Here is a 55908-nt window from a genome sequence, read left to right as displayed (position 1 = left end):
TCCTAGCTCTTTCAATATCCATTGTTCCATATTTGTGATAATAGATGCCAGAGGCGATTCTAGCAAGAACACACACTTGACTCTTTTTGTCAAGTTTTATGTTAAGAAAGATGTTTATAAAGCATAGCTTTTTAAGGGGGATTTAGGGGGATCGCTTTGTCCCTCATGGTAGAGATAATTGCTATAATTAAGAAAACTTATTTTCTGTAAAATCCAAAGCATCATGACAAAAACTACCTTTTCATAAATATTAGAAGCAGCCGATGAACTGCCCTTAGACGATCAAGAAAATCTAATTAGTATTTTAATAAATCGTCTTCGCGATCGCCGAAGAGCCGAGAGAATTAGAGATGTTAAAGAAGCTCAACAAGAGTTTGCCGAAGGAAAATGTCAACCCGTTACTCCTGAACAGCTGATGCAGGAAATTCGTAAGCATATGCGCTACGCGCACGCTACTTGAGGTGCGGTCAGCTGTCAGCCGTCAGCTTAAAATAAACCTATGCAGGCCTATGGTCACGCTACGCGAACGGGAGAATTTAATAGTTCGAGATTAATGAGAATTGAAAGTCTGGGTAAAAGCCCATTGCGCATAAACTGATAGCTGATAGCTAAATGCTGATAGCTGACGGCTGATAGCTGATAGCTGACGGCTTAATGCTTACCCCTCAACTCATCTTGGCCAAAGATGCCCCTAACCACCCAGAAAAATTCTGCTGCTGCCCATTGGTAGGATTTTTCACTGGCATCACTTGGTAACGACTGGGTTGAGATTTGCGTAATGTAATCGGTAGAGTGACCAATTGATCCTGATGGAATACACTGAACTCGATCACATCACCAGCTTTGTAATCTTTTAAGCGATCGCATAATTGATCCCCATTGACTCGCAACCCATCAATAGCCAGTAACTGATCACCAGCATCCACTCCTGCCACTGCCGCAGGAGAATCCATCTCCACAAACTGGATCCAGTCCTGACCATTGTCAGTTCTCACCTTCACCCCCAAGTAAGGCACAGATTCTTCATCCACAGCCACCACTTGTAAGCCAAAGGGTTTGAGATACTGATTGAAGGGCAATTCCCCAGTACCCTCAATAGTCTTCGAGAAGAAATTACTTAAATCTAGCTCTGCTACCGATTCTATTACCTCTCGCAGTTGTTGGGGAGTAAAGCCAATTTCCCCTTTACCAAACTGCTCCCACATAATTCTTATCACATCATCAAGGGAACGCTTATTTCCATGGCGCTCCCGGATTAACAAATCCAGCAATAATGACACCATTTCACCTTTCAAATAATAAGAAATTTGGTTATTATCACTGTTTGCATCCCGTCGATAAAGCTTAATCCAGGCATCAAAACTCGACTGATCCAGGGGCTGCACCTTACGTCCTGGTGTAGTTAAAAACCGGGTAATTTCTTTACTCAAATTCTCTAACAACGTCTTAGCATCATAGATACCCGCTCGTTGGGGAATCAATAAGTCATAGTAACTGGTTGTTCCTTCACAAAACCACAACGATGTCGTATAGTTTTCCTTTTCATAGTCAAAGGTTTCTAGGGCTAATGGTCGGATCCGCTTAACATTCCACAAGTGAAAGAACTCATGAGCCACCAGTTGCAAGAAGCGATTGTACTTATCCTTTGCGCGAAAACCAAACCGCGAATAAATTAACGAACAACTATCCTTATGTTCCAGTCCCCCAAAGCCACTACCAGTTAGATACAGCAAGAACAAATAGTGGTCATAAGGTAAACCCCCAAACAGCTCAGCTTCTACCTGGATAATCTTCTTAGTATCCTCAATAATCCGTTGTGGGTCAGCATTCCCCTCTCCCCAGATGGCCAATTGATGGGGTTTGCCCAAAACCTCAAAGTCATAGAGCTTATGATCACCAATTTCAAAGGGACTATCCACTAAGGTATCGAAATCCCTTGCGTTGAAGGTATTAAATTTGCCTGACACTGCTGGTAAGGGTGTCGTCACCCGCCAATTGGGATTAGGTGGCGCGATAGTAACCTGGCAAGGGTGTTGTTCAAATCCTGGGATGAAGAAGAACAGAGCAGCACCATTAAAATAACCGTGGCTAGCATCTAAGTGATTAGTGCGTACCGTTAATTCATTAGCAAAGATACGATAACGCACAGTGATAGCCGAGGCATCACCAGTTTCCACTAGCCAATGATTCTTGGCCAGTTTCCGCCACGGTAAAGACTGGGTAGGATTACCCCTATCCGCAGAGAAATCTTGTAAATGTCGAGCATACTCCCGCACTAAGTAAGAGCCTGGAGTCCAAACTGGCATCTTTAAATCTAACAAAGGGGCTTCCCAGCCTTCCACTTGTAGCGTTACCTCAAACAGATGGGATTGAGGCTGAGGCATAGCGACATGGTAGTGAATAGCTAGGGTACTAGTGGCTGCGCTGCTCCGAAAAATAGTTGTTGCTTCAGTCATTACTCAACTTTAGGGATTACCATTTAGCTCTAAGGGTAGCAATCCTCTGGCTAGATAGCATTTTCATTTGAGATGTAAACATAGAGGGAATAGGGAACAGGGAATAGGGAATAGGGAATAGGGAGTAGGGAATAGTCGGAAAGAGAGCAGAGTTTTTGGTGTTATGATAAATCAGCCTTGGGTTTAGGTAATTATAGACACGTAAACTTTGTAAATAATTTTATTTTTACTAAGTAAATAACTATCAATTTATTTTTAATATATTTTAAAAATAAATCACCTTTTAGACAGTAATTAAAAATTTTTTTTGGTAATATCCGATTTGATAGCAATCCTAAATCAATTGAGAGAATGTTTGTTCCCTACTCCCTACTCCCTACTCCCTACTCCCTACTCCCTACTCCCTACTCCCTACTCCCTGTTCCCTTTACTAAATCTTGAATCCTCGACCTGTCCAAAAAAATTGATAATTAACTTGGGTAATGTCCATGTCTCCCCACCCTGACAACAGTGGTAGAGAGAGACTTATGACATCCCCCAAGCGTCCACCACTAGTTAAACCCAAAGCCCCAGGGCTGATTTTATGGATCTACAGATTATCGAACGAGATGGTAGACGATACCTTCCTACCGAGCAGTTGTCGATGACCGAATGGCCTCGGCTCACCACAAACCAACCTCTACCAACCCTTCCTCTCAAAGTAGATGACCTGTTTTTAATCACAGATACCCTAGGGAATATTTCGGGGAACTTAGAAAACGAAAATAATAGCACAACCGGGTTATTTTGTCAAGATACCCGCTTTCTCTCTCGCTTAGAGTTACAAATTGAAGGGCAACTGCCCATTCCCCTGAGTAGCAGTGCTGAGGAAGGATTTGTCCTATCGGTGATGTGTTGCAATCCCCGTTCACCTAATCTTCCCCCAAAAACCCTAGGCATTCAGCGGCAGCTAGCCCTCCATGGTGGCTTATGGGAAGAAATTGTAATCACCAATTACGACACTCAACCCCTTAGCTTCAGCGTCAGCCTCAGTTTTGATGCCGATTTTAAAGACTGGTTTGAAGTCAGGGGTCATCAGCGACAGCAGCGGGGAACTCTGCTGCATTTACTACCGCCTGATATCGATTTAGAGACGCTGTTAACCCTAAGTGAGTTCAACACCGATACCATCAACCTAGCTTACCAGGGACTGGATAACTCCCTGATTGAATCTCAGATCGACTTTACTCACCGTCTCCCAGACACCTACAAAGGGAACACAGGGGTTTGGGACTTGTGCCTCAAGCCTGGCGCTACTGAAACCTTAGGCTATCGACTGGAACTGCTCACCCACAAAGCGCGAATCACTACAGCTAAAATTCCAGCCACCCTTGAACAAGCTAAGACCGCTAACTTACTCCAAAACCAGGAATGGTATAAACGGGTAACTCACATTAGCTGCGATAATGAAACCCTTAACCAAGTGATTTCTCGGGCAATACGAGACATCTTTTTACTAAGGCAGACTATTAATGGCTGCACAGTTCTTTCCGCAGGAGTACCTCGGTTTTCCACCTTGTTTGGCCGAGATTCCATAATTGCTGCCTCACAAACCTTAATTCTTGACCCTACCATCCCCAAAGGGACTCTGGAAATTTTAGCCCAGTACCAAGGCCAAGAGGATAACCCATTGCGGGATGAGCAACCGGGTAAGATTTTGCATGAACTCCGGGTTGGGGAATTGGCTCGCTGTCGGGAAATTCCTCACACTCCCTACTACGGTACAGTTGATGCTACCCCACTCTGGCTGATGCTCTATGCCGATTACTATGCTTGGACCAATGACACAACTACCCGAGACCAGCTCTGGCCCCATGCTTTGGCGGCCATGGATTGGATTGATCGTCAATCTCAGCAAAACGGCTATCTCTGTTATCAGCGCCAGTCCAAAAAAGGTTTGCGTAATCAAGGGTGGAAGGATTCCGGTGATTCCATGGTCACTCGTGATGGTTCCCTAGCAACGGGAGCGATCGCATTATGCGAAGTCCAAGCTTATGTCTATGGTGCTAAAACTAGACTCAGCCATCTGGCCAGGATCAAGCAGCGAATTGATTTAGCCGAGCGTTGGGAAAACCAAGCCAAGGAACTCAAGCAACGCTTCAACCAGGATTTTTGGCTAGAGGACCTAGACTTCTGTGCCTTAGCACTAGATGGACAAGGAAAACTCGTAGATAGCATAACCTCCAATCCTGGTCATTGCTTGTCTTTGGGCATTTTTACCCCAGAAAAAGCAGCTAGTGTAGCAAAGCGACTGTTAGCACCAGATATGTTCAATGGTTGGGGGATTCGTACCCTTAGTAATCAATCCGCCGCTTACAACCCGATCAGCTATCACGTGGGATCAGTCTGGCCCCACGAAAATTCCTTGATTGCGGTAGGATTGCGTACGCTAAATCAAGTCGATCAAGCCTTAAAAATTGCCCAAGGCATGATTGACATGACAGTTGAGCAACCCTACTATCGTCCTCCAGAACTATTCTCTGGTTACCAGCGCACTTCCAACAGCTCTCCGGTAAAGTATCCAGGAGCCTGTCCTCTCCAAGCCTGGGCAACTGGCAGCATTTTCCAACTGCTGCAAATGATGGTGAATTTGCGACCGGATGCTCCAGGAAAAAATTTACGTATTTTCCGACCAACTTTACCAAATTTTATCAATCAACTCTTAGTTCGTAACTTGCGGATTGGCTCAACGGTGCTAGACTTGCAATTGGAACGATCTGATACAACCACCACCTGTAAAGTGGTCAAAAATTCCGGTAACCTCACGGTTGTGATCCAAAGCTCCAGTTAATGGCAAAGGGAAAGGACAAAGCATAGGGCTATAAATTTGTCCGGCGTGACAGTGGTAAGGCTTTCATAGAATTGACCCTGACCACTAAGCGCTGATCTCCCACGCACTGCCTTTATACTTGCCCAGTTATGATGATCGGCAAGCTGTCTTGACCATTAGTGCGTGGGAGTTGAAACCTATTGTTCAGGGTGTTTGAGTGTAGGTTATTTATCCTGCTGAAATTTTAATCAAAATTAAAAGCTTAATTGTTTCCATGTATTTTCCAACTGCCTTGTCGATCTAGGGGAATCATGTAAATATGGCGGTTGCTTACTTAAAGCTTGGCACACCCCGCCCTAATTCCAATCAAGATAGTGGGGTAAGCTATTGCCCCACTGCCAGAAGATCCCAAGGAGTGAGCCAATCTCCCACGACAATCCTACTCCCTGCTAGCCAAGGGCTAGAGCGGGAGTAGGTTACAGACCCACCATGGACAAGACACGCTAAGTTACTATGTCTAGTTTGTTACGAGCTGTTCTCCAAAGTAACGAGAAAGCCGATTTGCGTCAGTTTATCAGTCAACTGCGATCTGAACAAGAGCGGTACTTTCTAAGGAATCAGATTCTGCAAGCGTTTGATAATTACTGCACTACTCATGACAAGCCTGCTTACTTTAAAAGAACTTCCTCTATCGCCGAACTACTGAACTATACCCACGAAATTATTCTGGAAGAGAAAAACCTTTGGCTTCTCTTGCGGACAAGGGTTGCTTCTCAAGAAATCTATCGGCTAGCAGCGGATTTGACCAGTTTTGAACCAATGCCAGTGGAGGAGTTACTGAGCTTACGCGATCGCTGGGTTAAGCGCTACTTCCCAGAAAAAGGGGGTCTGCTAGAAATTGATGTTGGTCCGTTTTACAAAAATACTCCTACAATTCGTGACCCGAGAAAGATTGGCAATGGGCTGGAGTTTCTTAACCGTTACCTATCTAGCCAATTATTTGCTGACTCTGAGCAGTGGCTAGAGGAGCTGTTGAAAAACTTACAAGCGCACCACTACGACCACACACCATTACTGCTCAATAACCGGATTGACTCAACTACTCAACTCTTTGAAAAGCTTAAGGAAGCACTAACATTAGTGGGAGAGCTACCAGCTCACACCCCCTATGAAAAGTTTCGCTTCGAGCTTCAAGTTCTCGGTTTTGAAGCAGGTTGGGGTAACACTGCTGGTCGAGTGCGCGAAACCCTAGAACTGCTTGAGCGGTTAATGGACGCTCCTGATCATGCAGTCCTCGAAGCCTTTATTTCTCGTATTCCCCTAATCTTTCGGGTTGTTCTGGTTTCCGTTCATGGCTGGGTTGGTCAAGAAGGAGTCTTGGGTCTTCCCGACACCGCTGGTCAAGTGGCATACGTCATCGACCAAGCCCGTAGCCTGGAACAAACAATCCAAAACAATATTAAACTCTCAGGTCTTGACGTTCTGGGGGTCGAACCAAAGGTGATCGTTCTGACTCGCCTAATTCCCAACTGTGAAGGTACCCAGTGCAATCTACGCCTAGAAAAAATCCAAGGCACCAGCAACGGTTGGATTTTACGGGTTCCTTTCCAGGAATTTAACCCAAAAGTCACTCAAAACTGGATTTCCAAATTTGAGATCTGGCCCTATCTCGAATCCTTTGCCTTAGATTCAGAAAAAGCGCTGCTAGAAGAATTCCAGGGTAGTCCAGACTTAATTATCGGAAACTATTCCGATGGAAGTTTAGTTGCGTTTCTGCTGGCGAGACGCCTAAACGCTATCCATGGCAGTATTGCCCACACCATGGAAAAGCCTAAATATCTGTTTAGTGACCTCTACTGGAAAGACTTTGAGTCCCAATACAACTTCTCCATACAATTCACCGCTGATTTAATTGCGATGAATTCAGCGGATTTCATTCTGACCAGTACCTATGAGGAGCTTGTGGGAACACCAGAGAGTGTAGGCTACTACGAGTCTTACAAGTGTTTCAGTATGCCCGAACTGTATCATGTGGTGAATGGGATTGAGTTATTCAGCCCCAAATTTAATGTGGTACCACCAGGGGTCAACGAAAACATTTTCTTTCCCTACACCCAGACATCAGACCGGATTGCCCACGACAGTGAACGGGTTAAAGACTTGCTGTTGAGCAAGGAAGACCCCGAAATTGTCGGCTATCTCAACAGTCCTAACCAGCGCCCGATTCTGAGTATTGCGCCCCTAACCTCAATCAAAAATCTGAGTGGCTTAGTGGAATGCTTTGCCAGTTCAAAAGAACTTCAGCAAAAGTGCAACCTAATTTTAATTACTAGCCATGTCAGGGTTGAGGACGCCACTGATCCAGAAGAGAAAGGGGAAATCGAGAAGCTTAACCAGCTAATTAAGCAATACAATCTTCATGGCAAAATTCGATGGATCGGACTACGTCTGACCACCCCTGATATCGGTGAATCCTACCGAGTGATTGCTGATTTGGGGGGATTTTTAGTCCATCCTGCTCGCTTTGAAGCCTTTGGTCTAACGGTTTTAGAAGCCATGATCTCCGGTTTACCAACATTTGCTACTCAATTTGGTGGACCATCAGAGATTATTCAAAACGGCGATAATGGGTTTCTCATTAATCCCACAGACTTGCAAGATACTGCCGAAAAAATTCAGCAATTTATTTCAAAGTGCGAACACACCCCTGACTACTGGCAGAAAATTTCTCAAGCAGGTATCAAGCGAGTTCGGGATAAATACAATTGGCAGTTGCATACCAAACAGCTGCTCTCACTCGCAAAAATTTACGGATTCTGGAGCGAAACCTCTAAAGAAAGCCGAGAAGCTCTGCTGCGCTACCTAGAAGCTTTGTTCTATCTGATTTACAAACCCAGAGCGACAAACTTACTAGCCAAGCATAGGTCGCGTTAATCAGAGATTATGGGCTATAAAAAAGTGAGGAGGGGGAGCAGAAAGCATCACAACTGAATGGTTGAGCTGACTGTTTCTAAAGTAATGCTTAAAAGCCTTCAAATTCTACTGATTTTAAGCTAATAAGAACTCACTCTTAGTTAATTCCCTGGTAATTTCCGGTTAATCGGGAATTTACTAGCTAAGATGCACCACGATGGACATTAGTCCGCTCGTTGTAATGGTTACGACAGCTACGAATGACCGCCAGTTCGTAGCCCTGCCGCTAGTAGTTAAGGTGAGGGAAAAATCTGCTGCTAGCCCAACCAGCCTTTACAACCAACATTGCCCTTCGCGGAAGCGGGACTAAGTCCGACAAACTTTACTCCCGATCTCAGTTGCACAAAACCCGTGCAATCATGGAGGCTGATTCTAGAAATTACTAGTTATAGAAATTACTAGTTATTAAGCCTCCTATCGTTAACTGACCTAAACTCATCGTCCGATGTCGGCTACCAACAGCTAACCAAAGATTTGTTGATGTGTCAGTTAATGCGGAAATCGCATAATTATTAGTGAATTCACTAATTATGGGCAATTTGCCTGAGCCAATAACTATTTCAATTAATTGCTAGTAGCCTTCCCTTGACAGCAGGGGTTTAGATTGTCGGGTATGGGGTATGGGGAAAATCTGGTGTTAGTGATCCGAGTTTCAAGGGTGGCGTTGTGCCATCTTCTGTTCACACCCCCATCAGCTCTCTCTCCCACTCCCTAAACCCTACACCCTATACCCCACAAGGGAAGGGAAGCGTTTGACCTCACTCAAGGAACCACCCACCACAGCAACACTAACGACTAACTATGGATGCCAAAGTATCGTCCCCATCTAGCTCTAACCACATCTACAGCGACTGGACAGTAACTGAGACCAAATTTGATCCGACTCAATTGCACTACAAGGAAACCGTTTTTACCCTTGGGAATGGTTACCTCAGTACCCGAGGTAGCTTTGAGGAAGGGTATCACGGTGCATGGCCAATGACATTGATTAATGGTGTCTACGACGATGTGCCAGTTGTCTATACTGAACTGGCTAATTGTCCTGATTGGCTACCTATAGTGATAGTTGTAGAAGGTGAACGCTTTCGTCTTGATCAAGGCGAGATCTTGCACTACGAACGTCAACTTGACCTGCATCGAGGCAAGCTAACTCGTGATGTGCGTTGGCGTAGTCCTGGTGGTAAGACTATCGATATCCATGTCGAGCGTTTTGCCAGTATGGCTGATGACCATCTGTTAGCCCTTCGCTGTCAAATCACTCCGGTGGATTTCGATGGCGCCATCGAAATTCAAGCCAGCATCAATGGCTACCCAGATAACCAAGGGGTGCTCCACTGGGAATGGTTGAAACAGGGTCAGATTTCAACGGGAACTAACCAGACATCAGAAGGAGGTATCTGGTTACACGTTCGCACCCGTCATACGGCTATCGAACTGGGTATGGCTTCCCGAGTCAGTGTAAGTGGTGTTGATGATGCCCAAATACAGCTAAAGGGTTGTGAAGGTCACCCCACCTTAGCCACTAGCTTACACGTGCGCTCAGGACAGCTAGTGACCCTGGATAAAGTAATTAGTGTGTTCACATCCCGGGACACCGAAAACCCAGAAAAGGTAGCCCAGGAACACCTGGTCAACCAACCAGATTATCTAACCCTATTCTCTCGACATGAGGCAGCTTGGGATAAGATTTGGCAAGATAGTGATGTTGTCATTGAAGGGGACATCAACGCTCAGATTGCTATACGCTACAATATGTTCCAACTGTTCATTAGTGCTCCTCGTCATGATGACCGGGTGAATATTCCCGCTAAAACCCTTTCTGGTTTTGGCTATCGGGGTCACGTTTTCTGGGACACAGAAATTTTTATGCTGCCGCTGATGATATTAACTCAGCCCCAGATTGCCAAGAATTTGCTGACCTACCGTTACCATACTTTACCTGGGGCAAGGCGTAAAGCTAAGCTTCAGGGCTATCCGGGAGCCGTTTACGCCTGGGAAAGTGCTGACACCGGCGACGAAGTAACCCCTCGCTGGGTTCTCTCTGCTGAGAAGGATGGAGACCCGATCCGAATTTGGTGTGGCGATCGCGAACTCCACATCACTACTGATGTAGTCTATGGTATCTGGAAATATTGGCAGGCTACTGGTGATGATGACTGGGTGGTGCGTTACGGTGCTGAGATTATCCTAGATACAGCGGTATTCTGGGGAACTCGGGTTGAGTGGAATGGTAAACGGGAACGCTATGAACTGCGGGATGTGATTGGTCCGGATGAATACCACGAAGGGGTAGACAACAATGCCTTCACCAACCGCATGGTTCAATGGCACCTAGAGACTGCTCAGTTCGTCCTAGACTGGTTGCGTCGGGAACATCCACAGAAAGCTAAAGAACTGGAAGAAACACTGGAGCTAACCCCAAGCCGAGTTAGTCTGTGGTCTGAAATTATCCGTCGGATGTGGATACCCTATGACCATGAAAGGGACTTAATCGAACAGTGTGAGGGGTTCTTCCAAATTGAAGACATCAACCTCCAAGATTACGAGCCACGTACCCGTTCCATGCAGGCTATCCTTGGCATTGAGGGAGCAAGTAAAAAGCAAGTGCTCAAGCAGCCAGATGTCTTGATGTTGCTATACCTGATGCGGGAGCAGTACGGCGTAACCTCTGAGCCAGAGAAATACCGGGAAATTTTGCAACGAAGTTGGGACTACTATTCTCCTCGCACCGATCACACCTATGGTTCGTCCCTCGGTCCTGCGGTTCACGCCATCCTCGGCTGTGAATTAGGAAAGACAGAGGAAGCTTATGTACACTTTATGCGGGCAGCGATGGTAGACCTCGAAAATGTGCGGCGTAACGCTCATGAAGGAATTCATGGTGCTTCCGGTGGTGGTGTATGGCAAGCTATAATCTTTGGATGCGCTGGGATCAAGTTCACAGACAATGGACCTGTTGCTATTCCCCACTTCCTACCGGGCTGGACACGTCTCAAGTTTAAGCTGCAATGGCGTGGAAAGAAGTACGAGTTTGATCTCAATCCAGAAACCAGTACTCAAACAGCACAATCTGAGGCTACCATCTCCCCAAGTTCTCGACCCCCCGGCTCTCCAGCTCAAATCCAGGGTGTGATTTTTGACTTAGATGGCGTAATCACCGATACCGCAGAATATCATTACCAAGCTTGGCAAAAACTAGCCGATGAAGAGGGTATTCCCTTTAATCGCGAGGCCAACGAAGCACTGCGGGGTCTTTCACGTCGAGAGTCCCTGATGGAACTTTTGAACGGTCGCTCAGCCACAGAAGACCAACTCCAAGAGATGATGGATCGCAAAAATAAGTACTATCTGGAATTGATCAAGAACATCTCTAAGGCTGACTTACTACCTGGAGCTCTAGAGTTACTGATTGAACTCAAGGAAGCTGGTATCAAAGTAGCGATTGGCTCCGGTAGCAAAAATGCCAAGGAAGTTATGGAACGATTGGGTATTAGCGATCGCATTGATTCAATTTCTGACGGCTACAGTGTGACCCGCTCTAAGCCAGCACCAGATCTGTTCTTGCACGCAGCACAGCAGTTGGGATTGGAACCCGCTTATTGTGTAGTAGTAGAAGATGCCGGATCTGGTGTCGAAGCCGCTCTAGCTGCTGGTATGTGGGCTGTAGGACTTGGTCCAGTTGAACGAGTTGGAGCAGCCCACCTGGTGTTACCCAGTCTCGAAGGCATACACTGGAGCAACCTCCACAAACAATTAGCAGGAAATCGTTTAATTCCTTGTTAGGGTATGCATTAACTAACTATTTGGAACTAAATTGGCTGGGTGAAGTCTAATTCACCCAGCCATATTTTTGTGGGTTTTGTCCTGAGTACTGAGTAGCGAGTGCTGCTTAATATAAATCAGTTCCTGTCATTTCTTATTCAGAAATCAATGAACTTGGCAACTCAGGACTTTTCTATTTAATTTTTATGTTTAGAGTGAATTACCACCATTGCTTCCCACCTATAGGTAGACTAGTGGATCTAGTAGTGACCTGCTTTGCAGGGATTTTTCCTTAACTAGATTGAACTAGATTATTTCAAAACGTAGATGGTTTTTCCTACTGGGTTTCACTTTTTGATACTAACAGATTAACCGCACTGAAAAGTGCAGTGGTGGGCTACATTTTCCCCATGAATGTGGGGAGTTTTGCCTCCCGATTTCCTATAATTATCTGGACAAAGCGTTAAGCAATATCAAAACGATTAGACTGCACTGACAGGGGCTGAGGTTGTGCCATTAGCTGACATATGCTGTTCGATCACTTTCTGAAAAGCCGCTTCATAGCCATCAACCATCTTGGGAACGCTGAAAGTCTCTTCCACATACTTACGGCACTCTTCCCGAGACAGTTTAAGAGCCTCTGGAATGGCAGCGTTTATATCCTCAACATTGGCACAGATTATGCCAGTTCTCTTGTCGGCCACCACTTCCGGTACAGAGCCAAAGTTCGTGGCAATCACTGGAGTCCCAACACACATTGACTCAATCATCACCAAACCAAAAGGTTCGGGCCAGGTAATCGGAAAGACGGTCAGGCTGGCTTTGGATAATAATTCCACCTTCTCTTCGTGGCTGACTTCACCCAAGTATTGAATTTGTTTACCGTCGATTTCCGGAGCAATTTCTTGTTCGAAGAATTCCCGGTCAACTACATCAACCTTGCCCGCCATTTTCAAGTTCCAGCCAGTTTCACGGGCAATTCTGATCGCATGATGAGGTCCTTTCTCCTTTGACAAACGACCCAAAAACCCTAAGTAGGGGGGGTCATCGGCTGGTTTTGGATTGAACGGATAATCCTCTATTTTAACACCATTGTAAACGGTGGCAACGTAATTCATCTCTGGTCCGGATGACCGCTGATGATTACTGATGCTAATATGGGGTATGTGGCTGTATCGCGCATAAGCCTTGCTAATATCATGGCCGAAGCGACCATGCATGGTATGAACCACAGGGGTCTTGTACATGTCAATCACCGGAAAGGTAATCATCCCTGTGTGAAAGTGAATTAGGTCAAACTCATCAGCCACCTCGCCAATCTGAGCCAGTTGCAGTAGTTCGTAAACTATTGGTGCCTCTACGGAGGGGTCAAGGCGCAAAGCCTGAGGAGCCACAGACTTTAGTTTAGCCTTAGTGATGGAATCTCCAGACGCAAATAGGGTGACATCGTGACCGCGACGAACTAATTCATCAGTGAGTTGGCTCACAACTAGTTCGATCCCACCATAGCCTGGTGGGGGAACTCTCTCCCATAAGGGGGAAACTTGAGCTATCCGCATATCTATAGTCCTCCAAAAATCTTCTAAATTGGCTTGATTGAGAGCTAGTAAAACTTAAGACGGTGCTCTGATCACAAATAAAAACCGATTCTGCTATCTTACAGAAAGTTTTTAGCTTTTGGGAAGAAGCTAGACCTAATCTATCTACATTCCCCGGGAGTAAGTCAGCACCCTACAGGTGTAGGCAGGTTAATTAATTTAAGTTTTATTTAACTTTATGAAGAAATATTAGCTTATGATAAGTAATCTATCAAGCCCGATGTTGGTAAATTCAGCCAAATCTCCTAAACCTAAGAGGCTAACAACCCACTTGAAAAGTAGACAGGGTGTCGAGTGTAGGGTGACAAGCCTGTAGGGTGAACCAGTGTGGGTCAAGCCGGTATGGGGTGTAGGAAGAGGATTTAGTGAGTCAGGGTAATGGCGATTAGCCGTTCGGGGGGTGGCGTCAGCCCCATCGCAAAATCCTCAAAATTCGTCATTTTTTAGCACTACACAATGTAGTGAGTATTGAGTAGTGAGGAATGTGGGTTTTACGAACTTTAGTCCCACAGCCCACGCCTCCCTTGTGGCGCAGGTAGTACCTAGAGCTAATCTTGCCTCATGAGCTACCTCGTCTGACAAGCTGAGTTAGCTGCTTGATATTCATCAAGCGCATAGTCTGCTGCTCCGGGTCAGCCTTAATCCAGCCCTTACTCTCCAGCTTTTTCATAATTTTGGTAGTATCCTCTACACTGATATCTGTGATGTCAGCTAAGTCTTGATAGCAAATGTTATAGATTTCTGTGCCTTTTTCAGTGATTTCACCGTAATTTTCTGCCAAACCAACTAGAGTATTGACTAAATTAACCGCTGGAGGCTGATACCGATTTTGTAACCGGACATTGCTCTGACGTAACCGCCGCACCATCAGTTGTAACATGCGATGGTGCAACTGGGGATCTTTAAACAGAGTTTGAATAAAGCGTTGCGCAGAAATGGTCAGTAGTCGCACGTTCGACATGGCAACGATATCGGTGGAGCGGGGAGATTCATCAAGAATTGCCATTTCACCAAAAAAGTCACCCCGACCCAAAATTGCCAGTGTGACATCGTTTTCACCGCGTAAGTGTCGCACTTTAACCCAGCCGGAGACAATAAAGTAAACAGCATTACCCCAAGCATCTTCCATGATGATAGCTCGGTCGGTTGGGTACTCATGCTCCACCGCAATGGATTCAAACCATTCTAAGGTTTTTGGGCTAGCTGTATTAAATAGTGGGAAAAGGTCACTATAAGCTTTAGTCTGCATTAGGGTTCTTTAAGCTGAGATTGAAAGTAATGATACACACGCTTTGACGATCTGGAACTGCTTGGAAACTTCCTAGCGTAGCAGTGATGGTGGTTAACCACATTCTATTAAACCAACTCTATTAAACTAACAGGTAAAGGTGAATACTGATGATACTATCAGCTATGGACTGTTGAGTGTTATCGTTCACCAGTTACGTATATAATTTAATTCAACCCTCCCCCACTAAGCTGTCGCCCATTTAAATTTAATAGTTTAGTGGCTGAACCCCTTTGTTGGTAACGAGTGATTTTTCAAATTACATGGGAACTTAAATCTTTGATTGTAGTAGGAGAGTCTTTTTTTTCTAGAGTATGAACCTATGCACTACCAGCAGGTAGTTAGAGCATCCCGAACGTAAAACCCTCTATCAGTTAATTCTGCGACCCAAACAAGTTTACTACCTTTAACCCTAGCTATTCCCATTGTTTTAACCCCAGGTTCAATTTGAAAGTGCATCTATAATAGCAGCAGCCCATCTCAGACCATAATGAAATAGCCCTGTAATAACGGTTACTTTTTTTTAAATATTCATGTTTTGACGTATTTTTTGCCGTTTCATGAATCCTTTTTTAAGCGATGCAGCGCGGTCTTGGGGAGCCAGTGCGGTCTTGGGGGTTCCCCCCGGAGACGAAACCTTAGACAGGCTCGCCTTTATGGTTGGTAGGTTATGCAAAAAAGGGTTAAAACTTGAGGCGCGACCCCGTAATTTAATTCTTCAAGCGGAAAGCGCGCCTCCATTGATTAAGGCGAGCCTGTCTTACGGTAACTATCGCCAAAGGCGACGCTTGGCCGTAGGCCACGCCAAAGGCGAACGCGAACAAACCATGAGCAACTGGCGTGGTTTCCCCCATGAGCGACTGCATCAAGACAAGGATATTAACCCGTTAATTCACATTTAAAATAAAGAGCAGTTTTTATTTAAAAGTCACTAAAATAACCAAAGGGTTTAGGAAGGTACTGTATTTTAAAATCCTGAATAAGCGGATTTTTTTAAACTTGTGGATCAGAATCTAAATTACAAACATCAGTTTTCAGGGATTTAATAGTCAATTATTTCTGAGTTTTTGTTTCCCTAATGGTATCGACCTTACCATTACTATTTCAGTAGATCCGATACACACTGAGAGTGTTAAGATATAAGGAAAAAAAATTAATTGTGTATTGGCTTACCCTTCCTAACTATGCATAGAGTAGCAGAGTAATTACCTCGACCACTTCTTGTTAAAGAAGCTGACGGCCAACAAATTCACACGGACTTTAACTACCGTCCACTAACCTCTATTGAAACACAGTTTCCCTGGTCCGAATCTGACTCTGGTGAGCCTGAGCAATTCTCTGTTTCCTAATTTGGGCAATGGCTTTGACTAGTCTAAAAGGATTAATACCGTGTTCGTTAGCATAGCGTAAGATATCTTGCAGCTCTTCTTCGGTAAAATTAACAGTTGGCTGAGAGTGGGTAGATGGCTGATTTTTGCTATTTTGAGTCATAATCCTGGTGTGCCAATAGGTTGAAGGTTGTAGATGTATCCCTGACTTGCCATAACAGTTGCTTGAAAGATTTTGAACTGAGGTTGTCAGATGGCTGCTCATGGGCAGCTATACCCATTGAGCGGTCAGCTTAAGGGCTACTTTCCTGGGTAAACAGCTATTAGCTCGTTAGCTGTACGGAGATCAGAGCTTAAGTTCAATAGCTAAACCAAAAGCTAAGTTTATACCCAAAGTAAGTATAAGCGTGCAAATGCTCAAGCAATTTGAGATGATTGACTTTAAGTTTGTAATACGGTTTCGATATTCCTTGATAGTTTGGCTTGGATTAGATCGTTTCCCATACTCAGCTGTTAATGACTAACCACTAACGACTAAACTAATGACTATAATCCTAACGAACGATGATGGGATAGATGCTCCCGGAATTAAAGCACTAGAGCAAGCGGTCAACGGTAACGGTAATTTTGTAATTATCGCTCCGGTGGAGCATCATTCAGGCTGTGGCCATCAGGTGACTACATATAAACCGATTCACGTCCAACGTCGGTCAGACTATGAGTATGCAGTCTCTAGTACCCCAGCGGATTGTACTCGCCTTGCAATATCACATATTATACCAGAGGTAAAGTGGGTTCTGTCAGGTATTAATGCTGGCGGTAACTTGGGGGTTGATGTTTACATTTCTGGTACAGTGGCGGCGGTTAGGGAAGCGGCGATACAGGGAATACCAGGTATTGCGATTTCCCAATGGATTAAAAAACCTTGGGTGATTAATTGGGAGGTGGCCAGTCGTTTGACAGCTAGGGTGTTGGCGGATTTGTTGAATCGTCCGATTTCTGCTGGTACTTACTGGAATGTGAATTTACCTCACTTGGAACCGGGTTCACCTGAGCCAGAGGTGGTATTTTGTGAACCGAGTACTCAACCGTTACCGACAAAGTATCGTGTGGACGGGGATCACTACTATTATGAGGGGGAGTATAACAAACGCGATCGCGCTCCTGGTACTGATGTGGATGTGTGTTTTTCGGGTAATATTGCTGTGACTCAGTTGCGACTTTAAGGCATCAGGACTTACCCAAAACTGGGCACCAAACGCCCTTAGGTAGTAGGGTGCCCCTACTAGTAGAGTAACTCTCCAAGTCCTGGCAATGCTATTGGTGGTTTGGTTTGGAACCACCAAGGCACAAAGGTAAGCATTCAGTGGTCAGTGGTCAGTGGTCAGTGGTCAGCCGTCAGCGGTCAGTGGTCAGCCGTCAGCCGTCAGCCGTCAGCTTATTTTATTCAAAAGCTGTTCGGTGTAGCTTGGCCAATGGCTGATAGCTGATAGCTGATAGCTGATAGCTGATAGCTGATAGCTGATAGCTGATAGCTGAATACTTACGCACAAAGTACGCGAAGAGGGAATTAATCCATAGCGTGAATCAAAGTTTTTAGTAATTAGTTACCATGCGAATTTTAATCATGGGTGGTACCCGGTTTGTTGGGGTTTATTTAACCAAGGTTTTGGTGGAGATGGGCCATGAGGTGGTGCTGTTCAATCGGGGGAATAAGCCAGCGCCACTGCCAGGAGTCCAACAGATTCATGGCGATCGCAAGGATCCCAATCAGCTCAAGGAAATGTTATCGTCTCAAGAGTTTGATGGAATTTTCGATAATAATGCTCGGGAGTTGAGTGATACTCAACCGTTAGTGGAAATTTTTAAAGACCGGGTGCAGCATTTTGTGTATATGAGTTCCGCTGGGGTGTATTTGAAGTCGGAGCAGTTACCCCATCTCGAAGGAGATCCAGTTGATCCCAATTCTCGCCACAAGGGTAAACATCATACTGAGGCTTACCTACAAGAACTTGGGGTGCCATTTACGGCGATTCGTCCAACTTATATCTATGGTCCCCAAAATTATAATGATGTTGAAGCTTGGTTTTTTGACCGGATTGTTCGCGATCGCACCATTCCCATCCCTGGTAATGGCATGCACATTACTCAGTTAGGTCATTGTCAGGACTTGGCGAGGGCAATGGCGGCAGTATTGGGGAATCCGGAAGCGATTGGGAAAATTTACAATGTGTCCGGGGAACGCTATGTCACCTTTGATGGTTTAGCACGAACCTGTGCTATGGCCTGTGGTAAGTCGGCTTCAGAGGTCAAGCTCGTGCATTATGACCCCAAGCAGTTTGATTTTGGTAAGCGCAAGGCTTTCCCATTTCGATTACAGCACTTTTTTGCTGATATCCATAAGGCTAAGACGGAACTTAACTGGCAACCGGAGTATGATTTGCTTTCGGGACTGAAGGATTCCTTTGAGAATGATTATCTGGCTTCAGGTCGGGATCAAGCTGACGTGGATTTTGCCGTTGATGACCAGATATTAGCGGGTAACAGGTAAACTAAACCAGAGATTAAGGTTAGGACGACCGATAGCCAGAAAAGGACAAGGGATGGGATGATCCAGGTGTCGGGAGTTGGAGCAATTAAAAGTGCGATCGCACTAATTTGGCTGACGGTTTTGAGTTTACCCCAGATATTGGCTCCCTGTATGCTAGCGCTACCGGATAACTTGGGGTTAACTCGCCAACCTGCGATCGCTAACTCCCGTGCCAAAATCAAACAGACTCCCCAAGCGGGTACCTGACCTAGCTCAATTAATGCTAGTAGGGGCGCTAGTACCAAAAATTTATCCACTAACGGGTCAAGGAATTTGCCTAAATCAGTAATTTGGTTCAGTTTACGAGCTAGATAACCATCTAACCAATCCGTTCCAGCAGCAAGGAGAAAGATCCCGAAACTGATCCAGCGGCTTTGGTCAGTTGGGTGATTCAGGAAGTATAGGATAAAGGGCAACCCCAGTAAGCGGGAAAAGGTAATCCAGTTAGGCAGACTCATTCTGGTAATCGGTAATCGGTAATCGGTAATTGGTAATTGGTTACTGACCATATTAATTTTAGGGGCACACGCTGTGCCCCCTTAAGCATTTCGTCTATGGAAGTGAGAACCGACAGAGGAGAGGGAATAAATTTAGTATGTACCTCATCAAACTGAGAACCGCTATAATTCCTCTTCCTCGTTTCCGATTGCCTATTACTGAATTCCCGAAGACATCTAATCAACCATTGCTGGTTCAAGCACGATCAAATTGCCCTGGTCATCAACTGTGATCGGCACAGGTTCGCTGATATCCCCGAGAAAGCTCTCGTCTAGAGCGAAATTACGCCATGACATAAAGTACCAGATCTGATCAGGACCTTGTACCAGTTTCCCGGAATAGAGCCGCTTCACTGAATCAACCCAGAGTGCCATTGGCGCAGAAAATGGTCCTAAAGGATGATCAGCAACCATGTAAAAGGTCCCCGTGAGGTTACTATCAACAAATTCTCCTGGGGGGATTGAGAAGAGCAGATAGTAGCGCCCCTGGATAAGAACCACTTGCGGACATTCCATAGTCCCGAACGTCATAGGCTCAGTTAATGGTGGCAATACTTGCCAATCAATCAGGTTTTGTGAAGTGGCATGAGCAATCACGCCCCGACTTTCGGCAGGACCATAGTTAACGCGACCAGTAATTAAGGCATGAAATTCCCCTGTTTCTGGATCCTGAAACACCCAAGGATCGCGCCAGGCTTCATCGAACCAAAGGTTTTTCTCAGGGTGCTGGAGATCATACTTCTCGTAGTAGCGACTATCAGCCTCGATCACCGGGTTTTTCGGATGTTTTTCCCAGTGGATTAAATCTTTGGAGGTCGCAAGGCTGATGCGTTGGATTTTTCCTTGCTCTTTGCGCTCAGTGCTGGTGTATAGGAGATACCACAGACCATCATGACGAATTACGGAGCCAGTCCAATTAGTGTACTCATCCACGTCACCATAAGCTTCAGGCTTCATAGCATCTGGTAGAATCTGCCAGTGCCGTAAATCCTGAGAAACAGCGTGACCAAATGAAACATGCCAATGTCGGTCTTCTGGATCCGGTAAATCCTTAGAAGCTTGCAAGTAAAATAAGTGATAGTCGGAAATATCTTGAGCTAGCCAGAAGTCCCAGATCCATTTATCTGGGATTTGTAAACTGTGATTAGGAAGCATGAGTTACCTGCTTTTGTGTAAGAGTATTCGTTAGTGAATAACTGTGACTAACTCCCTAGAACAGTTAGCCTCTTTACTAAGGCGTCAACTAGAGAGTAGAAAGTAATAATTCGGTAGTAGGGTAAGGTAAGGAATTTTACTTACCGCTTAATTAGAGCCTATCTAACTAATTGTTGTGTAATTTATAGAAGCAACGCCTAATGATTAAACACTAGTCTATGTATCCAAGCCAATTTTTTTTCCTGAATACATTAAACTAGTGATGAATTACGTACTGAGAGGATTTAAAACTATATCTATACTTTGGACGGGCATAAAGTTTGAGTTTGATTTAGCTATCAGCAAATACGCTCACTGTTGACCGCTCAAAGCATAGTAAAGCATAGTGTCTTAATTGATAAATTACCCTCTAATCAGATAATCAGAGAGTTACTACGTAATTCCTAATATTGATTCAGAATAGGTTAAGGCTATACCATTTAAGCGAGGTCTGTACTCGCTTTTTTACCTATCACTACCAAACTTATTCCAAGATAACAAATAGTGTTGGGGAAATGTCATTGGTAAAATTGCTTATTAATTGGCATCACAATCAAATCTTTAACTTGTGAAGACATAGACAAAGATTTAACTAAGGTGAGATTACTAGGATGTAAGCATTTAGCTATCAGCTATCAGCTCTCAGCTCTCAGCTCTCAGCTTTTTAATAAAACGGGTAAGCATTGCTTTAATTTCTGTTACGTTAGCTGACCGCTGACCACTGACCACTGACCACTGACCGCTGAATGCTTACACTAGGACTTACGCAGTTGAAAGGAAAACCCGAAGCCAAACTCGAAGCCAAACCCTAATTTAGGAGCCCAAGGCTTGCGCCCTCTAGATAGGATCTCGGCGTTGCTTAATAATGGAATGATTTTAAGAGTTTTCTGGAATGGGCATGTTTGTGGAATGGGCATCTTGCGTGGAACTGGCATCAAGCCAGTTTCATGCTTATTTTCGAGCGGGCAGGATGCCCACATATTTTCGAGCGGGCAGGATGCCCACTCTACTCCTATTCATTCCTAAATTCAGCAACGCCAGGATCTCAGCCTATATAGCACTACGCATTCAGATTTTTGACATTCCTAAACTCCGAAACCTAGTCCTAGCTTACTTTTGACTTCTGACGCAAGCACCTTGCTGACTTGCGCGTAGCGCTATACTTCGATGCTAAACTTGCATGAGCAACCCTACCGATTAGGCCATCAAACGTGTAACCTTAATGTCTTACTAAGTAATACATATCATCAAGGAGAATTGGCGATCGCCAATTCTTGGTCAAATATAAGTATAAATACTTATATTGTCCTCCATATCCCTGGAATTTGATGGATCCTCTTGTCAAACAAATAATACATTGATTAAATAAAATAATATTCCCTTAACAAAACTAAAAATATCTTAAGCAGAAGCTGATGATACAACAACTCGATCAGGGCAGGAGCGAAGCTGCGACCTTAGAGCAACTGTTCAACCATGATATCAGCATCCAGACAACGCCTCATCAACCTGCTCCAAGTCAAGCAGCTCTCTCAAAATATCTCCTGCTTTACCTTCAAGGAGGAAAGGATTTAGAGGGAGTGCCTTGGCAGAGAGGGGAAATGGGTGGGGCTATTCTTGATGAAGATTTGTCTGTAATTAAAGACTTAGATGCTGTCTTTCAGCCAGACCGGGACGACTACTGGCGAAGCTCTCGCCTTCTAGCAGGAAGCTTACGGTTGGTAAACGAAAATTCCCTGTATTTCTTTTACGGTGGATCTCCAGACCGTCCTAATTTGCTTCATGAGTATATTGGCTTCTGTAAGGGAATAATTAGGGATAATCACGAGATTGATTGGCAAGCTCCCCAACTGATCGAATTTCTTGATTGGGAGAAATACTACGATTACTCCGACCATCCATTGATGCCAGACCAACGTCACCGCCAGTTGCGCGATCCTTTCCCGATATTTCACGAAGGCAAGTATTGGATGTTTTTATCTGCTGCTGCCAAAACAAATTCCCAACCCAAGAAAGGCTGTATTGGTCTAGCAGTAGCAGATCAACTCGAAGGACCCTATACACTCTTGCCACCAGCCCTGTTTCCTCATTTCATGACCGATGAAGGTGAGCAAGGTCTTTTTTACGAGTGTGAGCGAAGCCAAGTTTACTATAAAGGAGGAATGTGGCACATGTTCTTCTCTGTGATGAAGCAACATGTGAATCCCCGTTGGCTTGAGCAACTTGGTGACGACGCTGCCTCCATTACTGACTCCAGTCTGTACCATTTTGTCTCGCCACAAATCAACGGTCCCTATCAGCCAGCAGGGGTGGTACCGGTTGTGAAAGGATCTTCCGAGTCTAACTTGTATGCGATCAACTTTGAGCGCAATAACCAAGAAGACTTCATTGCCTATGGGTTAAATTTAGAAATGCAGGAACTCGATGTTTCTGGTCAGTGGAAAGTGTTGTGGGACAACGATTATCCAGAAATTAAGAAAGTAAGTCCTTCTGGTCAGCAGAGTGTTGCTGATCCCTCGTCACTATTATATGGACGTGAGGGATACTGTATTTGGGATGCAATTCTATTCAAGCTACCTGCCTAAGGTTAACGAGGTTACCAGGTTAAAGGTTATCTTCTGAACCTTTAACGTAAGCATATGCGCTACGCGCACGCTACGGGAACAGCAGTCAGCGGTCAGCGGTCAGCGGTCAGCTTATTTTATTCAAAAGCACCGATTGCGCTACGCTGTTCGCTGATAGCTGAATGCTTACCCTTTAACCAAACAACCTTTAACTTTCAACCTTTAACTTTCAACCTTTAACTTTCAACCTTTAACCAAACAACATTCAAACTAAGCCAATAGCTAATAGCTTACGGTTCCACAATCGAACCCATGAACAAAATTGCGCCAGTTTTATTGTCCCGAACAGTACAGAAAAAAGGACGATTAACCACTATATTAAATGGTTGATCTATGCTAATCGAAGTCGAAACAATACCGATAGAAGTAGCAGCGGCTGCTTCAGTGCCTTCTTCATTCACTTCTACAAAGGTTTTGTGCTTGACTTGACTAATGGCTGCTGATTCAGAGGTCAGATTAGAAAAATCAGCGTTATCGGTAAACGCCACATCCATCCCCAAAGCTTTTAAGGAATCGTTGAGTTTAATATCGTATTCAAATTTAAAGCGGGGTAGCCGAATTGACCCATCTCGCGACTTAAACTCTTTCATCCATTGTAGCCAGTTTTCCGCTGTGAGTTGTTGTTTAAATTCTGCCAAGCTGCTACCTTCACGGGGTAAGAAAACATACAAACTCAGCCGTTCTTTACCGTAGGGAATACTTACAGCTTGAAAGGCATCATTTTCATAGTACTTATACTTCCCATACTGATACATCATCGGGTGTTGCTTTTGGGTTAAACCGGAGATATAAAAAGGTTGATTAGAGGTTTGATTCTTATCGAATTCTCTTGTCCAGCTACCTTTGAAATAGATGGCATTGATTAAGAAAAGTAAGTCATCCCCTTGAGTGCGATCGACAATCGTTTTGATTTTGCCGTTTGTGTTGTTTTTGACCCAACGGTTAATTTTTGTGGCAGCCTTGGCACTACTAAAATCAAGTTCTGTGACCTCTGCGTCGTAGAATTCCTGGTTGTTTTTAAGAAATTTGGGCTTGATGTCAATGCCTTGGTTAGCCCACAGGGAGTTGGCAATAGACAGCTCGACATCAGGGTCAGCATTTTCCAAGCTAGCTTTTAAAGCGTTATTCCCCTGGTTGAGTTGATCTAGACTCAATCCCTCTAATTCTAAGACTTTTGCCATAGCCTCTTGAGTCTCACCGCTGGCACCGTTGTAAGCCATGTCTAGGGCAATGGCGATGCTGGTAGGAGAGACAAAAACATTCTTGTTAGTGTCCTGCTTGAGAATTTCTGAGAATAGCTTGAAGCCAAATTTCGTATTAGCGTCTACAAGATTGGTATCTACGTCTAGATTTGGTTGCTGGTTAGCTGAAATTGATTCTTTCGTTGGTTCGGAGTTAGGCAGAGGGTCAAGGGCATTGGTTTTTTCCGACACACACCCCAATATACCTGTAAGCAGGATGCTGACTGCCATAACAGTGGCTATACGACTAAGGATTTGATGGTTCATCTGATCGTCTCCGTTGCTAATACCCTGTTCTAATATGACCATTACAGGAGAATTCGGTTCCATTAGTTACGGTTTTTGCTACGGGTAAGTGGGTAATCCGTAATGGGGAATAACGATATAATCGTGGTGTTTAACAGTAAAAATAACAGTATAAATAACCTGATTTCCAGATAACCAACGTTATCCAGCAGTCATGATTTCATAAGTTGTGAAGGTTTTAAGGGCTCCACACTTCTGGACTTTTCGGTATTTTTTTTGTCCCTCACATACCTCTAGTCTTTCAACTTGGCTTTTCTGTTATCCATAACCAGAAAGCGCTCCACAAAAGGCTAGTTGTATCATAGGTAATTATAGTCAAATTTAGGCAACTATTACCATAACTTACGGATCTTTCAGATTTTTTGCCCTTGACAGCCACAATTTTTATGCTATGATGGAATAATTGGAATAAAAAGTATACTCCTGTTTCTGCTGAGCAACAACCTCAATCACACACAAAACCATACATTAAGCAAACCAGATCAGCAACATCGCATATCTATTATGAAGTTGACTAATAACACACCCTGCCTCCACTAGTATCAGGCTAGTGGAGTTTTTTGGTTGAGATCACCTGATGCTCAGATTGACTAGATCGACCAAAACAAGCAAGTTTATAAAACTTTATATGAAATCACACCAAAAATTGACGTTAAGTAAACACCAAATCATACATGATTGGCCAATAATATTAATTGAGAACACAAAGAGAAAAGCACACCCCGCTAGTCTGGCCGCTAGCGGGGATTTTTTTTACCGGAACTACGGCCAGGAGCCAGACCACTTGACCAGTAAGGCTCAAAACTGGGTAAATTCATCAGGTTGTAAGCATTCAGCTAATGGGCTACGCGCATATGCTTACATCAGGTCTAACCTTTAGCCCCATGTTTGCTTAGAGAAACAGATTCCGAAACGTGTCCAAATAGCTGGCTGCAAGCATACCTGCCAGGAAGCCAAATAAATGTCCTTGCCAGGAGATCCCTGTTTCACCAGGAAATAAACCTCTGAGTGTAAAACCATAGAGACCACCGATAGCGCTAGAACCTATGACTAACAGGGGCTTACCTTCTAAATACCCCTGTGCGATCAGAAAAGCTACATACCCAAAAACTACACCGCTCGCGCCATAAGAGACAGTGTTAGGTGAACCAAGTAGCCATTCAGCCAAACCACCAATCAAGACTATCGCCAAGGTCACGACCCAGAAATCATCGGTTCCTCGTAACAATACCCAACAGCCAAGGAGCGCAAACGGAATAGTGTTTCCGATCAAGTGTTTCCAGTCTTTGTGCAAGAAGGGTGAAAACAAAATACCAACTAGCCCAAGCCAGGTGCGGGGTTGGATACCAAACTTTTCGTTCAGTGCTCCCCCGCATAAGACTAAATTGACAAAACTTACAATCCAGGCGTAAAGAACCAAATCACCCACCGCCTGGAAGTTGTCACCCCAAGCATTTCGGAATTGATTAATCCAATCAAATATACTTGTCATACTTCACCCGGTAGCCTGCACGCTCATATTTATCTTTAATACTATAATTTATATAGCGTTTCTCATAGTAATCAGGTACGTAGGTGCGCTCTTACTTGGCGAATTAAATTCGCCACGGGTCGCACCTCAGGATTTTTTACCTATTCCCTATTCCCTAAAACCCAGTACTTTGTAACTCAACTAATTAAGACTTGCTATATATATAATTGATCATGAGTACCAATTCAAGGTTATCCCAAGGTAATTGGATCATGAGTTTATATTCAGAGTTAATTTTTCCCCGATTTCTGGACTGGGTTATGTCTGACCCGGTCTTAACCAAGTATCGTCAAGAGGTTTTATCTCAGGTGTCTGGGGAAGTATTTGAAATTGGCTTTGGCACAGGATTAAATTTAAAGTATTACCCCAAGCACCTGCAAAAACTTACAACTATTGATGTTAATCCTGGGATGGATTCCGTAGCAAAAAAACGTATTAATCAATCGGAAATTACTGTTGATTTTAGGGTACTGAATGGGGAAAGTTTACCCATGGCTGACCATAGCTTTGATAGTGTAGTGAGCACCTGGACTTTGTGCAGTATTACTAAGGTTAATCAGGCTATAGAGGAAATTTATCGGGTGCTAAAACCAGGGGGAAAGTTCTTTTTTATTGAGCATGGCATGAGTGATGAGTCTAAGGTTCAGGTTTGGCAAAATCGCTTGACCCCTGTACAAAAGATTATTGCGGATGGCTGTCATCTCAATCGTAATATCAAACAGCTGGTTGAAAACCATTTCCAGATTCTGAAGTTAGAAGAGTTTTATGAACCAAAATTTCCTAAGATTATGGGCTATATGTATAAGGGTGTGGCTCAGAAGTCTTGTTAGCATTAAGCGGTCAGCGGTCAGCGGTCAGTGGTCAGCCCTCAGCTGAGGTAACTCAGATTAAACCAATGCTTATCTGTTTTATTCAAAACCTGAACGCTAAAACCTGATAGCTGATAGCTGATAGCTGATAGCTGATAGCTGATAGCTGATAGCTGATAGCTGATAGCTAAAATAGGCACATTAGTTCCAACAGGGAATTAATTATTAGCCTATTAGCTATCTCGATTTAATGCTGAGATTACGGCCTGCTGGCTGACTATCTGATAAATTCCCTTTAAATACTGCATGACACGAGGGTCAGCTCCTCCTAGAGGAATTGTTCCTAAGACATCAAGGACGGTTCCACTATCTGTTGGTGGTGCAATTACCACGAGGGAAGAATCGAGGGGCTGATCGTATTGCCAAAATTGCTGAATATTGACTGAGGTTTCAGGATCGTCGATTGCGGATTCCCCCTCTTCCCTGTTTTGATCAGGGTTTTGATCAGCAGACGTGAGATTTGGAATTGACGATGGCTGCTCTGTGGCCGAAGTTTCTGGTGCTTGACCACTCCGTAATTTACGCAAGGCATCAAGGATTTGTTCTTTGGTGCTTCCCCGCAACTGGAACAAAACAAAGGGGTCTTCGCTGAAGCGATCGCCTAATTCATAGTATACTGCTGCGATATGCTTACAAGGATTTTTGGGATCGGGGCAATTGCATCGGGAACGAACGTCGGAGAGGGTGAAGGGAAATAAACTTAAACCATTGGAAGTAAATACTTCTTCGATATTATGGGGCATTTCTCCTGCTAATAACTGAGCTGAGTAAATTGCTTTACTTGCCAGGGTTTGCACCACATAATTCCAGTCTTCCTCGGTAAAGGGTTCGATGGAAATGGTCAATTCATAGGGCTCCGGAGCAGTTCCTTGAACTTTGGCCACTACTTGTGGTCCTAGGAAGTCAATACTGAGAATGTTGCCTTCTTTGGCATAGATACGTCCCCGTTCCAAACGCTTTTTGAAGCGATAGGAATTTAGTAATTCATTCCAACGTTCTACCCACCATTCTTGGGTTTCGATTTCGTAATTTGTCATTATTGTAAAGGGAATAGGTAATAGGGAACAGGGAGTAGGCAACAAATACTTATATTATCACTATAGCTGTTTATAGTCTAATGAGGTACACAATATTGTTTCCCGATTCCCGATTCCCGATTCCCTGCTCCCTAAAACCTAAAACCTAAAACCTAAAACCTAAAAAAATGTACCTCACTAAATTGAAAACCTCTATAACTAAAACTTTGAGACTGGAACTCGTAACACTAATCCTGGATAGATCTGATCAGGACGGTTAATCTTATGTCGGTTGGCTTCTAATATCCGACGAGAGAATCTACCGTCACCGTAAACTTGTTGGGCGATGCCGAAGAGGGTGTCACCGGGGATGACAGTGTATTGATAGAAACCAAAGTACCGAAGCAGCAAGGCGTTGCCGAAAACAATTGGCACGATTACTTTATTGGTTTCACTGCCGTTTGCTGGTGAGATACTGAAAATTTCAAGGGTACCTTGGGGGGTTGCTGGGACTATTTTCAATGGCAATCCTACCGAGAAGTTAGCGAGGATGCCATTACCGCCAACAGTGAGAAAATTCCGGAATAACTCGGTATCATTATTGTCCCGGACACCGACGTGAATGATGCCTTCAAACCCAGTAGCAATGCCGCAGACACGAATGGGATTTTGACACTCCCCGTCCTAGAAGAACGGGGATTCTTACTTCAACGAGCTGACTTGCTCAACCAGACCGGAATCAGGAAGAGTAGAGGCCAATTCTCCATAAGCGTTCGGATCTATGATCCAGGTTCCTGTGTGCCCCACAGTACCCAAGGCTCTTTTTAGAATATTGATCGCAGCATTATGGTCTCGGTCTAATTCACAACCACACTCACAGACGTGGGTTCTGGTTGATAAAGACTTCTTAACGACCTCGCCACAGTCTGAACAATTTTGGCTGGTATAGGCAGGATTGACTGCTACTGTCTGCCTATTAAACTTTTGGCCAAAATGCTCTAACCATTTTCTAAATTGATACCAACCCGCGTCATTAATAGATTTGGCAAGACAATGATTTTTCACCAGATTTTTAATCCTCAAGTCTTCGTAAGCAACCACATCGTTAGAGTGGATTACGCAACGTGCCGGAGACGAAACCTTAGAAGAGTGCAGCCTTACAACAAAACCTGCCACCTTTGATGCATAGCCTACCAACTATAAAGGCTGCACTCTTCTTGCGGTAACTTCTAACCAGTCTCTTGGCATGTTCTTCACGCTGCCTACTTATTTTGAGGTGTGTCTTACCTAATCTATTTCTGGCTTTTTTACGATTGGATGAGCCTTTCTTTTTGCGAGAAACTCTACGCTGATAAAACTTTAAGCGCTTTTCTCCTTTTCGATAAAACCTAGGGTTTGGCTCTGTGTCTCCTTTTGAGTCTGTATAGAACTCTTTTAGTCCTACATCCAAACCAATGTTGGTATGACTTGGTTCTAAAGACTCTTTGACATCAACCTTTACACAGAACTGAACAGAATAACCATCTGCGCGGCGAACTAACCTAACTCGCTTGATTAGTTTTTGGTCGTAGCGCCACAAGTCCCAAGTCCCCTTGAGTTTGAATTTGCCTATTCCTTTTTTGTCAATAAAGGAGATTGACTTTGTATCAGGGGAAAGCTTCCAGCCAGATGTTTTATATTCAACTGATCTGCAAAACTTTTTGAACTTTGGATAGCCTTTCTTCCCAGGGACTTGTTTTTTACAGTTGCTATAGAACCTAGAAATTGAATTATAAGCCCGTTCCACAGAAGCCTGACATGCATGAGAGTTCAAATCTTTGACAAAAGGAAACTCAGATCTGAGCCACGTATTATGGCGATAAAGGTCTTTTTGTCCTACGCCTTTATTGTCCATCCAATATCGAAGACACTTATTGCGTACAAATTGACCCGTCCTTATCGCATCGTCGATGGCGGCATATTGAGTTTTATTCCCTTTGACTTTGAACTCTAAGACGATCATTTGACGTGGAACAACTTTACGTAAACTGTAGCTCAAAAAAATAAAACTGTCAAGAAAGCCGTCCGTTGTTCGCGCAGCGTGGCCTACGGCCAAGTTACCGTAAGATAGTGGAGCCTTTATGGTCGGCAGGCTATGCGGATGCATGGTTAAAACTTATTGAATAAGGCTCCACAATAAACAGGTTTCTATCCAGCGAAGGACGGGGCTTGAAACCCAAATTTTTTCGTCAACAATGTCGTGGGGTAGGGGCTGACGAACGGAAATGCTAGGTAGACTGTTTCTTGGCTCAGGGGTACTTGTGTAAACCTGTGAGGTTTGGTGGCTAATTTTGCTATTAGTGTTAATTGTCTGAATCATGACTAGCTCCTGTTGGTTAGTTTATCCGGCGAGAAGCCTCATGATTTTAGCGAGGCTTGTTTTGCATTATGGACAATGACATCAAGCTTCAACAGTACCCAATCAGGGTACTTTTTTGTTTGTGAGTAAGCGGTCAGCCGTCAGCCGTCAGCCGTCAGTGGCCAACGGCCTTTAGCTGATAGCACCTCAAGTAGCGTGGCCAACGGCCTTTAGCTGATAGCACCTCAAGTAGCGTGGCCAACGGCCTTTAGCTGATAGCACCTCAAGTAGCGTGGCCAACGGCCTTTAGCTGATAGCTGAATGCTTAACTTATTAGGTACATTAAATTTTATTACCCCTACTCCCTATTCCCTACTCCCTACTCCCTGCTCCCTTAAAATAAAAATGCTATAAATGCGTGTTAGAACTCCTACTATTTTACAAATGGAAGCAGTCGAATGCGGAGCCGCTTCCTTAGCTATTATTCTTGCTTACTATAATCGCATTGTCCCGTTAGCTGAACTCCGGATTGAGTGTGGGGTTTCCCGTGATGGCAGCAAAGCTTCTAATGTGATTCTTGCTGCTAGAGGTTACGGAATGGTTGCAGATGGCTTTAAAGCAGAAGACCTAGAACAACTTCAAGAAGTATCTCCCCCCTACATTGTCTTTTGGAAGTTCAATCACTTCCTGGTGGTGGAAGGATTCAGCAAACATTGGGTATTCCTCAATGACCCCGCTACGGGTCCCCGCAGGGTGTCTTGGGAAGAATTTGATGAGGGGTTTACTGGGATTATCCTAGTAATGGAACCGGGACCGGAGTTTAACAAGGGGGGTCGTAAACCTAGTGTCATCTTAGGGTTGATTGACCGTTTACAAGGTTCAGTTGGGGCAATTTTATACTGTATTTTGGCAGGATTTCTGTTAGTGCTGCCAGGATTAGCTATCCCAGTGTTCAGTCAGGTGTTTGTGGATGAGATTCTGGTAGAAAATCGCACGGAATGGCTGCGTCCCTTGATTTTGGGGATGATTATTACGACGGTGTTTCAAGGGATTCTGACCCTGCTGCGACTGCGCTATTTACGAAAACTGAGGATTAAGCTGGCTGTCGGGATGTCCACTCGTTTCCTATGGCATATTCTGAGATTACCTGTGAGATTTTATGCTCAAAGATATGCCGGGGAAATTAGCAATCGTGCCAGTCTGAATAATAAAGTAGGTCAGGTGCTATCTGGACAATTGGCAACTACGGTGATTGATACGGTGATGATATTGTTCTACGCTGTGGTGATGTTTACCTATGATGGAGTACTGACGTTAATTGGTATCTGTTTTTCCGCCATCAATGGCTTGGCCTTGCAGTGGGTAGCCAGACAGCGGGTGGATGCTAATATGCGCTTAGTCCAAGATTGGGGAAAAGCTGCGGGGGTAAGTATTGCAGCCCTCCAGAGTATGGAAACCTTGAAAGCATCAGCCTTGGAGTCGGATTTCTTTTCCCGCTGGTCTGGTTATTATGCCAAAGCTGCGATCGCTCAGCAAGAGTTGGAAGTCACAAACCAGATGTTGGGGGTTTTGCCCATATTACTTACCTCCTTAACCTCGATGTTGATCTTAGTGGTTGGGGGTTGGCGGGTGATGGATGGAAACCTCAGTATTGGGATGTTGGTGGCGTTTCAAAGTTTAATGATCAGTTTTCAACAACCTGTTAATACTTTGGTAGATTTCGGGAGTACCCTCCAGGAATTAGAAGGGGATTTGAATCGTTTAGATGATGTGTTGGGTAATTCCCTTGATTCGGAAGTGGAGACAAGACAAGTCAAAATTCAAAATTCAAAATTCAAAATTCAAAATGACGTAGACAGTGACATTACTGATTCCCGATTGCAAGGTTATGTAGAGTTGCGGGATGTTACTTTTGGTTACTCCCATGTCGATCCGCCGTTGATTGAGAACTTCAGTCTATCCTTGCAACCAGGACAACGGGTGGCTTTGGTAGGTGCGAGTGGTTCGGGGAAATCTACCCTGGCTAAACTGATCTGTGGACTTTATCAACCTTGGGAAGGGGAGATTCTCTTGGATGGGACTCCTAGAAGGGAAATTCCCCGAGAGGTGTTGGCCAGTTCTTTATCACTAGTGGAACAGGATATCTTTCTGTTTGGCGGGACGGTGCGGGATAATTTGACCTTATGGAATGCGACAGTAACCGATCAGCAATTAGTCCAAGCTTGTCAAGATGCGGTTATCCATGAAGCAGTCATGGCAATTCCGGGGGGATATGACGGGGAATTGCTGGAAGGGGGTGTCAATTTAAGTGGCGGACAGCGACAACGGTTGGAAATTGCCCGGGCATTGGTGAAAAATCCAGCAATTTTGGTGATGGATGAGGCGACTTCTGCGTTGGATGCCCAGACAGAACAAATGATTGTGTCAAATTTGCGATCGCGTCAGTGTAGTTGTATTTTGGTAGCCCACCGCCTGAGTACGATTCGGGATTGTGATCAGATTATTGTGCTGGAAGGGGGTAAGGTAGTGCAGCGGGGAACTCATGAGGAATTGTGGGAGGAAGGGGGAGTGTATGAGCAGTTGATTCGTTCAGAAGGTTGATTGCTTAGGTTACCAATTATTTTTGTTTAACTTAACAGTATGACCTTGATTTTGTTGGTAGTAGTAAATAAGTAGTGATTTTAGCTCCTGTTACCTTGAGCAGACTGTAGCTAAACCACTACATCGTTACCACAGGTGCGACCTGTGGTGAATTTAATTCTTAATCCGGAAAGCGCACCTATACCCTTTTATTTTTTCAGCGTGTTGGACTCAAAGCATTATCCTGTTTTACCAAAAACGATAGGTGTAACTCGTGTTACTCCAGCCCCCCCAACTTAGTCCACCAACTAAGCTATCCAATTCCTGTTCTGAGAGTTTAGAGGGTTGAGGTTTGGAGGGAGTAATTGGCTGAATTGCGGGTTCCTGAGATTGAAAATTGTTTCTTTTTAACTTCATAGTCTGAGCTTGGTTTCGTTTTTTTAATCTGTTGAAATAACGTTCATTAGTTATGTATCATTATCTAATCTTTTAGTCAATATATCTATTTAAAATATTTGGTTATTCAGCACATTTTATCCTAATTTTTTAGCCAGGAATATTGTGCGATAAACTATATATCAATTCTAAGACTTGTGAGGTATAAATATCTAGGTTTTAGGGAGCAGGGAGCAGGGAGCAGGAAGCAGGGAGCAAGGAGCAGGGAGCAGGTAAATCAGAAGAGGCAAGAGCCAATAGTCAAGCAATTCTGTGTACCTCATGAGTCCTAGAAACGCTATAAGGTAAGTAGTCGGACATAAATAAAGATAGCTGTGTTAATTTTAATTAAGATACACAATTGTTGCCCTTGAGAGCGTTGGCGTAGCCTGCGCGTAGCGCAATCGCAGGATTTTATAAAAGTTAATATAGTGCGGTTTACTTTTGTCCGACTACTTATTTGGCAACAGATACAAACCAAAACCCAAAAAACAAACCCCCAAAAAGTGCCACTGGGGCAGCAAGCTACTTGCTTTCCTATGACGAATTAAATTACGGGGTCGCACCTCTGGGTGATGCTTCATGATCTGATCTAGATAGTGAATCCAATCTGTACCATTGTGGCAGTTTCAAAACTGCCCTACTGATCAGTGTAGGAAGTTACTCATAGCTATACACTGATTAGTGTAGGAAGTATGTCAAAGCTGACTTACTAAATCAAAGGTGATTTAAATGGCTAGAATCAAAATAGAAGAACTGACCGAGAAATCAACCAAAGACTCATCAGGAAGGGGTAACACCTTATTGGCCTTGACTGACGACGAGTTAACCAAGGTGTGCGGCGGTTTTATAGCTGGCGGCAATAAACGTCTTGATTCGTTAAATGCAATTGTGTAGTAGTGGTAAAGATGTAGTGGTTTGCTACGGTCTGATCAAGGTAACGGGAGCTAAAATCACTACTTGTGTACCACTACCCACTACATGTTTATCACTACCGACTATGCAGTTCATGTAGGGTGGGCAGTGCACCAGACAGATAATGAAGCTTGCAAACCGCGTTGGTAGGCACTGCCCACCCTACGATTAATCACTCATACCTCGTCAATAATTATCGAAGTTATGACGACTTAAACGGATCAAATCCTGGGCTAGCGGACGCTTTCCTGAAGCCCTCAATTATTACTTCGGGATAATCTTTTTCTTTTACGCAGAGAAAAGATTTTTTGTAAAAAATATTTACATAAGGATTTCGATAATCTGAGGAATAGCATCAGTAATGGCTGATCCTAAGAGTTCATTAACCTCAATTTTGATAAAATTCAGTAGGCTATCATATTTCCCTGTCCCATGACAGAAAAAGCCCTGAGGGAACTCGCCTCAATCCTCAATCCCACCGCCGACATCCCCGAAGGAGAAACCCCGCTGTTAATTGCTGTAGGTGCTATCGGCAAAGCTTTAGGGATAACCATTCGTCCTGCTGCTAAATCAGAAAATGCCAATACCCTAGACGCGATCGCACGGGCTTCCGGTTTCCGCACCCGTCGAGTCACCCTCACTGGTAACTGGTGGAAAACAGATGGTGGTCCCCTGCTGGCTTTTACAAAAGAAGAAAATCAACCCGTCGCTATCCTACCGGTCAAAGCCACCAAGTATGAAATACTTGACCCAGTGGAGTTGACCCGCACCCCCCTCAACCGTCACACTGCCACAACAATTGCTCCGATTGCCTATACCTTTTATCGCCCTTTACCCGATAAACAGATTACAGTCTGGGATATTCTCCAATTTACTATCAGAGGTCGTGCCCCAGACTTGCTGAAAATCCTGGGAGTGGGAGTGGTTGCAACCTTGTTCGGGATGTTGACACCACAAATTACCGGTATTCTAATCGACTATGCTATTCCCGACGCTAAACGCCAATTATTAATCCAAATGGGTTTGGGATTGTTAGCCGCTAGCTTTGGGGTGATGATATTCCAATTGGCTCAAAGTTTTGTAATCCTGAGATGGCAAACCAAAGTCAGTTATGATACTCAAGCCGCCCTTTGGGATAGATTGCTGAAACTCAAACCTGCATTTTTCCGCGACTATTCCACAGGGGATTTACACAATCGGGTTTCCGCTGTTAATCAGATTCGTGACCGACTGAGCGGTAGCATTTTGCGAACCCTATTTACCAGTTTATTTTCGTTGCTAAATCTAGGACTATTGATAGTCTACAGTTTTAATCTAGCATTAGTTGCGATCGCTATTGCTTTAGTAGCAGTAATTCTTACTACTATATCCGGTATGATTACCAGGCGGAAAATGCGTCCCCTCCAGCAGCTTTCGGGAGAAATCTTTGGACTAACAGTGCAGTTAATTGGTGGCATCTCGAAATTACGAGTTGCTGCTGCTGAATCAGAGGCGTTTGCTTGCTGGGCGAAACAATACACTCAGCAGGTAAAACTGATATTAAGTACCCAGTTAGTGGAAGACTTACTAACCGCTTTTAATGTATTGTTACCAGCAGTAAGTTCCATGGTGCTGTTTGGATTTACTGTTGCTTTAATGGCACAGTCGGTAGGGGAAACAGGATTATCTACTGGTACATTTCTGGCATTTAATACTGCCTTCGGTACCTTTATCACCAGCGCCACCCGATTAAGCAACACTCTGATTGATAGTTTAGATATCACTATTTTATGGGAACGCGCCCAACCAATTTTACAGACAAAGCCAGAAGTTGATGCTGATAAGTACCATCCCGGCAGGCTTTCTGGTCAACTTAAATTAGACCAGATTTGCTTTCGTTACCGCCAGGATAGTCCGTTAGTTTTAGATAAAATTACCCTAGACGCGAAAGCCGGAGAATTTATTGCTATTGTCGGTCCCTCGGGAAGTGGTAAATCCACTATCATGCGGTTGCTGTTGGGATTTGAAACCCCAGAAGCCGGAGCAATCTTTTATGATGGCAAAGATTTATCGGGATTAGATATTGCAGCGGTCAGGCGACAGTTAGGGGTAGTGCTACAAAATGGGCGGATTATGAGTGGTTCAATTTGGGAAAACATTGCTGGGGGGGCAATTGTTACCCAAGATAAAGCTCTGGAAGCGTTGCAGATGGCGGGATTAGCTGAGGATATTCAAGCCATGCCCATGGGGATACATACTATTATTTCCGAAGGGGGTGGTAATCTTTCTGGAGGACAGCGACAACGGTTATTTATTGCTCGCGCTTTGGTACACAAACCCCAGATTTTGTTGTTTGATGAAGCGACATCTGCGTTGGATAATCGCACTCAAGCAATTGTTACTAACAGTTTAGAACAATTGGGGGTAACTCGTGTAGTAATTGCCCATCGTTTGAGTACTATTCGTCATGCTGATAGGATTTATGTGTTGCATGGTGGGAAGATAGTACAACAGGGAAGTTTTGAGGAATTGGCAGCAGTTGAGGGGTTGTTTGCTGATTTGATGGCGCGACAAATGGTATGAAAGTTTTATAAAAACAGGATTGACATTTTCATCCAATAGATATTTGAGAGTCATCAGCTTTTTTGATTACTTTTCGTTCTGCTCTCAACTTCCGCAATCGCAGCGCAGAGGTGGAGGGGTTAAGTTGCTGTGCTTTCAGTTGCTGGTGACTCCACTCTAGCCAGTCAGCAACATATTGGCTGACCATTTCTTTATTGTGTAGATAATAAAGAATAGTAGCGTAGACTTGTTCTAGATTTAGGGATGGATAGGTTTCCGCAATTTCTTCGGGAGTGCGGGCACGATGGATATAATCATAGAGAATAGTTTCTATTCCTATTCTTGTGCCTTTGAGCCGAATATCGTCCACACTTAGGAAGTCAAAATAGTCTTCTAGTTGCATTAATTTTCTTAGCTTATTAGCTCGTTATAATTAATAATTTTATCATCTCTTGATGATGTTGGGGTACAGAATTGCTAAAACCAAAAAGCAAAACCCCCAGCAAGAGCTACATAGGAAGTAAGCTCAATGCTGGGGTGAAAACAGCAACCGTATTGCCCGTGCCAGGTAATCAAAGGCTGATCGGCGTTGGGATGGTTGTAAATCAATTTATCGAGGCGAACCCAACGCCCTGGGATGGGTCAAATGGTTTTTTACCAATGCCTTAGGTCTGTGGTATTTTCAGGTATTCCCACCCCTCACATACCCATTCCCGCTCCCGCTATCGTCTCCAATTCACACAAAGAGAGTTTGGAGAGTTTCGAGGGTTTTGTGGTGGAGTTTGAGTTGACCGACTCAGAGTTGGGTCGAGAGTTTTGTGGTGGAGTTTGGTGGGTTTGATTGTTCTTCATTTTTTTTGCCGTTTAGTGGTAGTTTTAATGATGATCTGATCGATCCGTTGTAGGTGATCCAGGTTAGGTAAAGTAGGTTTGGACTGACTAAGTTGGGGCACCAGTTGCGCCCCCGCCCCAGGAGCGTAATTGCGTCATGCTCTTTATAACCAACTACTTTGATGCAGTTATTTACTAACCCATTGGAGATCAAACATAATACTATAATCAAAGAAATATAGCACTATTGTCAAGCAACTTTACAAAGTTTATTATATTTTACATAGGGTTAGCTAATCAATCGGATTTTGTTTGGAAGAAATTGTAATTGACAAAACGTGGGATATCTCAAGGAAGTCTGCTATCAACTATTAGCTATCAGCTATCAGTTATCAGCTATCAGTTATCAGCTATCAGCTATCAGCTATCAGCTAAGTAGGTGGGTTTAATTATCCGTAAAATAGCGATGGAGATTCAAAATGGTGAAAACCCCTTGAATACAACTTCCAGCTTCATTTTCGGATTCTGAGTTTTAACGTTTATTTATGCCCACCTACTTATCAGCTATCAGCCAAAAGCCTATGGCTACCCTACTTGAGGTGCTTTTGAATAAAATAAGCTGACGGCTGACGGCTGACGGCTCCCTGCTCCCTGCTCCCTGCTCCCTGCTCCCTGCTCCCTGCTCCCCGATAATGACTCAGCAAAAACCCCCTATCTTCCGTCAACAAGCCCTAGACCGATTATCTGACCCAGAACAGTTAGATCGGTTAATGCCAGTGGTTAGTCCCGTGGATTGGCTACCATTGGGGGGATTAGCGATATTCGGCCTGATCGGGGTACTTTGGAGCATAGTTGGGACTATTCCGATCACAGTCACTGGTAAGGGAGTGCTGATTAATCCCCGTCGGGTGGTACAGTTGCAATCTCCGATATCGGGACAGTTGGAATCTTTAACGATTCGCACAGGTCAATGTGTAAAAAAAGACGATATCCTGGGAATCATTGACCCGTCTGATCTAAAACAGCAGTTGCAACAACAACGGGATAAACTGGCTCAATTAAAGCAACAAATCGCAAAAATTACGTTACTGCGACAACAACGCACCCAGCTAGAAACAGCAGCAATTACTGGTGAACGAACGAGCTTACAACAACGGTTACGAGATACTGAAACCTTGACTCCCCGCCTCCAAGATCAAGGATTAACTAGCATCTTGAGCCAGCGTCGCAGCCTCCAACAACGGCTCAAAGATGCCCAAGAATTAACCCCAATACTACAACAGCGACTGGCCAAGCAACGGGACTTACAAAAACAAGGAGCAATTTCCTCTGAACGGATTTTACAAGCAGAACAAGACTATCGAGAAACCCGTCAAACTATCTCCGAGATTCAAGCCCAATTGCAACAGTTACAGGTACAGGAAACGGAACTACAACAGAACTATTTAGAAAATATCAATAGTATTACTCAAATTAAAGCGGAATTAGAAAAACTAGACACCCGTAGTAAACAACTAGAACAGGATAATCTGGAAGCTACCAATACTGATAATAATCAAATTCAGGACATACAGCAAGCCATCGCCCGATTGCAAAAGGAAGTTGCAGACAACAGTATTATTAAAAGTCCCCATACCGGATGCATTCTAGAAATAACGGCTACTGTGGGGCAATATCTCAACCCCGGAAATTCCCTGGGAAGCCTACAAACACCAGGTAAACCTAGGGATATGATCAGCGTGACTTATTTTGCTGTGGAGGATGGCAAAAAAATTCAACCGGGAATGGGGATTTTAATTACACCGGATACAGTAAAACGGACAAGATATGGGGGAATTGTCGGGAAAGTTACCGAAGTTTCTCCCTTTTCGGTGACCTCAGCAGGGGCGAATTCTGTGATCGGAAATCCAGAAGTGGTACAAAAATTAATGGGTGAGGAAGGAGGTAAAATCGAAGCGATCGCTAAATTACAACTTGACTCAAAAACTCCCAGTGGTTATAAATGGTCATCTTCCCTCGGACCCCCGTTGGAAATTTCTCCAGGAACCACAACAACGGTCAGGGTAACAGTGGAAGAGCGTAAGCCCATTACTTGGGTTTTACCTATTTTGAGAGAGTGGAGTGGGATATAGAAATTATCAATTGGGTTAGGTAAAAATCTTTAGGTTTTAGGGAACAGGGAACAGGGAACAGGGAATAGATAAAAAATCCTGTGTACCTGATTAGGCTAGAAACCGCTATATAATAAAACAAGTATAAATTTCCACAAAGTGATCGCTATGCCTACCTTAGATCTAACAGTTGAGCAAGTAATCATGTTAGTACAGCAATTACCTTTAGAGGGAAAGAAAGCTGTATTTAAGGTACTCCATAAGGAATTAATGAATCAAGAAAATCCTTGGCTCAAATTAGCGGGAAAATATCAAGATGATCCACAATTTGATGAAATGTTAGCTTACATTGAAGCTGAATGCTTACCTTTTAACTAAAAACAATATGTCCTAAGCTAGACTTACATTGCTATGATAATTTATTCATAATTTAATCCATCAATCCCTACCAATAGTATTTGTAAATAAATGTAAATAATTTAAATTACCCCTTGCCTTTTTGCCAGGAGTTATATATACTATATATATTGAGACTGAGACTAATAACCGCGCTGGTTAAAACCATTCACCAACGCCAGCGCGGTTTTCCTCCCACCTAAATAGGAGTTACTTCCATGATGGCAAAAATATCACAATTATCAATACAGCGGTTTGCAATTCACTCTTATCTGCTCTGTGCTCCCGTCTTGATGCAGTCGCTCATGGGGGAAACCCCCAAGACCGCGCTGCATCGCTGCTCCCTGCTCCCTAAAAACCCTATACTTTTGACTTGCGCGTAGGGCTATAAGGCTCAAGTAAGTAGGGTGGGCAAAAACCGGTTGATTGTTTTAATAATTCTAGATAATATCACTTTGCCCACCCTACGCACTGTTCCCTGTTCCCTATTCCCTGTTTCCTAAAATACCGAAAATGTATACCTCATAGCTATGATAACTGCTATATATTATTTTATAATAGGATCATTGACCAGGCAGCCATAGGGCAATTGCCATTTAATTTTTTCCATCTTCCCTACTCCCTACTCCCTACTCCCTACTCCCTGCTCCCTGCTCCCTGCTCCCTAAAAACCTAAATTATAACCCCTTTATCAACATCCACCCCCATGAGCTTAATAAAAAAAATCTACAATAAATTTCAACCATTTTATCCCTTACCAGCCAACGATCCCGCTTATGTAAACTGTAGTGAAGTCAGGGGAGATGACAATATTTTCCGGGAAATTGGTAAAACGATCATCTTTTCAGACCAAGCGACTTGTCAACTTTATACTGGACATCGGGGTGTGGGGAAATCAACGGAGTTATTGCGTCTGGAAGATTATTTGCAGAAGAATGGCTGCTTTGTGGTTTATTTTCCAGCAACGGAAGGAGATATTGATGAAATCGATGCTCAATATACAGATATACTTTTAGCTTGTACTCGTAATATTTTAGAGAAACTTAAAGATTATGCTGCTCCTAATCCGTTATTAAATTGGTTAGAGTCTCGGTGGACTGAATTAAAGGATTTGGCATTATCGGAGGTGGAATTTGAAAAATTAACGGTTGAAGCTCAAATTCAGATTTTTAGCAAATTGACTACAACCTTAAGACGCAATCCTAGTAGCCGTGAAACCATTAGAAAACAGGTTGATAATTATAGTGTCTCGTTGATTGCAGCGTTAAATGAATTTATTAAAGATGCTCAACATAAATTACCTGAGGAAAAATCCAACATAGTTGTAATCGCAGATAACTTAGATAGAATCATCCCCCTGGAAAAAGGGAATGACAGAACAAGTCACGAGGAAATATTTCTTGATTATAGCAGTCAGTTAACAGCCTTGAATTGTCACGTAGTTTATACAGTGCCAATTTCCTTAGCCTATTCCAGTCAAGCTACTGAGTTAAGAAATATTTATGATACTCCTCAAGTGTTACCAATGATTATGGTAAAAAACCGTGACAACAAACCCTATTCACAAGGATTAGATAAATTAAAAGAAGTTATTGAAAAAAGAGTTCACTTAGTTGACCCTAGGATTGATATTGATACACAAATCTTTGATAGTCAAGACAGTCGCATTGAGCTTTGTGCTATGACTGGTGGTCATGTGCGAGAGTTGATGCTATTAATGCAGTCAGTAATGCGTTATATTGATGATTTTCCGATTACTACAAAAATAGTGAGGCGGGCGGTTAGTGATGCCAGAGATAGCACCTATCGTAATGCGGTTAGTGCTGAAGAATGGCACAAATTAGCTGAAGTTTCTGTTTCCAAGACTATCCCTAATGATGAAGACTATCGTAGTTTGCTATTCCGTCGTTGTGTCTTGGAATATCGAGAGTTTGATGGAGAGGGTAATCCTGTGCGTTGGTATGATGTTCACCCTGTAATTGAAGGAACACCTGAGTTTAAATCTGCTCTTCGTGATTTAACTAATCAATGAATAAAATGCTTACATCCAATTCAACAACATTTAAATCAGATGAACAAGAATCGTATCTGAGGTTAAAACGCGATTTATCTTGGCGTGAAGGCTTTGGTATTTTATTTGTGCGGTGTACTCCTGTGCAAGAAAATTTGATATTTGAAGAAATTAAACAAGATATTAATGATAAAACCGTTGATGTTTTAAAGCTAGACCATGCTATTTATAATTTATATGATTTGATTGAGCAAAAGGTTAACGACAATCCCATTGATATTTTAGTGATTAGTGGCCTTGAAAAATCGTTAGCGTTAGACGATTATATTAAACGTACCCTTGAAAACCCTAAAAAAGCGTATCAAAGAGAGGCTTTAGCCAGCTTATTAGGTCATCTCAATTGGCAACGGGAAAGATTTAGAGATAATTTTAATTGCTGCTTAGTGTTTACCGTTAGAAAATATACTTTAAGATATTTAGTCCGTCGTTCTCCTGATTTTTTTGATTGGCGTTCTGGAGTAATAGAGTTTCCTGTAGATAGAGATATTGATTTACTTAAATATTATACTCCCCTTCAAGCTGATATTGACCAGGAAAAACCACAGCAAGTATCTCAAGATATAGTTCATAGTAGTGACGAGTATTATGACTTGTTGAAAAAGCTACTATTACTAGAGTATGAAAATGATGGTGATTTACAAGCTATTCATGATGTAGTTGACTCTAATGCGGATAAATTAGATAACTCGTTTGCCAAAATTTTAGAACAGTGGCTCCTTAAGACTTGTGCTGATCTAAATCCTGAAGAAAAAGAAGCGATTGCCGATATAGTAGAAAGTCTTTGTCTTGATATTGCTCAATATAATTCAGGAAAAAGTGCCAATAATTTAGAAATAGCCATTACTGGATTAGAAACTGTTTTACAATTACGTCCCCGGGAAAATCTATCCCAAGAATGGGCGAAAACTCTAAATTATATTGGTGCTGTTTATAGTTATCGTATTGTTGGCGACAAAGCACAGAATATAGAAGAGGCGATCGCTTGTTACCAACAGGCTCTTAGAGTTTATACCTTTGAGGCTTTTCCCGAAAAATGGGCAATCACACAATATAATCTCGGTATTGCTTACGGTAACCGAATCAAAGGTGAGAAAGCACAGAATATAGAAGAAGTGATCGTTTGTTACCAAGAAGCTCTTAGAGTCAGAACCTTTGAGGCTTTTCCTGAAGATTGGGCAATGACACAATATAATCTCGGAAATGCTTACTATTACAGAATCAAAGGTGAGAAAGCACAGAATATAGAAGAAGCGATCGCTTGTTACCAAGAAGCTCTTAGAGTTTATACCTTTGAGGCTTTTCCTGAAGATTGGGCAATCACACAAACTAATCTCGGTGTTGCTTACTGTAAGCGAATCAAAGGTGAGAAAGCACAGAATATAGAAGATGCGATCGCTTGTTTCCAACAGGCTCTTACCGTTTATACCTTTGAGGCTTTTCCCCAAAATTGGGCAACTATAAAAACTAATATGGGTGTTGCTTACGCTAAGCGAAGCAAAGGTAATAAAGCACGGAATATTAAACTGGCAATCGCTTGTATTAAAGAAACTATGAAAGTTTATACCTTTGACAATTTTCCTGAATATTGTGTCAGGCTAAACCGATTAAAATTTAGATTAAAGTTTACATATATAATCTCAAGACTACTATCCAACCTTAAGAAGCTTTTAGGGTTAAAAAAAACTTGATTATTTTAAGAATTATAGATAATAACAATTTGGCCACTCTAGGCAACTAAACACTAATGACTACAAAACTTCCCCCTATTACTCCCGGTGACATTCTTCTAGAAGAATTTATCAAACCATTCGGCATCAGCGAGAATCAACTGGCTCAGGATATCCATGTACCTGTAACACAGATCAATGCCATCATAAACGGCAAAAAAACCATTACTACCGATACAGCCCTGAGGCTAGCCAGATATTTCGGTACTACTCCCCAATTTTGGCTGAACCTCCAACAACATTATGAACTTGAACTAGCCGAAGCAACCCTGGGTGATCAGATTTTAAAAACGATCAAACCCCTCGCTTCTATTGCGGCAAATGAATATGAAGCATAAGCTATCAGCTGTCAGCTATCAGCTTACGGGCATCTTGCTGGAAGGGACATCAGGTGTGGAAGGGGCATCAGGTGTGGAAGCGATGCAGCGCGGTCTTGGGGGTTTCCCCCATGAGCGACTGCATCAAGACACTGGCATCTTGCCAGTTTCATGCTTATTTTCGGGCGGGCAGGATGCCCACTCTACTCTTATTCATTCCTTAATTCAGCCCATCTTACCCAACTGCTGGTGGGCAAAAACCCTTTGGTTCTTGTAATAATTCTAGATCATAGAATTTTGCCCACCCTACACACTGGTGGGCTGCTCTTGTTCCCCCCAAAGTTGGGGGGCTAGGGGGGCAAAATTCAGTATCAAAAAACTTTTCAAATATCCTCTCAGTATAACTCTTAAAAAGTCCCCCTTATTAAGGGGGATTTAGGGGGATCATAATCAGGAATTAACAAAGGTGAATTGCTCCCTTTCTGCGGGTGCATCTCTATTTTGCTGTTTGACCCGGTGGTGCGTTACGGGACGGACTATCCCAACCCTGGCTACCGATAAAATCAGCCGAGCCCGTCCCTAACACACCCTACGCACTCTTGCCTTTTGCCTCTTGCCTCTTGCCTCTTGCCTCTTATCTGTTCCCTGTTCCCTGTTCCCTGTTCCCTGTTCCCTACAAAATTAATCATCAATAACCGCACTCCGGTCAAGCAAAACCAAATCGCGCAATTGTTCCGTATTCATTTCCGTCAACCAATCTTCTCCAGCATCCACAGTTTGTTCTGCTAACTGTTTCTTACTTTCAATAATGTCATTAATCTTTTCTTCCACAGTGCCAGTACAGATAAACTTATGGACTTGAACATTGCGTTTTTGACCAATCCGAAAGACGCGGTCAGTAGCTTGATTTTCCACGGCTGGATTCCACCAACGGTCTACATGAAACACATGATTAGCTCTCGTTAAATTCAATCCAGTGCCACCGGCTTTCAGAGACAGAATAAATATCGATGGACCATCCGGGTCATTCTGGAACCGATCAATCATTTCCTCCCGTTGTTTCTTACGAGTTGCGCCATAGAGGAATAACACTTCCTTGCCGAATTTTTCCTCTAAATAGGGTTTCAGCAATTTCCCCCATTCGGAAAATTGGGTAAAAATTAAGCCACGGTCTCCCTCAGAAATCGCCTCTTCTAACATTTCTTCCAACCGTCGTAACTTACCCGACTGCTGGCTAGACATTAACGAATTATCCCCTGTTTTGCCTTTAGTCTTTTTCCCTTTACTGTCTAACAGTGCCGGATGATTACACAGTTGCTTGAGTCTCAACAACAAGGTCAAAATCATGCCCTTGCGCTTAATCCCCTCAGCTTCTTCAATTTGTGCTAAAGAATCATCCACCAACTGTTGATAAACCGTAGCTTGGGCTGCGGAAAGACCACAAAAAACATTCATTTCCTGCTTTTCGGGCAAATCTTGAATAATAGACTTATCGGTTTTGAGGCGACGGAGGATAAAGGGTTGCACTAGCGATCGCATGGTCTGCAAGGAATCCCGGTCGCCAAACTTCTCAATCGGTACAGCAAATCGACGTTGGAAGAATTGGCGATCGCCTAAATACCCAGGATTGAGAAAATCGATAATTGACCACAATTCCGACAACCGATTTTCCACGGGAGTACCGGTTAAGGCAATCCGAAAGGTAGTGGAAAGTTGCTTCACCGCTTGGGATTGCTTAGCGCTAGGATTCTTAATATTCTGAGCTTCATCCAGCACCACCCCCTGCCATTCCACCCCATCCAGGGTAGTCGCATCCCGATGTACTAAGGAATAACTGGTAATGATCACCTGCTTAGTCTTAACTGCCTTAGCAAAGGCTTTCCCTTTGGAGCGTTTATCCCCGTGATGCACAATAGTTTTCAGGGATGGCGCAAATTTCTTTACTTCCCGTTCCCAGTTTCCTAGCACAGAAGTCGGACATACCACTAAGCAGGGTCCATTCAGCATACCTTCTTCCTGAAGATGCAACAGAAACGCAATCAGTTGTGCGGTCTTACCAAGGCCCATATCATCCGCCAGACAAGCACCCAAACCCCAACGTTCCAGAAACGCCAGCCAGCCCATCCCTCTAGCTTGATAGGGTCGCAATTGCCCCTGAAAACTAGCTGGTTGAGGAATCGGCTCCAGGGATTGATTCCCCTGTAAATTAGTAATTAACTCTTGCAACGCTCCCGATGCTTCAAACTTCACTACCGGTAGTTTTGCCAAAGTATTATTATCACCAGTAGTGATCCGCAAAGCATCCTCTACCGACAGAGTCATGTTATCGGTCGAACCCTTAAACATCTCTTGAGCTGCCCGGACATCAGAGGGTTGTAACGCCATCCATTCCCCATCCACCTCCACTAGGGGTGATTTGAGTGCCATCAAGCGATTAAACTCCCGCTTCGAGATGGTTTTATCTCCAATCGCCAGTTGCCACTTAAACTTCAGTAAGCTTTGGAGTCCTAACCGTTGATTCTTCTTTTGTGGTGGCACTTCCGCCAGAAGACTAATTCCCAAGCGTTTGGCTCCCGTGCCTGGTTTCAATCCTGGTGGTAAGACAATACCCAAGCCATTGTTTTGCAACCGCCATGCACTAGCCCTAATGAACTCATACACATCTACTATGGTTAGCTCACAAAACTCAGGACGGGATTGGTGTAAGCTCGGTTCAATGGGAGGATAGAGTCGAGTCGCTAATCCTAACCCTTTCAGGAACGTTTCCTGAGGTTGTTCAATGGTTCGCTGCTTAATCTCCAATCGCTCTCCTGAGTAATTCCAGATCGTTTCCGCATCCACCACCAGGTCTGGGTCATCAACCGCTTGTAAGCCATAGGCCAAGCACCAATTCTCTTGGTCAGAGGTAGGAGGCTTCAGGATAAAACAAGTGCGAAACAGATTTTGCCTCAATCTCTTGGACGTCGGTGTCACTAAATTCTGTTGCACCGGAGTGTTCCAAGTAGACAGTGCTGCCGCTAATCGACCTAGGGTTGTTGACTCTAGCCCTAGGGTTTCTGAATTAGAAGACAAATTAGAAGAAAGCGATCGCAACCATTCCACCATCGGTGATTCTACTACTGGTACCGACTCACCCTTGACAAAATCCCGCACCTGTGTATTAACCACACTACTCAAGAATCCCAGTAGCAATTCCTGAGCCTTAACCAAATCGGTTGCAGGTTGAAGGTTCAACTGTGGAGAAGTAACCTCTTGTGGATAAGCACAGCAAGCCGAGGGCATGAGCTTGATATACGTTTCTAGACGGACTTGATCCGTAGTACTATCAAGCAGAGGTTGCCAGCAAGCCCTTACCTTACCATCAGGCAATCGGTACACTCCTGGTAAAAACTTACCCCGACTCAGCAGATCGAAGCTCCACCGCATCACCTGGGACCAAAAACGCAACTCCCCTCCTAGGTAGCCGTCTGAGCCTTCAAAGGATCCAAGGGGTAAAGCTTGCAGAAATCTTACCGCTGCCATCGGTTCCAGACTTACCCCTTGCACTTGCCATGGTTGCAATTCCCACTGGGTAGCCTCTGCACTATCTTGTGAACTATCCTTTGTACTATCTAAAAACACTTTGGTAGACAGCACTGGATAAGCTGGTTCACCTTTGGATGATGGTTCAGTAGGTAAGAGAACAATTTGAGACTGCCAGCGGACGTGATGCTGTTGAGCTGCACGCTTACGACTACCTGAACGAGCCTTCTCAGACACCTCTAAAAATTGACCGATGGACAGACGATGAGAATCTAAAAAAGACGTCAATTCTTCCTCAGTCATGGCAAACGGGTGACATGACATATCATTGGCAGTTGTTGATATCTGCGCCTTTGTGCGCCAGGTTTCTCCCCAAATAAATAGATGACCATTAGTTTCCCCAGATATCCAACTGCCATGTAACGTTGCCATAATAATTTTTGTGTCTTTTTCTGTTATTTAGTCCAGGTTTTGTCGATCAAGTTTGCTGAATTTATACCTTAGGATTAACCGGTGTATCTCACTTTTGTAAATTTTGCGTAGGGTGCGTTAGGGGTGGGATCGCCCTGATTTTCCGCTTCTTCGCCAGGTTTGAAATAGCCCACCCCGTAACGCACCACCGGCTCAAACAGCTTTTAGGAGATGCACCCGGATTAACAGCTATCCTATCTGATTAATAGATTTTATAACAAAGGTAACAGGAAACAGGGAACAGGGAACATAAATTCTCACAATTATTAATTTAGGATTGCTATAGGTAATTGAGGTAAGCAAAATTATTAGTCTAGCTGATCAGGAGATATTATCCTAAGATAATTTACCGATGTATTAAAAGTTATTTACTTAGTAACAAACTGGAGATACCCTACTAAAAAATGGTTAATTATAAAGTAACATTTATGGCTATTAGTGAGACTATTCAGTAGGATTCAAATTATTAAAAACTGCTGAATTTACTCCACAACAAATTTGGCCACTTTCAAAAAGAAAGCAACCGTAGGCCTAAAGCAGTTGACCCATTAGCCTAACACCATAAAAAAGTATAGCGTTTACTAGTCTAATCAGGTGCATAGAAATTTTTTCATTGCTCCCGACTCCCGACTCCCGACTCCCGACTCCCGACTCCCGACTCCCTACTCCCTACTTACCACCCCCCTGAGTGATAAATGCTACGATTGCGACAGAACGAGAACAGTGATCAAACAAAGAAGGAAAAAGTACCGAAATGGTAGAGATAGACAAGTCAATATCCTTTGATGGACGGGATATTAGACTCAAAGTAGGTCTGCTTGCCCCTCAATCTGGTGGTTCAGTAATGATACAGTCGGGGGATACAGCAGTTCTAGTGACAGCAACTCGTGCCCCTGGTCGAGAAGGGATTGATTTTCTACCCTTGGTGGTTGACTACGAAGAAAGACTCTACGCAGCAGGTCGGATTCCAGGTGGTTTCCTAAGAAGGGAAGGCCGTCCTCCAGAAAAAGTTATCCTAACTAGCCGTCTCATTGACCGTCCCTTACGTCCCTTATTTCCCAGTTGGCTACGAGATGATATACAGATTGTAGCAACTACCCTGTCTATGGATGAACAAGTACCGCCAGATGTTTTGGCAGTTACTGGTGCATCAATTGCTGTGTTGCAGGGCAGCATTCCCTTCTATGGACCGATGGCAGCTGTACGGGTAGGGTTACTCGGGGATGATTTTATGATTAATCCCACCTACAAAGAAATCGAAAACGGCGACTTGGATTTAGTCGTGGCTGGTTCCCCACAAGGGGTAATTATGGTAGAAGCCGGTGCCAATCAATTACCGGAACAAGATATAATCGAGGCCATCGATTTCGGCTACGAAGCGGTACAAGACTTGATCAAAGCCCAGCATGACCTGCTTGAGGAGTTGGGAATTGCAATAGTGATTGGCGAACCCCCAGCCGTAGACTCGAATCTAGAAGAATTTATTCGCGTCCGCGCCACTGACAAAATTAAAGGTGTCCTCTCGCAATTTGACCTGGACAAAAATGGTCGGGATGTTGCCTTAGATGAGATTAAAGACAGTGCTGTCAAAGCAGAAATTACCCAACTCAAAGAGGATGACCCGATCCGTGTAGCGGTTAATGAAAATAGCGCATTAGTCGATAAGCTGTTCAAAAGCCTCACCAAAAAACTGATGCGTACTCAGATTGTGGAAGAAGGGGTGCGCGTGGATGGTCGCAAGCTAGACCAAGTGCGTCCTGTCTCTTGTCAAACCAGTCTATTACCTCAGCGAGTTCATGGTAGCGCTTTGTTCAACCGAGGACTAACCCAAGTCCTATCCACGGTTACCTTGGGAACACCTGGAGATGCCCAAACTCTAGATGACCTTAACCCAGAAGATGAGAAGCGCTATCTGCACCACTACAATTTCCCACCCTTTTCTGTAGGGGAAGTCAAGCCATTGCGATCGCCCGGACGGCGTGAAATTGGTCACGGAGCCTTAGCCGAACGAGCATTAGTCCCCGTGTTGCCCCCTCAACACGAGTTTCCCTATGTGATCCGGGTAGTATCGGAAGTGCTCTCCTCCAATGGTTCCACCTCCATGGGCTCGGTTTGTGGTTCAACACTGGCCTTGATGGATTCAGGTGTACCGATTACCAAACCGGTTAGTGGTGCAGCCATGGGTTTGATCAAAGAAGGAGATGAAGTCCGCATTCTCACCGATATTCAAGGTATTGAAGACTTTTTGGGTGACATGGACTTCAAAGTCGCCGGTACCGATACTGGCATCACGGCTTTGCAAATGGACATGAAAATCACTGGTCTGTCCATGGATACCATAGCCCAGGCCATTGAGCAAGCCAAACCAGCCAGACTGCATATCCTAGAAAAGATGCTGGCGGTGATTGACACACCCTCCACAGACATGTCACCCTTTGCTCCTCGCCTCTTAACCATGAAGATCGATCCGGAGTTCATCGGTACAGTCATTGGTCCAGGGGGTAAGACAATTAAAGGAATTACCGAGCAAACTGGGGCAAAAATCGATATTGAAGATGACGGTACAGTTACCGTATCTGCTATGGATGGGGACAGAGCCACCAAAGCTATCAATATCATCCAAGGCTTAACCCGCAAGCTGCATGAAGGGGATGTCTATGTTGGTCGTGTCACCCGGATTATTCCCATTGGTGCCTTTGTGGAAATACTTCCTGGCAAAGAAGGTATGATTCACATTTCCCAACTAGCTGACTACCGAGTTGGCAAAGTGGAAGATGAGTTAGCGGTAGGAGATGAGGTAGTTGTCAAAATACGGGAAATTGACAACAAGGGTCGTCTTAATTTAACCCGTTTGAACATTCATCCGGACGAAGCTGCCGCAGCACGGGAAGCAGCAGCGTTATAACCTAGCTAGGCTAGCTAGATAATGGTGAAGCGTCAGGAGCAGGGAAGCTTCTCAAGACTATAGAGAACAGATGTAGAAGCCTCTGGGGAGTTGGGGGAATAAATTGACCCTACTCTGATGATGCTTCCCTGAACTTACCCTAGGAGTATCCTGTGATCAGGTCAGTGACCAGCAAAAGTTAAACATTTCTGAGATAGCCGTAAGTAAAAGCTTTACACTAAATAATGCATTATGGTTTAGAGATGATTTAGTTAAGCTGTGCGGAAAATTGTTATAGCTGGTAACTGGAAAATGTACAAAACTCAAGCGGAAACCGCTGAGTTTTTAAAGGGATTTTTGCCTGAGGTGGAGCAAACTCCCATAGAACGGGAGGTTGTTCTGTGTGGTCCCTTCACCGACTTGGGTGTGATGTCTGAGCATGTACAAAATACTCGTGTACAGATCGGGGCTCAGAATATCCACTGGGAAAATGCTGGAGCCTACACTGGTGAAATTGCTGGTGGGATGCTCAAGGAAATTGGTGTGCGCTATGTCATTGTTGGTCATAGTGAACGGCGTCAATACTTCGGCGAAACTGATGAAACCGTTAATAAACGCCTTCACGCTGCTCAGCGTCACGGTTTGATTCCGATTCTGTGTGTTGGGGAAACGAAAGCACAACGGGATGCTGGTGAAACAGAAGACATTATTACCAAGCAGTTGGAAAAAGACCTAGTCAACGTTGACCAGCAAAATTTAGTGATTGCTTACGAACCAATCTGGGCAATTGGTACTGGAGACACTTGTGATGCATCAGAAGCGAATCGAATCATTGGATTAATTCGCTCCAAGCTAAAGGAAGCTAATGTCCCAATTCAATATGGTGGCTCCGTCAAACCCAAGAATATTGATGAAATTATGGCTCAATCAGAAATTGATGGAGTACTGGTGGGCGGAGCAAGCTTAGAACCTGCGAGCTTTGCCAGAATAGTCAATTATCAGTAGTTGTGATTAGTCATGGGCTAATTGTTAATTGTTAATTGTTAATTGTTAATTGTTAGTTAGCTTATTATTAGTTAGTTAATTGGTTAATTGGTTGATTGCAATGGGCAATTTTCAATTAGCAATTAGCCATGATCTATAAGCGATGGATAAAGGAAAATTAACCATCCAGAACTATTCTTTTGAGTGGGGCAAACGAACCTATATCATGGGTATCTTGAACGTTACCCCCGATAGTTTTAGTGATGGCGGAGAGTATTTTACCCCAGAAGCTGCCTTAAGGCAAGCTCAGGCTCTAGTAGATGCTGGTGCTGATATTATCGATATTGGTGGTCAATCCACTCGACCTGGTGCCGAGCAAATTTCCCTACCCGAAGAACTGAAACGAGTTGTGCCTGTGGTAAAGGCAATGGGTTCAGTGCTGAAGATACCGATTTCTGTCGATACCACTAGAGCATCTGTGGCTAAGGCTGCGGTAGAAGCTGGTGCCGATATGGTCAATGATATTTCCGGTGGCACATTTGACCCAGACATGTTGCCAGTCGTAGGCCAGTTGGGGGTACCAATTGTCTTAATGCATATCCGAGGCACCCCCGTTTCCATGCAAAAACTAACTGATTATCAAGACTTAATTGGGGAAATCTATAGCTTTCTGGAGGAGCAGGTCAATGCCGCAATCGCAGCAGGAATTAAGCGATCGCATATTATTATTGACCCAGGCATTGGTTTTGCCAAAACCGCTGAGCAAAGTGTAGAGATTCTGCGGCAACTGCCTAGGTTTGATGCCCTCGGTCTACCGATGTTAATAGGAGTATCTCGCAAAAGCTTTATTGGACGCATCATCAATCAACCAGACCCCAAGGGTCGAATTTGGGGAACTGCTGCGGCTTGTTGTAGTGCCATTGCCGGTTCAGCAGACATCCTGCGGGTACACGATGTTGACCAGCTCCGTGATGTCTGCCGTGTTGCTGATGCGATTTGGCGTGTTTAAGTATTCAGCATTCAGCTATCAGCATTCAGTTATCAGCATTCAGCTTTTGAATAAAAGAGGTAAGCATTGGTTTAATCTCTGTTACGTTTGCTGACAGCTGACAGCTGACCGCTAAATGCTTTGATGGGCTTTTCCCGAGAGTTTCAATTCTCATTAATCTCGAACTATTAAATTCTCCCATTCGAGGTTTATTTTAAGCTGACCGCTGACCGCTGACCGCTGACCGCTGACCGCTGACCGCTGACCGCTGAATTATTACATTGTTATTGCCCTAATTACTTTCGCCCACAGATTCAGTTTGAAGCAAATCAGTCATGGCTTCGCTCAGTGCTTTTGGATCCATAAAGACGACTTTAGAATTGTTGCTTTCACTTAATTTTTCATTAGCTTCTACATAGCGTTGAGCAATCAGGAACTGTAGGACTTTCTGAGTATTAGCTTGCTCTTGAAGAGCTTTGGAGATCATTTGGATCGACTCCACTGTACCTTCAGCCTGTAAAATTTTGGCTTGTTTCTCACTCTTAGCAGCTCGTTCCTTCTCTAGGGCATCGATAATAGTCTGGGGTGGTTTAATCTCTTGCACCTCAACCCGCATCACCTTGACTCCCCAATCAGCAGAGGCATCATCTAATTGTTGCAATAAGTTCTGATTGATTCTGTCTCGGGAGGCATAAGTCTCGTCTAATTCCATCTGACCAATGGTAGAACGCAGAGTGGTCATGACTAAATTTTCAATCGCCTCATGAACATTATCTACAGCATAAAAAGCTTTGTACATATCTAAAATTTGCCAATACACGATCGCATCGACTTCTACCTGAACGTTATCTTTGGTGATTGCCTGCTGGGGTTCAATGTCCAAAATCTGCTCACGGGTACTCTCTTCTACGGCAATCTTGTCTATAAACGGAACTACATTGTAGTTAAGACCAGGGTCTAGTTTTTTACGATACTTACCAAAACGTTCTACTAGAGCTTCATTTCCCTCTTGGACAACTTTTGTCGTACCTACGGTGTAGCCAAAGGCTACTAAAATAATTGGGGCGAGTATGCTAAGAAGAATATCCATAGTGTTTTAGATCCTGTTAGAAGATTAATAAATTCACGCTTTGCTGCGGCTAGCATTTCCTAGAAATAACTTTATCAATAGAAGAGCACAAAATGTGTGTATAGATAACTTTCACTCTAGCCACCCCTGGGTTGAGTGTCAAAGCTGTTATCAACACTACGGGGAAGCTAACTTCTGTGGATGAGGGGTATTCCCCTCACCATTCCCCTAACCTATACTTAGAAACTGAGAACACAACAGAGGGAAGATCCGCAACAACTAAAAAAGTAGGTTATCAAAGTAGATTTAGTTTAAGCATTCAGCCGTGAGCCATTCGCGAACGCGAATGGCCTTGGCTCACGCTACTTGAGGTGCCGTCAGTGCTCAGTAGTCAGCTGATTTTATTCAAAAGCACCGATTGCGCTACGCGCACGCTGCGCCAACAGTAGCCTGGCCATTCCCGTAGCGTGGCCTTTGGCTGATAGCTGATACGCGACACGCTGATACGCGACACGCTGAATGCTTACAATTTCGTACTAGTCAGTTTTTTCAGCAGCAGATGGCTTGTCTTCTTCAGCCTTGTCCTGATTAACCAGCCATTCTGAGAGGGGGCGTGAGACAGCATACTGAAAGTCCACTGGCACTAACAGCACCTGCAACTGCTCAGATTTGGAATCCAGTGGTAGGACTTGAGCATATAGGAAACTGCGAGTAAAGTCCAAGTTGCCTAAGATCAGCTTCGGACTGTCCTGATTTTTCAGTTTCACTGTTATAGTTGCTGAGGGCTTGTCTAATCCATACTCTGGAAGTTGGTCAGGGCTAACCGTCAGAATGCGATCGCTTTTGCCCTGAGCCAGCAAGTTCAACAAAAAGGAAACAACCGCATCACTAGCTGTCGCCTCTTTGGGCTTTTTCATCCGCCAACCCGATTCTGGCTCACTGGCTCGCTCGAATACTAAGGTCTTGTCATCACTATTAACAGTAAACGATTGAATCTCGTCTTCAGTGAAATTAAATATCGGTTTTTTATTAATTTTAGCAGCTTCTCGCTTTTCAGAACCCTGAATTTCATAAATATATACACCTCCCCCCAGGAGGATGGCACAAATGACTAAAATCAGAGTTGTCCTTTGTAGTTTCATCAGTTTAAACTGCATCGATCTAAACACAGCTTAATACGTTATAGCGGTTCTCAATTGGGTGAGGTACACCTCCCAAGGGAGTAGGGAGTAGGGAGTAGGGAGTAGGGATCTGGGAACAGCGGATCTGGGAACAGGAACCCACCCCTAACCCCTCCCAGGAGGGGAAAAGAGGGAACAGGGAAAAATCCTGTTTACCTCACAAATATGAGAAACGCTATAGCTAGATCTAGCTAAGTCTTTGGGAGATTGCTAAGTAGTCGGAGATCAATAAACGCGCTCTGTGTAAAGAATTATGAAAATTCCGATCCAAAAAACACTGGTATGGCTATTGGGTGGTTTAGGTATCTCAGGGGTAATCGCGCCAGCCTTGGGATTAGATACATCAATCTCAGAAGCTGGTATTAATGTCTATCGGTTACACCAACCTCCCTATAATTTAACCGGTCGCAAAATTGCCATTGGGCAAGTGGAAATTGGTAGACCTGGATTATTTGGTAAGGATAA

44 protein-coding genes (1 of these 44 cut by a window edge) are annotated in these 55908 nt (G+C 43.9%); 25 read left to right on the top strand and 19 right to left on the bottom strand.

Translation table 11 applies throughout. The features are described from left to right. Positions 1-247 precede the first annotated feature (247 nt). Complete coding sequence (locus F6K63_RS37925) at positions 248-460, top strand: hypothetical protein (protein ID WP_502708056.1); 213 nt, start codon at positions 248-250, stop codon at positions 458-460. Between the two features lie 205 nt (positions 461-665). Here the strand turns inward: F6K63_RS37925 and F6K63_RS21070 are convergent, their stop codons facing one another. Next, the gene (locus F6K63_RS21070; protein WP_287249946.1) at positions 666-2456 is read right to left on the bottom strand and encodes a M61 family metallopeptidase; all 1791 of its coding nucleotides are present in this window, start codon (positions 2454-2456) and stop codon (positions 666-668) included. A 583-nt stretch (positions 2457-3039) separates the two neighbouring features. On the opposite strand from F6K63_RS21070, the gene F6K63_RS21065 reads away from it, so the two are divergent. The 3 genes from F6K63_RS21065 to pgmB all read left to right on the top strand — a co-directional run bounded on the left by F6K63_RS21065 (position 3040) and on the right by pgmB (position 12021). Next, positions 3040-5286, top strand: coding sequence for an amylo-alpha-1,6-glucosidase (locus tag F6K63_RS21065; RefSeq protein ID WP_008185616.1), 2247 nt, complete (start codon positions 3040-3042; stop codon positions 5284-5286). 492 nt (positions 5287-5778) lie between these two features. After that, positions 5779-8199, top strand: coding sequence for a sucrose synthase (locus tag F6K63_RS21060; protein WP_008185619.1), 2421 nt, complete (start codon positions 5779-5781; stop codon positions 8197-8199). Positions 8200-9039: 840 nt separating this feature from the next. Further along, the gene (pgmB, locus tag F6K63_RS21055; RefSeq protein WP_008185621.1) at positions 9040-12021 is read left to right on the top strand and encodes a beta-phosphoglucomutase; all 2982 of its coding nucleotides are present in this window, start codon (positions 9040-9042) and stop codon (positions 12019-12021) included. 461 nt (positions 12022-12482) lie between these two features. Here pgmB and F6K63_RS21050 read toward each other — a convergent pair whose 3' ends face one another. Both F6K63_RS21050 and F6K63_RS21045 read right to left on the bottom strand, forming a co-directional pair. Then, positions 12483-13559, bottom strand: coding sequence for a glycosyltransferase family 4 protein (locus F6K63_RS21050; RefSeq protein ID WP_008185623.1), 1077 nt, complete (start codon positions 13557-13559; stop codon positions 12483-12485). Positions 13560-14157: 598 nt separating this feature from the next. Continuing rightward, positions 14158-14847 (bottom strand): Crp/Fnr family transcriptional regulator, encoded by a 690-nt coding sequence (locus F6K63_RS21045; protein WP_008185625.1) that lies wholly within the window; start codon positions 14845-14847, stop codon positions 14158-14160. A gap of 599 nt (positions 14848-15446) precedes the next feature. Between F6K63_RS21045 and F6K63_RS21040 the strand changes: the two genes are divergently transcribed. Continuing rightward, entirely contained in the window at positions 15447-15788 is a 342-nt protein-coding gene (locus tag F6K63_RS21040; protein ID WP_287313051.1) for a hypothetical protein, read from the top strand. Positions 15789-16167: 379 nt separating this feature from the next. Here the strand turns inward: F6K63_RS21040 and F6K63_RS21035 are convergent, their stop codons facing one another. Then, positions 16168-16479, bottom strand: a complete 312-nt coding sequence (locus F6K63_RS21035; RefSeq protein WP_044493570.1) for a hypothetical protein — start codon at positions 16477-16479, stop codon at positions 16168-16170. A gap of 277 nt (positions 16480-16756) precedes the next feature. On the opposite strand from F6K63_RS21035, the gene surE reads away from it, so the two are divergent. From surE to F6K63_RS21020, 3 genes are all read left to right on the top strand, one after another. Continuing rightward, a complete protein-coding gene (gene surE, locus F6K63_RS21030) occupies positions 16757-17440 on the top strand; it encodes a 5'/3'-nucleotidase SurE (protein ID WP_287249935.1) in 684 nt (227 codons plus the stop codon). 102 nt (positions 17441-17542) lie between these two features. Then, positions 17543-17704 (top strand): hypothetical protein, encoded by a 162-nt coding sequence (locus tag F6K63_RS21025; RefSeq protein ID WP_165691854.1) that lies wholly within the window; start codon positions 17543-17545, stop codon positions 17702-17704. A 122-nt stretch (positions 17705-17826) separates the two neighbouring features. Further along, a complete protein-coding gene (locus tag F6K63_RS21020; RefSeq protein ID WP_008185637.1) occupies positions 17827-18765 on the top strand; it encodes an NAD-dependent epimerase/dehydratase family protein in 939 nt (312 codons plus the stop codon). Here the strand turns inward: F6K63_RS21020 and pgsA are convergent. From pgsA to F6K63_RS21005, 3 genes are all read right to left on the bottom strand, one after another. Next, positions 18711-19262: a CDP-diacylglycerol--glycerol-3-phosphate 3-phosphatidyltransferase gene (gene pgsA / locus F6K63_RS21015; RefSeq protein ID WP_287313054.1), complete on the bottom strand. Its 552-nt coding sequence runs from the start codon at positions 19260-19262 to the stop codon at positions 18711-18713. The genes F6K63_RS21020 and pgsA overlap by 55 nt on opposite strands. A gap of 216 nt (positions 19263-19478) precedes the next feature. Further along, the gene (locus tag F6K63_RS21010) at positions 19479-20456 is read right to left on the bottom strand and encodes a glycoside hydrolase family protein (protein WP_287313050.1); all 978 of its coding nucleotides are present in this window, start codon (positions 20454-20456) and stop codon (positions 19479-19481) included. A gap of 794 nt (positions 20457-21250) precedes the next feature. Then, positions 21251-21430 (bottom strand): hypothetical protein, encoded by a 180-nt coding sequence (locus F6K63_RS21005; RefSeq protein ID WP_287295544.1) that lies wholly within the window; start codon positions 21428-21430, stop codon positions 21251-21253. Between the two features lie 480 nt (positions 21431-21910). On the opposite strand from F6K63_RS21005, the gene F6K63_RS21000 reads away from it, so the two are divergent. Then, on the top strand, positions 21911-23080 hold the full coding sequence (locus F6K63_RS21000) for a glycoside hydrolase family protein (protein ID WP_287313049.1): 1170 nt from the start codon (positions 21911-21913) through the stop codon (positions 23078-23080). A 269-nt stretch (positions 23081-23349) separates the two neighbouring features. On the opposite strand, the gene F6K63_RS20995 is transcribed toward F6K63_RS21000, so the two are convergent. Beyond that, positions 23350-24690 (bottom strand): serpin family protein, encoded by a 1341-nt coding sequence (locus F6K63_RS20995; RefSeq protein ID WP_287313048.1) that lies wholly within the window; start codon positions 24688-24690, stop codon positions 23350-23352. Between the two features lie 868 nt (positions 24691-25558). After that, positions 25559-26158, bottom strand: coding sequence for a rhomboid family intramembrane serine protease (locus F6K63_RS20990; protein ID WP_008185649.1), 600 nt, complete (start codon positions 26156-26158; stop codon positions 25559-25561). 251 nt (positions 26159-26409) lie between these two features. On the opposite strand from F6K63_RS20990, the gene F6K63_RS20985 reads away from it, so the two are divergent. Continuing rightward, the gene (locus F6K63_RS20985) at positions 26410-27027 is read left to right on the top strand and encodes a class I SAM-dependent methyltransferase (RefSeq protein ID WP_287313047.1); all 618 of its coding nucleotides are present in this window, start codon (positions 26410-26412) and stop codon (positions 27025-27027) included. A gap of 212 nt (positions 27028-27239) precedes the next feature. Here the strand turns inward: F6K63_RS20985 and F6K63_RS20980 are convergent, their stop codons facing one another. The 4 genes from F6K63_RS20980 to F6K63_RS20965 all read right to left on the bottom strand — a co-directional run bounded on the left by F6K63_RS20980 (position 27240) and on the right by F6K63_RS20965 (position 30084). After that, a complete protein-coding gene (locus tag F6K63_RS20980; RefSeq protein ID WP_008185658.1) occupies positions 27240-28103 on the bottom strand; it encodes an SWIM zinc finger family protein in 864 nt (287 codons plus the stop codon). A gap of 198 nt (positions 28104-28301) precedes the next feature. Continuing rightward, positions 28302-28745, bottom strand: coding sequence for a LysM peptidoglycan-binding domain-containing protein (locus F6K63_RS20975; RefSeq protein ID WP_287313053.1), 444 nt, complete (start codon positions 28743-28745; stop codon positions 28302-28304). 39 nt (positions 28746-28784) lie between these two features. Further along, complete coding sequence (locus F6K63_RS20970) at positions 28785-29258, bottom strand: RNA-guided endonuclease InsQ/TnpB family protein (RefSeq protein WP_229414553.1); 474 nt, start codon at positions 29256-29258, stop codon at positions 28785-28787. After that, a complete protein-coding gene (locus F6K63_RS20965) occupies positions 29224-30084 on the bottom strand; it encodes an RNA-guided endonuclease InsQ/TnpB family protein (protein ID WP_044493640.1) in 861 nt (286 codons plus the stop codon). The genes F6K63_RS20970 and F6K63_RS20965 overlap by 35 nt, the downstream gene beginning before the upstream one ends. 750 nt (positions 30085-30834) lie before the next feature. On the opposite strand from F6K63_RS20965, the gene F6K63_RS20960 reads away from it, so the two are divergent. Beyond that, positions 30835-33021 carry an NHLP family bacteriocin export ABC transporter peptidase/permease/ATPase subunit gene (locus F6K63_RS20960; protein ID WP_287313046.1) on the top strand — a complete coding sequence of 729 codons (2187 nt, stop codon included), beginning with the start codon at positions 30835-30837 and terminating at the stop codon, positions 33019-33021. A 228-nt stretch (positions 33022-33249) separates the two neighbouring features. Here the strand turns inward: F6K63_RS20960 and F6K63_RS20955 are convergent, their stop codons facing one another. Continuing rightward, entirely contained in the window at positions 33250-33417 is a 168-nt protein-coding gene (locus F6K63_RS20955) for a hypothetical protein (protein WP_008185669.1), read from the bottom strand. A 750-nt stretch (positions 33418-34167) separates the two neighbouring features. On the opposite strand from F6K63_RS20955, the gene F6K63_RS20950 reads away from it, so the two are divergent. Further along, positions 34168-34332 carry a hypothetical protein gene (locus tag F6K63_RS20950; protein ID WP_287266242.1) on the top strand — a complete coding sequence of 55 codons (165 nt, stop codon included), beginning with the start codon at positions 34168-34170 and terminating at the stop codon, positions 34330-34332. 450 nt (positions 34333-34782) lie between these two features. Continuing rightward, positions 34783-36912: an NHLP bacteriocin export ABC transporter permease/ATPase subunit gene (locus tag F6K63_RS20945; protein WP_287266239.1), complete on the top strand. Its 2130-nt coding sequence runs from the start codon at positions 34783-34785 to the stop codon at positions 36910-36912. 28 nt (positions 36913-36940) lie between these two features. On the opposite strand, the gene F6K63_RS20940 is transcribed toward F6K63_RS20945, so the two are convergent. Further along, complete coding sequence (locus F6K63_RS20940) at positions 36941-37294, bottom strand: DUF433 domain-containing protein (RefSeq protein ID WP_287266237.1); 354 nt, start codon at positions 37292-37294, stop codon at positions 36941-36943. A gap of 243 nt (positions 37295-37537) precedes the next feature. On the opposite strand from F6K63_RS20940, the gene F6K63_RS20935 reads away from it, so the two are divergent. The 7 genes from F6K63_RS20935 to F6K63_RS20905 all read left to right on the top strand — a co-directional run bounded on the left by F6K63_RS20935 (position 37538) and on the right by F6K63_RS20905 (position 44621). After that, entirely contained in the window at positions 37538-37732 is a 195-nt protein-coding gene (locus F6K63_RS20935; RefSeq protein ID WP_131827145.1) for a hypothetical protein, read from the top strand. 682 nt (positions 37733-38414) lie between these two features. After that, entirely contained in the window at positions 38415-39854 is a 1440-nt protein-coding gene (locus F6K63_RS20930) for an NHLP bacteriocin system secretion protein (RefSeq protein WP_287266235.1), read from the top strand. Between the two features lie 147 nt (positions 39855-40001). Beyond that, complete coding sequence (locus F6K63_RS20925; RefSeq protein ID WP_287266234.1) at positions 40002-40211, top strand: hypothetical protein; 210 nt, start codon at positions 40002-40004, stop codon at positions 40209-40211. Positions 40212-40935: 724 nt separating this feature from the next. Further along, a complete protein-coding gene (locus F6K63_RS20920; RefSeq protein ID WP_287266232.1) occupies positions 40936-42261 on the top strand; it encodes an ATP-binding protein in 1326 nt (441 codons plus the stop codon). Then, positions 42258-43988 carry a tetratricopeptide repeat protein gene (locus tag F6K63_RS20915; RefSeq protein WP_287266229.1) on the top strand — a complete coding sequence of 577 codons (1731 nt, stop codon included), beginning with the start codon at positions 42258-42260 and terminating at the stop codon, positions 43986-43988. The genes F6K63_RS20920 and F6K63_RS20915 overlap by 4 nt, the downstream gene beginning before the upstream one ends. A gap of 56 nt (positions 43989-44044) precedes the next feature. Beyond that, positions 44045-44365 (top strand): HigA family addiction module antitoxin, encoded by a 321-nt coding sequence (locus F6K63_RS20910; protein WP_287266228.1) that lies wholly within the window; start codon positions 44045-44047, stop codon positions 44363-44365. Then, complete coding sequence (locus tag F6K63_RS20905) at positions 44355-44621, top strand: hypothetical protein (RefSeq protein ID WP_287266225.1); 267 nt, start codon at positions 44355-44357, stop codon at positions 44619-44621. The genes F6K63_RS20910 and F6K63_RS20905 overlap by 11 nt, the downstream gene beginning before the upstream one ends. A gap of 404 nt (positions 44622-45025) precedes the next feature. On the opposite strand, the gene F6K63_RS20900 is transcribed toward F6K63_RS20905, so the two are convergent. Then, on the bottom strand, positions 45026-48298 hold the full coding sequence (locus F6K63_RS20900) for a sll1366 family intein-prone helicase (protein WP_287313045.1): 3273 nt from the start codon (positions 48296-48298) through the stop codon (positions 45026-45028). A 633-nt stretch (positions 48299-48931) separates the two neighbouring features. On the opposite strand from F6K63_RS20900, the gene F6K63_RS20895 reads away from it, so the two are divergent. From F6K63_RS20895 to folP, 4 genes are all read left to right on the top strand, one after another. Next, positions 48932-49123 carry a hypothetical protein gene (locus tag F6K63_RS20895; RefSeq protein WP_287313044.1) on the top strand — a complete coding sequence of 64 codons (192 nt, stop codon included), beginning with the start codon at positions 48932-48934 and terminating at the stop codon, positions 49121-49123. Beyond that, the gene (locus tag F6K63_RS20890) at positions 49092-51242 is read left to right on the top strand and encodes a polyribonucleotide nucleotidyltransferase (protein WP_008185716.1); all 2151 of its coding nucleotides are present in this window, start codon (positions 49092-49094) and stop codon (positions 51240-51242) included. The genes F6K63_RS20895 and F6K63_RS20890 overlap by 32 nt, the downstream gene beginning before the upstream one ends. A 258-nt stretch (positions 51243-51500) precedes the next feature. After that, positions 51501-52226, top strand: a complete 726-nt coding sequence (tpiA, locus tag F6K63_RS20885) for a triose-phosphate isomerase (RefSeq protein WP_287313043.1) — start codon at positions 51501-51503, stop codon at positions 52224-52226. 142 nt (positions 52227-52368) lie between these two features. Beyond that, positions 52369-53214 (top strand): dihydropteroate synthase, encoded by an 846-nt coding sequence (gene folP / locus F6K63_RS20880; RefSeq protein WP_287313042.1) that lies wholly within the window; start codon positions 52369-52371, stop codon positions 53212-53214. Between the two features lie 271 nt (positions 53215-53485). Here folP and F6K63_RS20875 read toward each other — a convergent pair whose 3' ends face one another. The 3 genes from F6K63_RS20875 to F6K63_RS20865 all read right to left on the bottom strand — a co-directional run bounded on the left by F6K63_RS20875 (position 53486) and on the right by F6K63_RS20865 (position 55546). Then, complete coding sequence (locus F6K63_RS20875) at positions 53486-54283, bottom strand: SPFH domain-containing protein (RefSeq protein ID WP_008185722.1); 798 nt, start codon at positions 54281-54283, stop codon at positions 53486-53488. 515 nt (positions 54284-54798) lie between these two features. Further along, on the bottom strand, positions 54799-55404 hold the full coding sequence (locus F6K63_RS20870; protein ID WP_044493642.1) for a DUF4340 domain-containing protein: 606 nt from the start codon (positions 55402-55404) through the stop codon (positions 54799-54801). 19 nt (positions 55405-55423) lie between these two features. Then, the gene (locus F6K63_RS20865) at positions 55424-55546 is read right to left on the bottom strand and encodes a hypothetical protein (RefSeq protein ID WP_287313041.1); all 123 of its coding nucleotides are present in this window, start codon (positions 55544-55546) and stop codon (positions 55424-55426) included. 150 nt (positions 55547-55696) lie between these two features. Between F6K63_RS20865 and F6K63_RS20860 the strand changes: the two genes are divergently transcribed. Next, positions 55697-55908 carry the beginning of a S8 family serine peptidase gene (locus F6K63_RS20860; protein WP_008185725.1) on the top strand. 1468 nt of this gene lie beyond the right edge of the window, so the window shows 212 of its 1680 coding nt (coding positions 1-212); it begins with the start codon at positions 55697-55699; the stop codon falls past the right edge of the window.

This window comes from Moorena sp. SIO1G6, assembly GCF_010672795.1.
Classification (GTDB): Bacteria; Cyanobacteriota; Cyanobacteriia; order Cyanobacteriales; family Coleofasciculaceae; genus Moorena; species Moorena producens.
Note: the sequence above shows the minus strand (reverse complement) of the source record. Positions and strands in the feature narration are given on the sequence as shown.

Excerpts from the sequence above, each read along its gene's own strand:
- pgmB (WP_008185621.1), top strand. The coding sequence starts at position 9,040 with ATGGATGCCAAAGTATCGTCCCCATCTAGCTCTAACCACATCTACAGC.
- F6K63_RS20935 (WP_131827145.1), top strand. The coding sequence starts at position 37,538 with ATGGTTTTTTACCAATGCCTTAGGTCTGTGGTATTTTCAGGTATTCCC.
- F6K63_RS20960 (WP_287313046.1), top strand. The coding sequence starts at position 30,835 with ATGCGTGTTAGAACTCCTACTATTTTACAAATGGAAGCAGTCGAATGC.
- pgsA (WP_287313054.1), bottom strand. The coding sequence starts at position 19,262 with ATGAGTCTGCCTAACTGGATTACCTTTTCCCGCTTACTGGGGTTGCCC.
- F6K63_RS21070 (WP_287249946.1), bottom strand. The coding sequence starts at position 2,456 with ATGACTGAAGCAACAACTATTTTTCGGAGCAGCGCAGCCACTAGTACC.
- F6K63_RS21045 (WP_008185625.1), bottom strand. The coding sequence starts at position 14,847 with ATGCAGACTAAAGCTTATAGTGACCTTTTCCCACTATTTAATACAGCT.
- F6K63_RS20995 (WP_287313048.1), bottom strand. The coding sequence starts at position 24,690 with ATGGAACCGAATTCTCCTGTAATGGTCATATTAGAACAGGGTATTAGC.
- F6K63_RS20945 (WP_287266239.1), top strand. The coding sequence starts at position 34,783 with ATGACAGAAAAAGCCCTGAGGGAACTCGCCTCAATCCTCAATCCCACC.
- F6K63_RS21020 (WP_008185637.1), top strand. The coding sequence starts at position 17,827 with ATGCGAATTTTAATCATGGGTGGTACCCGGTTTGTTGGGGTTTATTTA.
- folP (WP_287313042.1), top strand. The coding sequence starts at position 52,369 with ATGGATAAAGGAAAATTAACCATCCAGAACTATTCTTTTGAGTGGGGC.
- F6K63_RS20925 (WP_287266234.1), top strand. The coding sequence starts at position 40,002 with ATGCCTACCTTAGATCTAACAGTTGAGCAAGTAATCATGTTAGTACAG.
- F6K63_RS21035 (WP_044493570.1), bottom strand. The coding sequence starts at position 16,479 with ATGAGCAGCCATCTGACAACCTCAGTTCAAAATCTTTCAAGCAACTGT.
- F6K63_RS20990 (WP_008185649.1), bottom strand. The coding sequence starts at position 26,158 with ATGACAAGTATATTTGATTGGATTAATCAATTCCGAAATGCTTGGGGT.
- F6K63_RS21050 (WP_008185623.1), bottom strand. The coding sequence starts at position 13,559 with ATGCGGATAGCTCAAGTTTCCCCCTTATGGGAGAGAGTTCCCCCACCA.
- F6K63_RS21005 (WP_287295544.1), bottom strand. The coding sequence starts at position 21,430 with ATGCCAGTTCCACGCAAGATGCCCATTCCACAAACATGCCCATTCCAG.
- F6K63_RS20985 (WP_287313047.1), top strand. The coding sequence starts at position 26,410 with ATGAGTTTATATTCAGAGTTAATTTTTCCCCGATTTCTGGACTGGGTT.
- F6K63_RS20890 (WP_008185716.1), top strand. The coding sequence starts at position 49,092 with ATGGTAGAGATAGACAAGTCAATATCCTTTGATGGACGGGATATTAGA.
- F6K63_RS20950 (WP_287266242.1), top strand. The coding sequence starts at position 34,168 with ATGGCTAGAATCAAAATAGAAGAACTGACCGAGAAATCAACCAAAGAC.
- F6K63_RS20920 (WP_287266232.1), top strand. The coding sequence starts at position 40,936 with ATGAGCTTAATAAAAAAAATCTACAATAAATTTCAACCATTTTATCCC.
- F6K63_RS21065 (WP_008185616.1), top strand. The coding sequence starts at position 3,040 with ATGGATCTACAGATTATCGAACGAGATGGTAGACGATACCTTCCTACC.
- F6K63_RS21040 (WP_287313051.1), top strand. The coding sequence starts at position 15,447 with ATGAATCCTTTTTTAAGCGATGCAGCGCGGTCTTGGGGAGCCAGTGCG.
- F6K63_RS20900 (WP_287313045.1), bottom strand. The coding sequence starts at position 48,298 with ATGGCAACGTTACATGGCAGTTGGATATCTGGGGAAACTAATGGTCAT.
- F6K63_RS20910 (WP_287266228.1), top strand. The coding sequence starts at position 44,045 with ATGACTACAAAACTTCCCCCTATTACTCCCGGTGACATTCTTCTAGAA.
- F6K63_RS20955 (WP_008185669.1), bottom strand. The coding sequence starts at position 33,417 with ATGAAGTTAAAAAGAAACAATTTTCAATCTCAGGAACCCGCAATTCAG.
- F6K63_RS20875 (WP_008185722.1), bottom strand. The coding sequence starts at position 54,283 with ATGGATATTCTTCTTAGCATACTCGCCCCAATTATTTTAGTAGCCTTT.
- F6K63_RS20965 (WP_044493640.1), bottom strand. The coding sequence starts at position 30,084 with ATGATCGTCTTAGAGTTCAAAGTCAAAGGGAATAAAACTCAATATGCC.
- surE (WP_287249935.1), top strand. The coding sequence starts at position 16,757 with ATGACTATAATCCTAACGAACGATGATGGGATAGATGCTCCCGGAATT.
- F6K63_RS21000 (WP_287313049.1), top strand. The coding sequence starts at position 21,911 with ATGATACAACAACTCGATCAGGGCAGGAGCGAAGCTGCGACCTTAGAG.
- F6K63_RS20940 (WP_287266237.1), bottom strand. The coding sequence starts at position 37,294 with ATGCAACTAGAAGACTATTTTGACTTCCTAAGTGTGGACGATATTCGG.
- F6K63_RS20915 (WP_287266229.1), top strand. The coding sequence starts at position 42,258 with ATGAATAAAATGCTTACATCCAATTCAACAACATTTAAATCAGATGAA.
- F6K63_RS20930 (WP_287266235.1), top strand. The coding sequence starts at position 38,415 with ATGACTCAGCAAAAACCCCCTATCTTCCGTCAACAAGCCCTAGACCGA.
- F6K63_RS20980 (WP_008185658.1), bottom strand. The coding sequence starts at position 28,103 with ATGACAAATTACGAAATCGAAACCCAAGAATGGTGGGTAGAACGTTGG.
- F6K63_RS20905 (WP_287266225.1), top strand. The coding sequence starts at position 44,355 with ATGAAGCATAAGCTATCAGCTGTCAGCTATCAGCTTACGGGCATCTTG.
- F6K63_RS21060 (WP_008185619.1), top strand. The coding sequence starts at position 5,779 with ATGTCTAGTTTGTTACGAGCTGTTCTCCAAAGTAACGAGAAAGCCGAT.
- F6K63_RS21010 (WP_287313050.1), bottom strand. The coding sequence starts at position 20,456 with ATGCTTCCTAATCACAGTTTACAAATCCCAGATAAATGGATCTGGGAC.
- F6K63_RS20870 (WP_044493642.1), bottom strand. The coding sequence starts at position 55,404 with ATGAAACTACAAAGGACAACTCTGATTTTAGTCATTTGTGCCATCCTC.